The 47056-nt window shown below is 70.0% G+C and carries 44 protein-coding genes (1 of these 44 only partly in view); 21 read left to right on the top strand and 23 right to left on the bottom strand.

Annotated elements, in window-relative coordinates; translation table 11 throughout:
• Nucleotides 1-267: 2-oxoglutarate dehydrogenase E1 subunit family protein (locus tag E3T48_RS04185; protein ID WP_134522583.1), on the bottom strand; the 267-nt coding region annotated here is incomplete at its 3' end.
• Between the two features lie 131 nt (nucleotides 268-398).
• Here E3T48_RS04185 and guaB1 point away from each other — a divergent pair.
• The 6 genes from guaB1 (at nucleotide 399) to E3T48_RS04155 (ending at nucleotide 7177) form a co-directional block, all read left to right on the top strand.
• The gene (guaB1, locus tag E3T48_RS04180) at nucleotides 399-1838 is read left to right on the top strand and encodes a GMP reductase (protein ID WP_134522582.1); all 1440 of its coding nucleotides are present in this window, start codon (nucleotides 399-401) and stop codon (nucleotides 1836-1838) included.
• 184 nt (nucleotides 1839-2022) lie between these two features.
• Nucleotides 2023-3378: a hemolysin family protein gene (locus E3T48_RS04175; protein ID WP_134522598.1), complete on the top strand. Its 1356-nt coding sequence runs from the start codon at nucleotides 2023-2025 to the stop codon at nucleotides 3376-3378.
• Nucleotides 3371-4426 carry a hemolysin family protein gene (locus E3T48_RS04170; RefSeq protein ID WP_134522581.1) on the top strand — a complete coding sequence of 352 codons (1056 nt, stop codon included), beginning with the start codon at nucleotides 3371-3373 and terminating at the stop codon, nucleotides 4424-4426. The genes E3T48_RS04175 and E3T48_RS04170 overlap by 8 nt, the downstream gene beginning before the upstream one ends.
• A gap of 188 nt (nucleotides 4427-4614) precedes the next feature.
• Nucleotides 4615-5493, top strand: a complete 879-nt coding sequence (locus E3T48_RS04165; protein ID WP_134522580.1) for an ADP-dependent NAD(P)H-hydrate dehydratase — start codon at nucleotides 4615-4617, stop codon at nucleotides 5491-5493.
• A 53-nt stretch (nucleotides 5494-5546) separates the two neighbouring features.
• On the top strand, nucleotides 5547-6845 hold the full coding sequence (locus E3T48_RS04160) for a glycosyltransferase 87 family protein (protein WP_134522579.1): 1299 nt from the start codon (nucleotides 5547-5549) through the stop codon (nucleotides 6843-6845).
• Nucleotides 6846-6874: 29 nt separating this feature from the next.
• Nucleotides 6875-7177, top strand: a complete 303-nt coding sequence (locus E3T48_RS04155) for a thiamine-binding protein (RefSeq protein WP_134522578.1) — start codon at nucleotides 6875-6877, stop codon at nucleotides 7175-7177.
• 129 nt (nucleotides 7178-7306) lie between these two features.
• Here E3T48_RS04155 and E3T48_RS04150 read toward each other — a convergent pair whose 3' ends face one another.
• The 7 genes from E3T48_RS04150 to E3T48_RS04120 form a co-directional block, all read right to left on the bottom strand.
• A complete protein-coding gene (locus E3T48_RS04150; RefSeq protein ID WP_241986649.1) occupies nucleotides 7307-7984 on the bottom strand; it encodes a response regulator transcription factor in 678 nt (225 codons plus the stop codon).
• A 69-nt stretch (nucleotides 7985-8053) separates the two neighbouring features.
• The gene (locus E3T48_RS04145; protein ID WP_134522577.1) at nucleotides 8054-9346 is read right to left on the bottom strand and encodes a hypothetical protein; all 1293 of its coding nucleotides are present in this window, start codon (nucleotides 9344-9346) and stop codon (nucleotides 8054-8056) included.
• Complete coding sequence (locus E3T48_RS04140) at nucleotides 9343-10512, bottom strand: sensor histidine kinase (RefSeq protein ID WP_134522576.1); 1170 nt, start codon at nucleotides 10510-10512, stop codon at nucleotides 9343-9345. The genes E3T48_RS04145 and E3T48_RS04140 overlap by 4 nt, the downstream gene beginning before the upstream one ends.
• A gap of 99 nt (nucleotides 10513-10611) precedes the next feature.
• A complete protein-coding gene (locus E3T48_RS04135) occupies nucleotides 10612-11358 on the bottom strand; it encodes a hypothetical protein (protein ID WP_134522575.1) in 747 nt (248 codons plus the stop codon).
• Nucleotides 11359-11496: 138 nt separating this feature from the next.
• The gene (gene metX, locus E3T48_RS04130; RefSeq protein WP_134522574.1) at nucleotides 11497-12693 is read right to left on the bottom strand and encodes a homoserine O-acetyltransferase MetX; all 1197 of its coding nucleotides are present in this window, start codon (nucleotides 12691-12693) and stop codon (nucleotides 11497-11499) included.
• 195 nt (nucleotides 12694-12888) lie between these two features.
• On the bottom strand, nucleotides 12889-14220 hold the full coding sequence (locus E3T48_RS04125; RefSeq protein ID WP_134522573.1) for a bifunctional o-acetylhomoserine/o-acetylserine sulfhydrylase: 1332 nt from the start codon (nucleotides 14218-14220) through the stop codon (nucleotides 12889-12891).
• 140 nt (nucleotides 14221-14360) lie between these two features.
• Nucleotides 14361-15476: an acyltransferase family protein gene (locus E3T48_RS04120; protein WP_241986647.1), complete on the bottom strand. Its 1116-nt coding sequence runs from the start codon at nucleotides 15474-15476 to the stop codon at nucleotides 14361-14363.
• Nucleotides 15477-15505: 29 nt separating this feature from the next.
• On the opposite strand from E3T48_RS04120, the gene E3T48_RS04115 reads away from it, so the two are divergent.
• Nucleotides 15506-16285 (top strand): SDR family NAD(P)-dependent oxidoreductase, encoded by a 780-nt coding sequence (locus E3T48_RS04115; protein ID WP_134522571.1) that lies wholly within the window; start codon nucleotides 15506-15508, stop codon nucleotides 16283-16285.
• Nucleotides 16286-16472: 187 nt separating this feature from the next.
• Here the strand turns inward: E3T48_RS04115 and E3T48_RS04110 are convergent, their stop codons facing one another.
• From E3T48_RS04110 to E3T48_RS04100, 3 genes are read right to left on the bottom strand one after another with little or no spacing between them, the layout of a single operon-like run.
• The gene (locus tag E3T48_RS04110) at nucleotides 16473-18116 is read right to left on the bottom strand and encodes a solute symporter family protein (protein ID WP_134522570.1); all 1644 of its coding nucleotides are present in this window, start codon (nucleotides 18114-18116) and stop codon (nucleotides 16473-16475) included.
• The gene (locus tag E3T48_RS04105) at nucleotides 18113-18472 is read right to left on the bottom strand and encodes a DUF485 domain-containing protein (RefSeq protein WP_134522569.1); all 360 of its coding nucleotides are present in this window, start codon (nucleotides 18470-18472) and stop codon (nucleotides 18113-18115) included. Before E3T48_RS04105 ends, E3T48_RS04110 begins: the two co-directional genes overlap by 4 nt.
• A 36-nt stretch (nucleotides 18473-18508) precedes the next feature.
• Nucleotides 18509-20473 carry an AMP-binding protein gene (locus E3T48_RS04100; protein WP_198417621.1) on the bottom strand — a complete coding sequence of 655 codons (1965 nt, stop codon included), beginning with the start codon at nucleotides 20471-20473 and terminating at the stop codon, nucleotides 18509-18511.
• A 115-nt stretch (nucleotides 20474-20588) separates the two neighbouring features.
• On the opposite strand from E3T48_RS04100, the gene E3T48_RS04095 reads away from it, so the two are divergent.
• The 8 genes from E3T48_RS04095 to E3T48_RS04060 are packed head-to-tail and all read left to right on the top strand — an operon-like array spanning nucleotide 20589 to nucleotide 27515.
• Nucleotides 20589-21260 carry a GntR family transcriptional regulator gene (locus E3T48_RS04095; protein WP_134522567.1) on the top strand — a complete coding sequence of 224 codons (672 nt, stop codon included), beginning with the start codon at nucleotides 20589-20591 and terminating at the stop codon, nucleotides 21258-21260.
• A 15-nt stretch (nucleotides 21261-21275) separates the two neighbouring features.
• On the top strand, nucleotides 21276-22850 hold the full coding sequence (locus E3T48_RS04090; RefSeq protein WP_134522566.1) for an MmgE/PrpD family protein: 1575 nt from the start codon (nucleotides 21276-21278) through the stop codon (nucleotides 22848-22850).
• Complete coding sequence (gene prpB, locus E3T48_RS04085; protein ID WP_134522565.1) at nucleotides 22850-23761, top strand: methylisocitrate lyase; 912 nt, start codon at nucleotides 22850-22852, stop codon at nucleotides 23759-23761. Before E3T48_RS04090 ends, prpB begins: the two co-directional genes overlap by 1 nt.
• Nucleotides 23762-23778: 17 nt before the next feature.
• Entirely contained in the window at nucleotides 23779-24909 is a 1131-nt protein-coding gene (locus tag E3T48_RS04080; RefSeq protein WP_134522564.1) for a bifunctional 2-methylcitrate synthase/citrate synthase, read from the top strand.
• A 25-nt stretch (nucleotides 24910-24934) separates the two neighbouring features.
• Nucleotides 24935-25489: a phosphoribosyltransferase gene (locus E3T48_RS04075; RefSeq protein WP_134522563.1), complete on the top strand. Its 555-nt coding sequence runs from the start codon at nucleotides 24935-24937 to the stop codon at nucleotides 25487-25489.
• Nucleotides 25486-26205, top strand: a complete 720-nt coding sequence (locus E3T48_RS04070) for a Type 1 glutamine amidotransferase-like domain-containing protein (RefSeq protein WP_134522562.1) — start codon at nucleotides 25486-25488, stop codon at nucleotides 26203-26205. Before E3T48_RS04075 ends, E3T48_RS04070 begins: the two co-directional genes overlap by 4 nt.
• A gap of 11 nt (nucleotides 26206-26216) precedes the next feature.
• Nucleotides 26217-26906 carry a uracil-DNA glycosylase gene (locus E3T48_RS04065; protein WP_174844130.1) on the top strand — a complete coding sequence of 230 codons (690 nt, stop codon included), beginning with the start codon at nucleotides 26217-26219 and terminating at the stop codon, nucleotides 26904-26906.
• 30 nt (nucleotides 26907-26936) lie between these two features.
• Nucleotides 26937-27515: a GNAT family N-acetyltransferase gene (locus E3T48_RS04060; protein ID WP_174844129.1), complete on the top strand. Its 579-nt coding sequence runs from the start codon at nucleotides 26937-26939 to the stop codon at nucleotides 27513-27515.
• Between the two features lie 12 nt (nucleotides 27516-27527).
• Here E3T48_RS04060 and E3T48_RS04055 read toward each other — a convergent pair whose 3' ends face one another.
• Nucleotides 27528-28352, bottom strand: coding sequence for an SDR family NAD(P)-dependent oxidoreductase (locus E3T48_RS04055; RefSeq protein ID WP_134522561.1), 825 nt, complete (start codon nucleotides 28350-28352; stop codon nucleotides 27528-27530).
• 40 nt (nucleotides 28353-28392) lie between these two features.
• Between E3T48_RS04055 and E3T48_RS04050 the strand changes: the two genes are divergently transcribed.
• Together E3T48_RS04050 and E3T48_RS04045 are read left to right on the top strand one after the other, a co-directional pair.
• Entirely contained in the window at nucleotides 28393-28749 is a 357-nt protein-coding gene (locus E3T48_RS04050) for a hypothetical protein (RefSeq protein WP_134522560.1), read from the top strand.
• 56 nt (nucleotides 28750-28805) lie between these two features.
• The gene (locus E3T48_RS04045; protein WP_134522559.1) at nucleotides 28806-30233 is read left to right on the top strand and encodes an amidase; all 1428 of its coding nucleotides are present in this window, start codon (nucleotides 28806-28808) and stop codon (nucleotides 30231-30233) included.
• Nucleotides 30234-30249: 16 nt separating this feature from the next.
• Here E3T48_RS04045 and E3T48_RS04040 read toward each other — a convergent pair whose 3' ends face one another.
• Nucleotides 30250-32313, bottom strand: a complete 2064-nt coding sequence (locus tag E3T48_RS04040; protein WP_134522558.1) for an MMPL family transporter — start codon at nucleotides 32311-32313, stop codon at nucleotides 30250-30252.
• Between the two features lie 62 nt (nucleotides 32314-32375).
• Here E3T48_RS04040 and E3T48_RS04035 point away from each other — a divergent pair, with 62 nt between their 5' ends.
• The 4 genes from E3T48_RS04035 to E3T48_RS04020 all read left to right on the top strand — a co-directional run bounded on the left by E3T48_RS04035 (nucleotide 32376) and on the right by E3T48_RS04020 (nucleotide 36969).
• Nucleotides 32376-32930, top strand: a complete 555-nt coding sequence (locus E3T48_RS04035) for a MarR family winged helix-turn-helix transcriptional regulator (protein ID WP_166789623.1) — start codon at nucleotides 32376-32378, stop codon at nucleotides 32928-32930.
• Nucleotides 32931-33393: 463 nt separating this feature from the next.
• Complete coding sequence (locus E3T48_RS04030) at nucleotides 33394-34350, top strand: DUF222 domain-containing protein (RefSeq protein ID WP_166789622.1); 957 nt, start codon at nucleotides 33394-33396, stop codon at nucleotides 34348-34350.
• Between the two features lie 613 nt (nucleotides 34351-34963).
• Nucleotides 34964-35476 (top strand): Fur family transcriptional regulator, encoded by a 513-nt coding sequence (locus E3T48_RS04025; RefSeq protein WP_134522593.1) that lies wholly within the window; start codon nucleotides 34964-34966, stop codon nucleotides 35474-35476.
• Nucleotides 35473-36969 (top strand): catalase, encoded by a 1497-nt coding sequence (locus E3T48_RS04020; protein ID WP_134522556.1) that lies wholly within the window; start codon nucleotides 35473-35475, stop codon nucleotides 36967-36969. Before E3T48_RS04025 ends, E3T48_RS04020 begins: the two co-directional genes overlap by 4 nt.
• Before the next feature lie 105 nt (nucleotides 36970-37074).
• Here E3T48_RS04020 and E3T48_RS04015 read toward each other — a convergent pair whose 3' ends face one another.
• The 10 genes from E3T48_RS04015 to E3T48_RS03970 all read right to left on the bottom strand — a co-directional run.
• Complete coding sequence (locus tag E3T48_RS04015; RefSeq protein WP_134522555.1) at nucleotides 37075-37488, bottom strand: DUF302 domain-containing protein; 414 nt, start codon at nucleotides 37486-37488, stop codon at nucleotides 37075-37077.
• Nucleotides 37489-37521: 33 nt separating this feature from the next.
• The gene (locus tag E3T48_RS04010; RefSeq protein ID WP_134522554.1) at nucleotides 37522-38364 is read right to left on the bottom strand and encodes an SDR family NAD(P)-dependent oxidoreductase; all 843 of its coding nucleotides are present in this window, start codon (nucleotides 38362-38364) and stop codon (nucleotides 37522-37524) included.
• Nucleotides 38361-38777: a Fe-S oxidoreductase gene (locus tag E3T48_RS04005; protein WP_241986646.1), complete on the bottom strand. Its 417-nt coding sequence runs from the start codon at nucleotides 38775-38777 to the stop codon at nucleotides 38361-38363. The genes E3T48_RS04010 and E3T48_RS04005 overlap by 4 nt, the downstream gene beginning before the upstream one ends.
• A 29-nt stretch (nucleotides 38778-38806) precedes the next feature.
• Nucleotides 38807-39811 carry a TerC/Alx family metal homeostasis membrane protein gene (locus E3T48_RS04000; RefSeq protein ID WP_134522553.1) on the bottom strand — a complete coding sequence of 335 codons (1005 nt, stop codon included), beginning with the start codon at nucleotides 39809-39811 and terminating at the stop codon, nucleotides 38807-38809.
• A 402-nt stretch (nucleotides 39812-40213) separates the two neighbouring features.
• Nucleotides 40214-41692, bottom strand: coding sequence for a dihydrolipoyl dehydrogenase family protein (locus E3T48_RS03995; protein WP_134522552.1), 1479 nt, complete (start codon nucleotides 41690-41692; stop codon nucleotides 40214-40216).
• Between the two features lie 57 nt (nucleotides 41693-41749).
• Nucleotides 41750-42556 (bottom strand): crotonase/enoyl-CoA hydratase family protein, encoded by an 807-nt coding sequence (locus E3T48_RS03990; RefSeq protein WP_241986645.1) that lies wholly within the window; start codon nucleotides 42554-42556, stop codon nucleotides 41750-41752.
• Nucleotides 42557-42642: 86 nt separating this feature from the next.
• Nucleotides 42643-43476, bottom strand: coding sequence for an arginase family protein (locus E3T48_RS03985; protein WP_134522551.1), 834 nt, complete (start codon nucleotides 43474-43476; stop codon nucleotides 42643-42645).
• A gap of 64 nt (nucleotides 43477-43540) precedes the next feature.
• A complete protein-coding gene (locus E3T48_RS03980) occupies nucleotides 43541-44188 on the bottom strand; it encodes an NADPH-dependent F420 reductase (RefSeq protein ID WP_134522550.1) in 648 nt (215 codons plus the stop codon).
• A gap of 74 nt (nucleotides 44189-44262) precedes the next feature.
• Nucleotides 44263-44994 (bottom strand): PspA/IM30 family protein, encoded by a 732-nt coding sequence (locus tag E3T48_RS03975; protein WP_134522549.1) that lies wholly within the window; start codon nucleotides 44992-44994, stop codon nucleotides 44263-44265.
• A 111-nt stretch (nucleotides 44995-45105) separates the two neighbouring features.
• A protein-coding gene (locus E3T48_RS03970; RefSeq protein WP_134522548.1) for a TPM domain-containing protein crosses the window boundary here: on the bottom strand, nucleotides 45106-47056 show its 3' portion. 155 nt of this gene lie beyond the right edge of the window; the window shows 1951 of its 2106 coding nt (coding positions 156-2106); its start codon lies beyond the right edge, outside the window — the gene reads right to left on this strand; the stop codon is at nucleotides 45106-45108.

Genomic DNA, 47056 nt, shown 5'->3' with positions numbered 1-47056 from the left:
CGGGCTGGCGGGGGCAGCGGCTGCTGCCGCGCCCGCCGCTTGGACGGGGGCAGCCTCGGCGGCCGGCGCCCCGGCATCCGTCACCCCGGCGGCCGTCTGGCCGCTCGCGGTCTGGTGGTAGCTCTCGAGGACGGGCCACCAGGACTCGTCCACCTGGTTCTTGTCGACGAGGTACCGTTCGTACAGCTCGTCGACGAGCCACTCGTTTGCTCCGAATTCACCCGACGTGGTCTCGTCGGATCCACTACCGGTCAACTGGCTTGACACAGCCGGTTCCCACTCTCTGCGTTGATTCTGAATGTCCAGGCGATGAAAAATCGTCGATTCGGTCTGCCCGTCCAGCCTAATCCCCCCGGGCATGGCTGCGGGCATCCGCGCGGGGGGCTAGCGTTATTTCCATGCAGTTCTATGGAGCGGTACCCAGCCACGATCTCACGTACTCGGATGTCTTCCTGGTGCCCAGTCAATCCGGCATCCGGAGTCGACTCGACGTCTCGCTCGCCCCCGGCGACGGAACCGGCGCGACCATCCCCGTCGTCTCCGCGAACATGAACTCGGTGACCGGTCCGCGCCTGGCCGCGGCGCTGGCGCGACGCGGCGGGCTCGGCGTGTTGCCGCAGGACATGCACCTGCAGGAGCTGGACGCCGCCATCCGCTGGGTGAAGGCCCAGTCGACCAGGTTCGACACCCCCTTCGTGTTCGGCCCGGCGGACACCGTAGCACTTGCCCTGCGGCAGGTTCCTCCGGTGGCCGGCCAGGGTCTCGTGATCAACGACGAGCACGGCAGCTACCTGGGCTGCATCGATGCCGCCCGCCTGGCCACGGCGCTGTCCGATGCCCGGCTCGGGGATCTGCTGCACGGCCGGCTCACCTCGCTCGACGCCGACGACATCGAAGGCCCGCGCCGCGCGTTCGACCTGATGACGGCGGCCGAACTCGACTTCGCGCCGGTGCTGCACCACGGTGCCATCGTGGGCACGCTCAGCCGCAAGAGCGCCCTGCGCTCCACCCTCTACCAGCCGGCGCTCGACGCCCAGGGGCGGCTCAGCGTGGCCGCCGCGATCGGGATCAACGGTGACGTGGCCGCGAAGGCGCGCGCCCTGGCGTCCGCCGGGGTCGACGTGCTCGTTCTCGACACCGCCCACGGCCACCAGGAGGGCATGCTGCGCGCGCTGAAAATCGTCGCCGACCTCGACCTCGGCATCCCGATCGTGGCCGGCAACGTGGTCACCGCGGATGCCGTGGCCGACCTGGTCGGCGCGGGCGCCACCATCGTGAAGGTCGGCGTCGGCCCCGGCGCGATGTGCACGACCCGGATGATGACGGCGGTCGGGCGGCCGCAATTCTCCGCTGTGCTCGAGACCGCGGCCGCCGCGCGGGAGCTGGGCGCGCACGTCTGGGCCGACGGCGGGGTGCGCTACCCGCGGGACGTGGCGCTCGCGCTCGCCGCGGGTGCGGCATCCGTCATGATCGGGTCATGGTTCGCCGGCACGATCGAGGCCCCCGGCACCCTCGCCACCGATGCCGCCGGCGCCCTCTACAAGGAGAGCTGGGGGATGGCCTCCACCAAGGCCGTCCGTGAACGGTTCGATCGCCTCGACCCGTACGAGCTGGCCCGCAAGACCCTCTTCGCCGAGGGGATCTCGAGTTCGAAGATCTACCTGGACCCGCTGCGCCCGTCGCTCGAGGACCTGCTGGACATGATCACCTCCGGAGTGCGCAGCTCGTTCACCTACGCGGGCGCGACGAGCGTGGCTGAGTTCCACACCCGGTCGCTGGTCGGAATCCAGTCCGCCGCCGGGTACGAGGAGGGCAAGGCCCTGCCCGTCTCCTGGTAGCCGGACGCGGGGGAAACGGGGCGGCCCCGGCCGGCCGAGGCCGCCGCCTCGCCGGTCAGGGCCGGTATAGTTGAGGGAATAATGGACGACCCCCCTTCTGCGAATTCGCCCGGCCACCATTCCCGCCGTCCCAACGGACACTCGCCCGTGAACCGGGGCGGTGAACCGCGTGTTTGAGTGGCTCATGCTCGGCGTCGGGTTGATCCTCACCGTGGGCACCGGCCTGTTCGTCGCCAGCGAGTTCGCCCTGGTCAACCTCGACCGCTCCGACCTCGAGGCGCGCCGCGACCGCGGCGAGACCCGCCTCTCGTTGACCATTGCCGCGCTCCGGATCACCTCGACGCACCTCTCCAGCGCGCAGCTCGGCATCACCCTGACCACCCTTCTCACCGGATACGCGATGGAGCCGGCGCTCAGTTCCCTGCTCACCGGTCCGCTGACCGGAGTCGGGCTTCCGAATGGGGTCGTGCCGGTCGTGGCGACGACGCTCGCCGTTGTCATCGCCACGCTCGCGTCGATGATCATCGGCGAGCTCGTGCCCAAGAACTTCGCCCTCGCCCTGCCGATCCAGACGGCTAAGCTCGTCATCCCGTTCCAGACGCTGTTCACGACCGTGTTCAAACCGGCCGTGCTGGTGCTCAACGGCAGCGCCAACGGGGTTCTGCGTTCGATCGGGATCGAGCCGAAGGAAGAGCTGTCGGGGGCGCGCACGGCCGAGGAATTGTCGTCGCTGGTGCGCCGCTCGGCCAGCGCCGGACTGCTCGAGAAGGACACCGCGACCCTGCTGCACCGCACCCTGCTGTTCTCGGGGCACACGGCATCCGACGTGATGACCCCGCGGCCGCGGGTGGCGAGCATCCAGCGCACCGCCTCCGCCCGGGCGGTCATCGAGCTCGCCCGCCAAACCGGCTACTCCCGCTTCCCCGTCGTCGATGAGGGTGTCGACGACATCGTCGGGATCGTGCACGTGAAGCAGGCGGTGGCCGTGCCCCGGCAGCGACGCGCGGATGTCCCGGTGTCGGCCCTGCAATCGGAGGCCGTTCGCGTGCCGGAGACCATGAAGCTCGACGGGCTCCTCGTCGAGCTGCGCGGCCGCGGCTACCAGATGGCCATCGTCGTCGACGAGTACGGCGGAACGGCCGGGGTGGCGACCCTGGAGGACCTGGTCGAGGAGCTCGTCGGCGAGGTGGCCGACGAACACGACCGCGCCCGCGCGGGCGTCGTGCTGTCGACCGACTCGCTCACCTTCCCCGGCATGCTCCGCCCGGACGAGCTCCTCGAACGCACCGGCATCACCGTGCCGGACGACGGGCCGTACGAGACCGTCGCCGGGTTCGTGATGAGCGAACTGGGCCGCCTTCCCGTTGTCGGCGACACCGTCATGATCGACGCGGGCGAGTTCACGGTGGAGCGCCTGGACGGCCGGCGAATCGACCGGTTGCGGTTCACGCCGACCCTCGAACCGGGTGCCCTCGAACCGGGCAGCGGTGAGCCGGATGCCGGCCGTCCGGGCCGCGGCGAAGGGAGCCCGAATGAGTGACTGGGCAGGAATCGTCTGGCTGTTCGTGCTGCTCGCGGCCAACGCATTCTTCGTCGCCGCCGAATTCGCGGTCATCTCCGCGCGCCGGTCGCAGATCGAACCTCTCGCCGAGGCCGGCAGGATCAGCGCCAAGACCGCACTCTGGGCGATGGAGCACGCCACCCTGATGCTGGCCACCACCCAGCTGGGCATCACCGTGTGTTCGCTGCTCATCCTGAACGTGTCGGAGCCGGCGATCCACCACCTGCTCGAGTACCCGCTCGGCCTGACCGGCCTGCCCGTCGAGGCGATCAGCGCGATCGCCTTCGTGATCACCCTGCTCCTCGTCTCGTACCTGCACGTCGTGTTCGGTGAGATGGTGCCGAAGAACCTGTCGTTCTCCATCCCCGACCGCGCGGTGCTCCTCCTCGCCCCGCCGCTCGTCCTCTTCGGCCGGCTGGTCAAACCCGTCATCGTGGTCCTCAACGCCACGGCCAACCTGGTCCTGCGGCTGTTCCGGGTGCAGCCCAAGGACGAGGCGAACAGCACCTACACGCTGGACGAGGTCGCCACGATCGTGTCCCAGTCGACCAGGGAGGGCGTGCTGCGCGACGGCACCGGCGCGCTCAGCGCCACCTTCGAGTTCACCACCCGCAAGGTGAAGGATGTCGCGGTGAACCTCGCCGACCTGATCAGCCTCCCCGAATCGGCCACTCCGGCCGACGTCGAGAAGGCCGTGACCAGGCACGGGTTCTCCCGCTATGTGCTGGTCACCGACGGCGGCGAACCGACTGGATACATCCATTTGAAGGACGTCCTCGACCTCGACGGGGACTCCGGGGCAGGCGAGGGCGGCTACGCCGAGGCGATCCCGGCCAAGCGCATCCGCCGCCTCGTGTCGATCTTCGAGGGCACCGACCTCGAGGACGCCCTCGCCACCATGCGCCGCTCCGGAGCGCACCTGGCGCGCTCGTTCACGGCGGTCGGCGCGACCACCGGCGTTCTCTTCCTCGAGGACATCATCGAGGAACTCGTCGGCGAGGTGCAGGACGCGACCCGCCGGCTCTGACCGTGCGGATTCCGGTGGGGCGCCGAGGCGCCCCGCCGCGGGAAATGCGGACCTCGCAGCAGCTCCCGGCCCAGCCGGCGACGGTGGCGGAGTCGTCCTCATGCCAGCCTCCCGGCGGGTAGTCGGTGGCGGAGGACCGCGCGAACTCCGACGGCCCGGATCTGTCCGAAACAACCTATCGTGAGTGCATGAGCGAACCGCGGGACTGGCTGGAGTGGGACGAGCGGCATGCGCGGGCCTGGATCGATGTTCCCCAGCCGGTGGACGACAAATATAGCCGCGGCGTGCTCGGCGTGCGCACGGGGTCGAGGCAGTACCCGGGCGCGGCCGTGCTCGGAGTCGAAGCGGCCGCGCGCACCGGCGTGGGAATGGTGCGTTACCTGGGACCGCGCCGGGCGTCGAACCTCGTGCTCCAGCGCCGGCCGGAGGTCGTCACGGTTCCCGGACGGGTGGAGGCGTGGCTGCTGGGCTCGGGCATGGATGCGGCCGCCCGGGACGACGGGACCGCCACCGCGCTGGTGGAGGCCCTCGCGGCCGGACTGCCGACCGTGTGCGACGCCGGCGTGCTCGACCTGATCGCGCACGCGACCGGACCGACCGTGGTCACCCCGCACTTCCGGGAGCTGGCGGGGCTGCTCAGCCGCCCGGGCAAGCCGGTCACGGCGGCCCAGATCGCGGTCTCACCGGGGGAGTGGGCCGGCCGCGCAGCAACCGAGCTCGGCGTCACGGTGCTGCTCAAGGGCGCCACCACCTTCGTTGCGTCGCCGGGCGGCGTCCGCCTCCGCGTCACCGGTGCGCCGGCCTGGCTGGCAACGGCCGGTTCCGGGGACGTGCTCGCCGGCATCCTCGGCGCCCTGCTCGCCACGCACTCCGCCACCATCGACACCGATGCGGACGCCCTCGTCGCCCTCGCCGCGACCGCGGCTCTGGTGCACGCGCTCGCCGCCGGGCGAGCGTCGAATGGCGGCCCGATCACGGCCCTGGACGTGGCAGGCGCGGTACCCGCCACGATCGCGGCGCTCCTGGCGCCGGCGCCCGGCGGCCGCCGGGCGGCGACGACCGTCTGAACGGGGCGACCGAACGACACCCATCGGGGCTCTCCGGTGTGGGAAAGTTGAGCGTGCCTGATCCCGCCGCCCGTGAGCCGACGCGTGAGCCGACGCGCGGTTCGACCCTTGCGGCCCGGCTCGGATCCGCGCCCCGGGCGACGCTCTGGGCCGGCTTCGTCCTCGTGCACCTCGCGCTCGTGCTGCTCTGCCTTCTCGCTCCGGGCTGGCCGCTCGGTGACGTGCAGAAGGTCTACTTCGACTGGGCCATGGACGCCATGCTGGGCCACGCGGTCGTGGGCATCGACACAGGCTTCGTGTACCCGATCCTCGCGGTCGTGCCGATCTTCGCCTCCCTCGCGTTCGGTCCGGAGCTCTACCCGGCAACCTGGCTGGGCATCGTGATCCTGCTCGACGGGGTCGCCTTCGCGATTCTGCTCGGGCGTGGCCGGGACCGCCGCGCGCTCCTGGCCGCCGGCTGGTGGCTGGCCTTCCTGCCGCTGCTCGGACCGATCGCCCTGGCCCGGATCGACGCGGTCACCGCGGCGATGGCGGTGGTCGCGGTGCTCTGGGTGCGCGCCAGGCCGCTCGCCGCGACGGTGCTGCTCACCGCAGCCACCTGGGTGAAGGTCTGGCCGGTCGCGCTGGTTGCGGCGCTGTTCGTGGTGTCGAGACGGCGCTGGCAGGTGCTCGCCGTGCTCGCCGCCACCAGCGCGGCGATCGTCGCCGTGGCACTGGGCCTCGGCAGCGGGACGAACGTGTTCAGCTTCCTCAGCCAACAGGCCGATCGGGGCATCCAGATCGAATCCCCCGTCGGCGGGCTGTGGCTGTGGCAGGCGGCGCTTGGACTGCCGGGCGCCTTCATCTACTACGACCAGCAGATCCTCACCTACCAGGTCATCGGCACGGGCACCAACGTTGCGATCGCCCTGATGACGCCGCTGCTCGTGATGGCGGTGGCCGCCGTGCTCCTGCTCGGCTGGCAGGCCCGACGCAGGGGAGCGACCTGGGACCGGCTCTACCCGCCGCTCGTGCTGGCGCTGGTGCTGACCCTGATCCTGGCGAACAAGGTCGGTTCGCCGCAGTTCGTCGCCTGGCTCGCCGCGCCGGTCATCCTCGGGCTCCTGGTGCGGGGCCGCGCGTGGCGGATGCCGGCCGTCCTCGCCCTGGTCATCGCCGCGCTCACCCAGCTCGTCTACCCTTATCTGTACCGGTGGCTTCTCGTCGCCGACCCGCTGATGGTGCTGGTGCTGACGGGGCGCAACCTGCTCGAGTTCGTCCTCCTCGGCTGGGCGCTGGGCCAGGTCTGGCTCTCGGCCCCGCAGGCGGAACCGTCCGTCCCCGCCCCGCTCCCCACGACCGCTCCGCAGTGACCAGGCACCACCAATCAGAAGGAGAACCCATGCTCGTCGCATTCTCGGTCGCACCATCCGGCGGCCACGACGCCGAGGGCTCCGTACACGACGCCGTCGCCGCAGCGGTCCGGGTTGTGCGCGAGTCCGGCCTGCCCAACCACACCGATTCGATGTTCACGACCATCGAGGGCGACTGGGACGAGGTGTTCGCCGTGGTGAAGGCGGCGACCGAGGCCGTCGGCGCCTGGGGGCCCCGGGTGTCCCTGGTGCTGAAGGCGGACATCCGACCCGGCCGGACCGGCGAGCTGACGAGCAAGGTCGAGCGGCTCGAGGCGGCGCTGGAGGCGTGACCTGAGTCGGTGGTCGAACTCGTCGAGACCTTGTTGCCAGGGTCTCGACAGGCTCGACCACCGGGCGGCTCGACCACCGGGCGGCTCGACCACCGGGCGGCTCGACCACCGGGCGGGCGGGGGCGGCGGCTAGTCGGTCTGCAGGAGGATGCCGTCGTGGATGGCGCGCTTCCGCAGGGCGACCTTCGTGCCCACGTCGAAGCCCGCGAGACGGTACTTCTCGCGAATCCGCTTGAGGTAGGACTTCGCGGTCTCCTCGGAGATACCGAGCTGGTGTGCCACGGCCTTGACCGGCTCGCCGGCGCCGTACAGTGCCATCACCCGGCGCTCCTGGGCGCTCAGCCGGGGGGAGCCGCCGCTGGTGCCGGCGCTCAGCGCTTCGTCCAGCTCGGCCGAAATGTAGGACTCACCCTCGTAGGCTGCGCGGATCGCCTCAACGATCATGTTCGCTTCTTCGCTCTTGACGAGGTAGCCGAGCGCCCCTGCAGCCAGCGCCTCGCGCACGAGGCCGGGCTCGGAATACGTGCTCATCAGCACGGTCTTCACGCCGGCGGTCTTGAGGGTGGAGATCTTCAGGGAGACCGGGATGTTGTCCTTGAGGTCGAGGTCGAGGAGCACGACGTCGACGGGGAACTCGGGGTGGGTGAGCAGCTCCGGCCAGGTCGTGACGGCGGCGACCATGTTGATGTCGTCCGCCGCCCCCCTGATCCACTCGGTGAGGGCGCCGAGGAGCATTCGATGATCGTCGACCAAGGCCAGCCGGATGGGGCATTCCCTGCCCGGCACTTCGATATTCGTCATTGTCATGTTCGTCATTGCTGCCTCCTACTGCCGTTGCACCCGACCAAAAAGCCCGACGGCTCTCCGTCGCAGACCTCAAGCATCCGCGGGATTGTGGATACTGCACTCGATTTCCACCCGGAGACTCCCGTCCCTGGTTGAATCGATGTGAGGACCGACCACTCGGATAGCTTGCCACGTCTCGGGGTCCACACGCCGCCGTGGCACACCCGTTGTAGTCAATTCGATTGGAAATCGCAACTTCTGGCGGGCGCGGACGCCGTGCGTGGACCTGATCGGACCGAGCGAGAGCGAAACGGCGGCCTCGGCACGAGTTGTGTCGCTGATCAGGAGCCAAATCGTGCGGAGCAGCGCGTCGCGTTGGGGCGGGTCGAGCAACCCGGCCAGGCCCGCGGGGTCGTGCAGGTTCACGGAAGGGCCGAGGAACTCCGACTCGGTGATCGCATGGTACAGCCACGTTTCGCGTCGGCCCCGGATCAGGTGCAGGCGCAATTGGGTGGCGAGGGTGGAGGCCGTCGTCGACTTGTCGGCGCTGAGCGGAAGGGCGGTCCGGCCCTGGGCGACGTCGTCGAGCAGGGTCTCCGCGTCGAGGTCGATCCGCGCGAGTTCCTCGGAGGCGAGCATGCCCACCGCGAATTGCGGTTGGGAGACCGTGCTCTGCACGAGCACCAGATCAAGCTCTCGCTGGGCCATCCGGCGGAACGACCGTACGATCGCGACTCCGAACAGCGGCGGCATGATGGCCAGGCCGATGGCCAGCAGTTCCGGTGCGAGGGTGAGCGGGTCCGGGCGGGACTCCGTGATGGCGCCGAGGAACAGAACCGCGGCCAGCACGGCGGCCGACGTGACGACATCGCGGCCGCGGCGCACCGTTACGAGGGCGATCAACAGCGAACCGACGGCCGCGGCCGCGGTCGGGTAGATCTCCGACCCGTCCGGTCCGCGTGAACCGGCGAGGTCGAGCACGACCACGACACTTCCGTTGGCCAGGGCCGCGGCGAACAGCCAGTCGGGCATGCGCGCCGACAGCCGCTGCACCGTGACCAGGGCGAGCGTCGTCGTCGCCATCAGGAGCGTCCACGCCGCCAGGCTCGGCAGGGGATTCGAGTAGTCGAACCATTGGATCATGAAACGCCAGAACAGGAACAGGGCGATGAACCCGCCGCTGAAGGACAGGCCGATGCCGAGGTGACGGCCGCCGAGGCCGCTCTGGTTCGCGCGGGTGGTCTTGACCGTGCGCTCCGGGCGGCGGAAGGTGCGCCGACGGTCCTGGCGCTCCTGGACCTCTTTGAGGCGCAGGTTCTTCCGGCTCGCGCGGGGGACCCGGACGTCGTCCAGCGAGACGTCGACGAGGTCGGGGCCGATCACTTCGGCACCTCCAGGACAACGGTCGTGCCGGAGCCGGGGGAGGAGAACAGCCTGGCGTTGCCGCCGACGTCTCGCAGCCGGGCCACGACGGATTCGGCAAAACCGAGCCGTTCGGCGCTCACCCCGAGCAGATCGAAGCCGACGCCGGCATCGGTGACCATGGCGCGCACGGTGGTGTCGTCATCCGAGATCGTGACGTCGGCCCGGTCGACCCCGGCATGCCGGCGCACGTTCTCCAGGCATTCGCCCAGCGCGAGCAGGAACGAGTCGAGGACGTCGCTGGGCAGCAGCACCTGCCCACTGCCGTGCCAGTCCACCTCGAGCCCCAGCCGGCCGAAGCGCTGCTTCACCGATTCCAGGGTGCTGCCCAGGGTCGACTCAGTGGCCCGTTCGAGGGTGTACACGCCCGAGCGACGCGGCGTCGGCAGTCCACCCAGGCGTAACTGCCGCAACAGCCGCGCGTCATCGCCCGCCTGCTGGCGGAGCGCGGCCGGGCTGACGCCGACACCGGAGTGGGCGAGCAGCGTGAGGGTGGCGAGCACGGTGTCGTGCAGGAGCCTGGCGTCCTGGCGGCGCTGCGCCTCCAGTTCGCTGGCGTGTCGTTCGGCCAGGTGGGCGCGGCCGATCGCGGCGATGCGCTGCATCACCCGGGGAACGCTTTGGGCGATCCACCAGCCTGCGAGCGCAACGGCGAACCAGCCGCAGATCGTGATCGCCAGCGGGACGATCGCCCCGGCGGAGGTGATCATGGTCGCGAGGACGCTGGCCAGCGTGGCCGAGAACAAGGCGAACAGCAGGATCAATCGGCGCGTACTGACGACCAGGACGAGTGCGACGGAGCTCGTCGCGGTCGCGGCCACTGCGCCGATGACGGTCTCCTCGACCAGGTTCAGGCCGGAGGTCCGCTGGCCGGAAAAGCCGATCAGCAGGATGATCCCGTTGCCGGAGAGCACGATCAGGGCCACCCAGCGAATCCGGCCGGAACGGCCAAGCAGGTACTGGCCGACGACCATGAGCAGGAGCACCGGCAGGCAACGACCGAGCAGGGCCAGACTGAGACCGCCGGGAACCAGCATCACGAGCAGAACCGCCACCGACCCGGCGAGGCCGGACAATCGGGCGGCTCTCCGCAGGAGGCGGTCGCGCTCTTTGCTAATTCGTTGCATGTCGTCTGGATTACCCCTCATGCTGCCCTATGAAGCACCATATCCGGCCCTGACCCGTTTTCTCGTGATCCGGCCGACACTGGTTCCTGCGCTTGTGGATCATCTGGTCGATGCGACCCGCTCCGCGCCGGGTGGCGGTTGGGCGGCCAGCGGTGTGCCGGGTGGCGGTTGGGTGCCCCGCCCCAGCCCGATGGCGCCGAGAACGACAAGCGCCATTCCGAGCAGCAGCAGGATGCCGGCGATCACCAGACCGATCGCGAGCGGGCCGAGCAGACCGAGCCGGGCGCCGGCGCGCAGTTGCACGGCCACGTTCGGACTCGCATCCGAGTTCATCACGACGACGGCCCAGGCGCCGGGCTGGACGTCCCAGACCACCTGCTGCGTGCCCGGTCCGGAGGCCGACACCGTCCACCAGTCCTGGTCGCCGGGAAGGGTGGGGCGTTCCGCACCGGCGACGTCCCGGTACTCCGCCCGGAACGGGGAGACGCTCACGTCCACGAGCTCGGTGTGGTGCACCCCGGTGAGGTAGCGGTCGACCTCGGCCTGCGGGGCGATTCCGATGAACACATCGCCGCCGGTGCTCGTTGCCTCCAGCCGGATGCGTGCGACCCCGGTGGGGATTCCGGACGTGCCGGCGACGTCCAGCCCGGGCGAGGTGAGCGCGTAGGAGTCGGCGGAGAATGAGGCGGCCGGCGCGCTGAAGAATCTGTTGTCCGCCTGCTGGGAGCCCGCCGCTGTGGCGGCCACACCGCCGGTCAGCATCCCGAGGCCGATCAGCGAGAACACCGTTCCGAGCACGAGCACGAGCACGAGCATGACGACGTAGGCGGGTTTCATGGCAGACATCCTCTCGGGCATCCTCGCGGGGAATCACCCGATTTTCAGGCTTTCCCTGAATGCAGCGGCTGTCAACCCCTCGGCGTCGCGGTCGCCGGCGAGGTCGGGCCAGTCGGGCCAGCCGCGGCCAGTCGAAGTCCGTCGAGGTCAGTCGAGCAGACGGTCCAGCTGGGCGCCGATGGTCTCGGTCTCAATCAGGAAACCGTCGTGGCCGTACCCCGATTCGAGCACGACCGGGTCGGCGCCGTCGATGTTGTGTCGGAGGTGCCGGGCGATCCGTCGCTGGCCCTCGACCGGGAACAGCCGGTCACTGTCGATGCCGACGACGACGGCGCGGGCCGTCACCCGGCTGAGGGCGGCGGCGACACCGCCGCGGCCGCGGCCGACATCGTGCGAGTCCATCGCCTGCACGAGAGTGATGTAGCTGTTGGCGTCGAACCGGCGGGTGAACTTGTTGCCGTGGAAGTCGAGGTAGGACTCGACGGCGAACCGGCCGCCGGCGCCCAGCGGGCTGATCTCGCTCTGCCAGGCGCGCTCGAACCTGAGGTTGAGTTCGGCGGGGCTGCGGTAATTGAGCAGGGCCATCCGGCGGGCCAGGGCAAGGCCGCGGGTGGGACCGTCGTCGGCGTCGTAATAGTCCCCCGACCGGAACAGCGGATCGGAACGGATCGCCTCGATCTGCACCGAGTTCAAGGCGATCTGGTCGGCCGTCGTCACGGGCGGTGCTGCGAGGACGGCGACGCGCGCCACCCGCTCAGGCGCCTCGATCGCCCACTCGAGGGCGTGCATCCCGCCCATCGAACCGCCGACGACCGCGGCCCAGCGGTCGATGCCGAGACGGTCGCCGAAGGCCATCTGTGCGGCCACCTGGTCGCGGATCGTGAGGTACGGGAAGCGGGTGCCCCACTCGGTGCCGTCGGGCGCGAGCGACGCGGGGCCGGTGCTGCCCTGGCAGCCGCCCAGCATGTTCGGCGCCACCACGAACCAGCGGTCGGTGTCGATGGCGAGCCCCGGACCGACGATGCCGCCCCACCAGCCCGCCGTGACGTGGCCGTCGCCGGCGGCGCCGACGAGGTGGCTGTCGCCGGTGAGCGCGTGCAGCACGAGCACGGCGTTGTCGCGGGACGGGGAGAGCTCGCCCCAGGTCTCGTACGCGATGCGCACGGCACCCAGGCTGCCGCCGGCCTCGAACCGCAGCGGGCCGACGTGGAGGAAGCGGCGCGACCCGACGGGGTCGCCGTCGCGCCACGCGCCGGTCGCCGGTGGCTTGCCGAGGAGCGAGCGCGCCTGGGCTTCAGTGACGAAGCTGGACGGGACCGTGTCTGCCGAGAATTGCCATTCCATACGCCCCCATTCTGGCGAACCTCGAGCACCTCCGTCTGATTGTTACGCGCGAACTCGCGCGCAGCATCCGTACGTCCCACACCTTTCTTGCCCCGAGCCTCGTCGAATTCGACGGAGATTTTGACGAAATGACCCGGAAAACTGTGTTTCAGCCCCGGATCACGGAAAATCTCCGTCGAATTTGACACCCAGGGGCTAGGCGTTGGCGCGGGAGGCCTCCACGACGGCGCGTGCAGCGGCCAGGCCGAGCTCGAGGTCGGCCGTGAGGTCGGCGATGTTCTCGATGCCGACGGACAGGCGCACCAGGCCGGGCGTGACGCCGGCCGTCAGCTGCTGCTCAGGAGTGAGCTGCGCGTGGGTGGTCGAGGCCGGGTGGATCACGAGCGAGCGCACGTCGCCGATGTTGGCCAGGTGGCTGAACAGCTCGAGGTTGTCGACCAGGGCGCGGCCGGCATCCACCCCGCCCTTGAGCTCGAAGGAGAGCACCGCGCCGACGCCCTGGGGGGCGTACTTGTTCGCGGCGGCATACCAGGGGCTCGTCGGCAGCCCGGCGTAGTTGACCGACGCGATGTCCGGGTGGTTTTCGAGCCACTCGGCGATCTCCTGGGCGTTCTGCACGTGACGTTCGATCCGCAGGCTCAGGGTTTCGATGCCCTGGATGAGCTGCCAGGCGCTCGCCGGGGCGATCGCGGCACCCAGGTCGCGCAACAACTGCACGCGGGCCTTGATGATGTAGGCGATGGGGTCGCCGACGGCGCCGGTGTAGCTGACCCCGTGGTAGGACGGGTCCGGCTCGGTCAGGCCCGGGAACTTCTCGACGTTCTTCGACCATTCGAAGCTGCCGCCGTCGACGATGACGCCGCCGATGACCGCGCCGTGGCCGCCGAGGAACTTGGTGGCCGAGTGGACGACGATGTCGGCGCCGTGCTCGAACGGGCGGATCAGGTAGGGGGTCGCGATCGTGTTGTCGACGATCAGCGGGACGCCGGCCTCATGGGCGACGCCGGCGACGAGGGTGATGTCGAGCACGTTGATCTTCGGGTTGCCGATCGTCTCCGCGAAGAAGAGCTTGGTGTTCGGGCGCACGGCGCGGGCCCACTCGGCCGCGTCGTCCTGGTTCTCGACGAACGTCGTCTCGATGCCGAGCTTGGCGAGCGTGTACTTGAACAGGTTGTAGGTGCCGCCGTAAATCGAGCTGGACGACACGATGTGGTCGCCGGCCTCGGCGATGTTCAGGACCGCGAACGTCGACGCGGCCTGGCCGGACGCGAGCAGCAGCGCCGCGGTCCCGCCTTCGAGGGCGGCGACGCGCTCCTCGACGACGGCCTGGGTCGGGTTCATGATGCGGGTGTAGATGTTGCCGAATTCGGCCAGCGCGAACAGGTTCTGCGCGTGCTGGGCATTGTTGAAGACGTAGGAGGTCGTCTGGTAGATCGGGGTGTTCCGGGCGTTCGTGGTGGGGTCAGGCCGGGCGCCGGAGTGAACCTGCCTGGTTTCGAACTTCCAGTCGTTTGCGTTGTCGCTCATGAGGTGGTCTCCCTGATAATCCTCGACGAGCGTGGACCGTCCATCGCTCTGGGTGCGAGTTTAGGCATCCGCCCCGAGGGGTGGCAACGGCCCATGAAACACGGCGTCACACGCGGGGCATGGCCGGTGAATCGGCGAGATCAGGACGGTTCGGCGGGCGGCGGATCCATCGGCGGCAGCACGATCGTGCCGGTGTGCGTGGACTCGTGCTTGCGGAACAGCCAGCGCGCCCGCGGCTCGACCAGGGGACGGAAGGTTTTCCGAACGAACGGGAGGGAAAGCACGATGGCGATCAGCACACTGAGCACGACCATCCCCGGTAGGACCCAGGCCGGTTGCGGTCCGTCAAGCACGCCCGTCTCTCGCAGCGGGAACAGCAGCACGCTGTGGAAGAGATACACGTACATCGTGGCCGTGCCCAACGTCGTAAACCAGGTTCGGCGCCGGGGCACCAGCATCAGGAACGCCATGATCAGGGCGAAGGCGAGCAGCATGAGGCCCAAACGGATGCCACCGGCCCAGATCTGGTCGTAGCCGAAGAGCGGGTATGCCTCGTTGTAGAGCAGGAACCGACGAATCCTGAGGCCCCGCAATGCGTCGATGTTCAGGACGATGACGCCCGACAAGGCTGTGAACAGGGTGAGGGCGCCGACCCTCCAACGCCAGACCGCACCGTTGTCCAACGTCAGCCAGCGGGACGTCAGGCGCCATTGCCGCAGGTGCCAGCCGAACACGAAGAAGGGCAGCAGCCCGAGGGTCCGTGACAGGGTGAAGGTGCTGTCGATCGCGATCACATATCCCGACCCGATCGAGATGGCGATGCTGATCAACAACGGATAGCGCAGCAGCACGAGGTACGGCAGCATGATGCGCCAGACCAGGAGTGCGATCAGGAACCAGAGGGTCCAGGACGCGCTGGAGTAGTCCATCCGGAATTCGCCGCCAAGCAGCCAATGCACGAGTGTCCACAGCGTCTCGAAGACGACGTAGGGGAAGACCAAATCGGTCAGCAGCCGGTGCAGTTGCCGGGTGCCAGGCGGGCCGGAGCGGGCGAAGTACCCGCTCACGGCAACGAAAAGAGGAACGTGGAAGGAGTAGATGAAAAGGTACGCCTCGTAGGCGACATCCGACTCGGCGATCAGTTTCAGGATCGCGTGACCGATGACCACCAAAACAATGGTGAGCCAGCGGGCGTTGTCCCAGAGCGGGACTCGACGCTTCTGAGGGTGGCGGGCGCCGGTGACTGGAGGACTCATCAAGACCATTCTCCCAGCAGAATGGTGCCATGGGTACAAAAAGAGTTGTTGTGACCGGTGCGAGCTCGGGAATCGGGGCCGCCACGGTGCGCCTGTTCCGCGAACGTGGGTGGGATGTGGTCGGTGTCGCCCGCCGGGCCGACCGCCTCGCGGCGCTCGCCGCGGAGACCGGAGCCGCGGTGTTCACCGCCGATCTGACGCGCCAGGCCGACGTCGACGCCCTGCGCGACTTCCTCGCGGCATCCGGGCCGGTGCACGCGCTGGTCAACAACGCGGGCGGCGCGCTCGGGCTCGACAGCGTCGAGAACTCGTCGATCGACGACTGGGCCTGGATGTTCGAGATCAACGTGCTCGCGGTCAAACGCGTCACGAGCGCAGTGCTGCCGCTGCTCCGGGCGGCGATCCGCGCGGGTGGCGGTTCGGCCGACATCGTCACGGTCACCTCGATCGCGGGGCACGTCGCCTACCTCGGCGGGGGCGGCTACAACGCGGCGAAGTTCGCCGCGCACGCCCTGATGGAGGTGTTGCGTCTCGAGCTCAACGGCGAACCCATCCGGGTGATCGAGGTTGCCCCCGGGATGGTCAGGACCGACGAGTTCGGCCTCGTGCGGTTCGGCGGCGACGAGGAGAAGGCGGCGGCCGCCTATGCCGGGGTGCCGAACCCGCTCACGGCGGAGGACATCGCGGAGACGATCGTGTCGAGCGTCGAACGCCCTGCCCATGTCAACCTCGACCTGATCACGATCAAGCCGGTAGCCCAGGCTGCTCCCACGCGAATCGCGCGCGGCCCCCTCCTCCCCAAGCCCTGACCCGCGGCATCCGCCCGGCCACTCACGCCATCGTGCCTGTGCCGAATTCAGGAGTCGAGCCCCGATCGGGACCGATTCGGCCCGGTTTCGGCGCAAATCACCCGTCAACTCCTGAATTCGGCACAGCACAGCACGGCACAGCACAGCACAGCACAACGCGGCACAACGCGGGTAGGGGCAGGGCTGGCTAGTGCTCGACAGCCTTCTCGGCACCGTGGCCGGTGAGCGCGCGCACCGCCATCTCGGAGGCGAGCAGCGGGTCTTCCTTGGTGGTGCTCGTGACCGAACCGAGCCAGCCGAGGAAGAAACCGAGCGGGATGGAAACGATGCCGGGGTTGCTCAGCGGGAACCAGGCGAAATTGACCGCGTCGCCGAACATCGAGGTCGGCGTGCCGGAGAAGACCGGAGAGAACACGATCAGGACCACGGTGGCGCCGAGGCCGCCGTACATGCTCCAGACCGCGCCGCGGGTGGTGAAGCCGCGCCAGTACAGCGAGTAGAGGATGGTCGGCAGGTTCGCGCTCGCCGCGACGGCGAAGGCGAGGGCGACCAGGAAGGCGATGTTCTGCCCCTGGACGCCGATTCCGCCGGCGATCGCGAGGATGCCGATGACGACCACCGTGCGACGGGCCACCTTGACCTCACTGTCGGGGTTTCCCTTGCCCTTCCGGATCACGCTCATGTAGATGTCATGCGCGAACGACGTGGCGGCGGTGATCGTGATCCCGGCCACGACGGCGAGGATCGTCGCGAACGCGATCGCCGAGATGAAGCCGAGGAGGATCGGCCCGCCGAGCGCGAGCGAGAGCAGCGGTGCCGCCGAGTTCACTCCGCCGGGGGCGGCGAGGATGGTGTCGGCCCCGACGAGCGCGGCCGCACCGAACCCGAGCACCAGGGTGAACAGGTAGAACGCGCCGATCAACCAGATCGCCCAGACGACGGAGCGACGGGCCTCCTTGGCGGTGGGAACCGTGTAGAAGCGCATCAGCACGTGCGGCAGTCCCGCCGTGCCGAGCACGAGGGCGATGGCCAGGGAGATGAAGTCCAGCGGGTTGGTGCCGTACTTCAGCCCGGGAACCAGAATCGCCGAGCCAGGGGCGCTCGTGGAGGCCGCGACGGCGGTGTCGAGCAGCGCCGAGAAGTTGAAGCCGTTGATGGCGAGCACCCAGACGGTCATCGCGAAGGCGCCGATGATGAGCAGGAACGCCTTGATGATCTGCACCCAGGTGGTGCCCTTCATCCCGCCGATCAGCACGTAGAGGATCATCAGGCCGCCGACGACCGTGACCACGATGGACTGCCCGAGCTTGTCATTGATGCCCAGGAGCAGCGAGACGAGTCCGCCGGCTCCGGCCATCTGGGCGAGGAGATAGAAGAAGCACACGGCCAGGGTGGTCGTGGCCGCCGCCACCCGTACCGGCCCCTGCTTCAGCCGGAAGGAGAGAACATCGGCCATCGTGTACTTGCCGGTGTTGCGCATCAGCTCGGCCACCAGCAGCAGGGCGACGAGCCAGGCGACCAGGAAGCCGATCGAGTAGAGGAAGCCGTCGTAGCCGCTGACCGCGATGGCCCCGACGATGCCGAGGAACGACGCGGCGGAGAGGTAGTCCCCGGCGATCGCGAAGCCGTTCTGCGGCCCGGTGAAGGAGCGGCCGCCGGTGTAGTAGTCGGCCGCGGTCTTGTTGTTGCGCCCGACGCGGATGACCACGATCAGCGTCACCGCCACGAAGGCGAGGAAGATCGAGATGTTGAGCACGGGGTTGTTCTCGGCCGGTTTGACGGCCTGGGCCGCCTGCGCGGCGAGGGCCTGCGCGATGATGGTGGCGGTCATTTCTGGACCAGCCCTTCGAGTTCGGAGCGGAGGGTCTGGCCCAGGGGGTCCAGGACGCGGTTCGAGTAGGAGACGTACCACATGGTGATGGCGAAGGTCGTGACGAACTGGCCGAGCCCGAGCACGAGGCCCAGGTTGATCCGGCCGAAGACCGGGATGGCCATCACGTCGGGCAGGTAGGCCGCGACGAGAACGAACGCGAAGTACCAGAGCAGGAAGATCGCCGCGAGAGGCAGCACGAAACTGCGTCTCTTGTGCCTCAGGTTGAGGAACCCTGCTGTTTGTTCAAACGCGACGTAGTCGATGGTCGACGGCGACGGGCCATCCGGGAGTGAGTCTTTCGTTGGTTCCTGCATGGGGCTCCTTTGCTCCGGTGAGGGTGGTGACGGATGCTACGGGGTGACCTGGTGGGTGCCGGCAGCGCCGTGCGCGGTCGCGCCGTGGACGGCCAGGGCGAGGGCGTCGAGGGTGGACGGATCCTCGATCGTGGGCGGCACCGTGTACGGCTCGCCGTCGACGATCTGCCGGATCGTCTTGCGCAGGATCTTGCCCGAGCGGGTCTTCGGCAGCCGGTCGAGGATGGTCACGTCCCTGAACGCGGCGACGGGGCCGACATGCTCGCGCACCAGGGCGACGAGCTCCGTCGCGAGGGTGTCGTGGTCGATCGACGCGCCGGCCTTCAGCGTGACGAAACCGGCGGCGCGCTGGCCCTTGAGCGGGTCGTGCACGCCGAGCACCGCGCACTCGGCGACCGCCGGATGCAGGGTGAGCACCTCCTCGAGCGAGCCGGTGGAGAGACGGTGCCCGGCCACGTTGATCACGTCGTCGGTGCGGCCCATCACGTAGAGGTAGCCGTCGTCGTCGAAGTGGCCGGAGTCGCCGGTGGCGTAGAAGCCGGGGAAGGCGGTGAGGTAGGCGCTCGCGAAGCGCTCCTCGCTGCCCCAGATGCCGAGCAGGTTGCCCGGCGGCAGCGGCAGCCGGATGGCGATGTTGCCGTCCTTGCCGACCCGGGTGACCGGTTTGCCCTTCGAGTCGAGGATGACGACGTCGTAGCCGGGCACGGGGAAGGTGGCCGAACCCGGCTTCGTCTCGAGCTCGGCGATGCCTCGGGGGTTGGCGCAGATCGCCCAGCCGGTCTCGGTCTGCCACCAGTGGTCGACGACGGGGCAGTGCAGGCCGTCATTGGCCCAGTGGTAGGTCTCCGGGTCGAGGCGTTCCCCGGCCAGGAACAGCCCGTGCAGGCTGGACAGGTCGTACTTCTCGAGCTCCCGCAGCTCAGGGTCGACCCGGCGGATGGCGCGGATCGCGGTCGGCGCGGTGAACAGGACCTTCACCTTGTATTCCTCGATGACGCGCCAGAACGCGCCGGCATCCGGGGTGCCGATGGGCTTCCCCTCGTAGATCACGGTGGTCGCCCCGACCAGGAGCGGGGCGTAGACGATGTAGGAATGGCCGACCACCCAGCCGACGTCGGATGCGGCCCAGAACACGTCGCCGATCCCGGCAGCGTAGATGTTGCGCATCGACCAGGCCAGCGCGACGGCATGGCCGCCGTTGTCGCGCACGATGCCCTTCGGGTTCCCGGTCGTTCCCGAGGTATAGAGGATGTACAGCGGGTCCTCTGAACGCAGGGCCACCGGGTCGGCGGGCGTGGCCTTCGCTTCCTCGATCGCCCAGTCCAGCCAGGCGACCCCGTCATCGGCGCCGGCATAGTCGGCCGCACTACCCGGGATCATCTCCCGGTCCCGCACGATCACCGTACGCACCGATCCGGCGCTCTGGGCCATGGCCCGTTGCACCAGGGGCAGGTATTCGACCGCGCGGCCGGGCTCCAGGCCGCCGGATGCCGTCACGATCACGGTCGGCCGGGCGTCGTCGATGCGCACGGCCAGCTCGCTCGCGGCGAAGCCGCCGAACACGACGGAGTGGACGGCGCCGATCCTGGCGCAGGCGAGCATCGCGACGATGGCCTCCGGGATCATCGGCAGGTAGACGATCACCCGGTCGCCCGTGCCGACGCCGTTCTCCCTGAGCACGCCGGCGAAGCGGGACACCCGGCCGAGGAGTTCGAGGTAGCTGATCCGGATGCGCGTTCCCGACATCGCGGAGTCGTAGATCACGGCGGTCTGCTCTCCGCGCCCGGCGAGCACGTGGCGGTCGAGGGCGTTGTAACTCGTGTTCAGCTCGCCGTCGGGGAACCAGCGCCAGGTGCCGGGGGAGCGCTCCTGGAGGGCGACGCGGGGCGGCGTGATCCAGTCGACGGCCTGCGCGGCCTCGAGCCAGAAACCGGCGCGCGTGTCGGTGTCGATGCTCCGCTGCCACGTTTCGTGATAACCGACGGTGTTGTCGCTTGTCATTGTGAACCTCCCCATTGAAGCTCCTATGTATACATAGAATGCTCGAAGTCTTGCATAGAACCCCCTCAAAGGGAATAACATGTGGTTTGTGTATACAGAAACCCCAACGGTGGGGATGGCCGCACCGGTACGTGCCAGCGAGCGCGCCTACCGTCAGTTGCGCGGGGAAATCCTCGACGGGATCCTGACCCCGGGCGCCGGGCTGCTCGAAATCGAGCAGTCGGCGCGGATCGGCGTGTCGCGCACGCCGCTGCGCGCCGCCATCGCCCGACTGATCGCCGACGGCCTCGTCGCCGGCCGGCCGGGCCGGGGCTTCATGGTCACCGAGATGTCGGTGGACAGCATCCGCGAACTGTACGAGGTGCGCCGGGCGCTCGAGGAGCACGCCGCCCGGATCGCCGCCGACCGCCGCGACCCCGCGGTCTTCCTGGCGCTGCGGGACCAGTTCCTCGCCGCCCCGGAGCTGCTCGCCCAGGGCACGGCCGGCCTGCACCGCTACTACGACCTGATCGACGAGTTCGACGATGCCGTCGGCGATGCCGTCGCGAACCCGTTCCTGGTCGGCGCGCTGGCCACCGTGCGCACGCACCTGGCCCGCATCCGCCGCCTGGCCAGAGGCAACCCGGACCGGCTGCGCAGCGCGGCGACCGAGCACCTGCTGATCATCGACGCCATCATCGCCGGCGACACGTCGCTGGCGGCCCACGCCACCCACGTCCACCTCCAGCAGAGCCTCACGAACGTCCTCGCGGCGATCCAGGGGCAGCCGACCGGCCCGGTCGCCTAACCGAAAGGAACCACCGTGCAGCAGCACCACGTTCGTGTTCACCGCAGCGACGAGACCCTGGCCCGCACCGATCAGCTCGCCTGGAAGATCGCCGAGTGCGCCGCCGACCCGGTGCCGGTTTCCGACGAGGTGACCGAGATGATCATCAACCGGGTCATCGACAACGCGGCCGTCGCGGCGGCCTCCCTGACCCGTCGACCCGTGGTCGCCGCCCGGTCGCAGGCGCTGGCCCATCCGCGTTCCTTCAACGGGGTCGGCGGGGCCGTGTTCGGCGAACAGCGCTCGCGCCGGGTGTCGCCGGAGTGGGCGGCCTGGGCGAACGGCGTGGCCGTGCGCGAACTGGACTACCACGACACGTTCCTCGCCGCCGAGTACTCCCACCCCGGCGACAACATCCCGCCGGTCGTCGCGGTGGCCCAGCACCTCGCCACCTCCCGGGGTCTGACCGGGCGCGACCTCGTGCGGGGGATCGCCACCGGCTACGAGGTGCAGATCGACCTGGTCAAGGCGATCAGCCTGCACGCCCACAAGATCGACCACGTCGCCCACCTCGGTCCGTCGGCAGCGGCCGGCATCGGCACCCTGCTCGGCCTCGACCCGGCGACGATCTTCCAGGCGGTCGGCCAGGCCCTGCACACCACGACGGCGACCAGGCAGTCCCGCAAGGGCGAGATCTCCAGCTGGAAGGCCTATGCGCCGGCCTTCGCCGGCAAGATGGCGGTCGAAGCCGTCGACCGCGCAATGCGGGGCGAAACCAGCCCGACACCGATCTATGAGGGCGAAGACGGCGTGATCGCCTGGCTGCTCGACGGCCCGGATGCCGCCTACGATGTGTCCCTGCCGGGCGCAGGCGAGGCGAAGCGGGCGATCCTCGACAGCTACACCAAAGAGCACTCGGCCGAATACCAGGCCCAGGCCCTGATCGATCTCGCCCGCAAGCTGCACCGCGAGCACCCCGCCCTTCGACAGGCTCAGGGACCGGACGGGCAGGCTCAGGGACCGGACGGCAGGGACATCGTGGAATCCATCGTCATCCACACCAGCCACCACACGCACACCGTGATCGGCTCCGGGGCCAACGATCCGCAGAAGTACGACCCGACCGCCAGCCGGGAAACCCTGGACCACTCGATCCCGTACATCTTCACGGTGGCCCTGCAGGACGGCAGCTGGCACCACGTCGATTCCTACCGGCCCGAACGCGCCGGTCGCGCCGACACGATCGCCCTCTGGAACCGGGTCACCACCACCGAAGACCCCGAGTGGACCCGGCGGTACCACTCGCTCGACCCGGCCGAGAAGGCCTTCGGCGGCCGGGTGGAGATCCTGCTCACCGACGGCACCCGCATCGTCGACGAGCTCGCGGTCGCCGACGCGCACCCGCTCGGCGCCAGGCCGTTCGGCCGCGCCGAATACATCAACAAGTTCCGCGTGCTCGCCGCCGACGTGCTCGAAGAGAGCGAGATCGTGCGCTTCCTCAGCGCCGCCGAGCGCCTCCCGCGACTGGCTCCCGAGGAACTCGGCGAGCTCACCATCGTGGCCGCCAACGGCCTGCTCGCCTCCCTCCCCACCCCGAACGGAATCTTCTGATGCTCTACTCCACCGTCACCCCGACCCGGAAGCGCGCAGACTTCCGGGCGGCGCTCGCCGGCGGGCGCCTGCTCCGCTTCCCCGGCGCGTTCAACCCGCTCTCGGCCCGGCTGATCGCGGCCAAGGGCTTCGAGGGCGTGTACATCTCCGGAGCGGTGCTGTCGGCCGACCTGGGCCTGCCCGACATCGGCCTGACCACCCTCACCGAGGTCGCCGGGCGCAGCCAGCAGATCAGCCGGATGACCGACCTTCCCGCCATCGTCGACGCCGACACCGGCTTCGGCGAGCCGATGAACGTGGCGCGCACCATCCAGACCCTCGAAGACGCGGGCCTGGCCGGGATGCACATCGAGGACCAGGTCAACCCCAAGCGGTGCGGGCACCTCGACGGCAAGCAGGTCGTCGACGAGGCAACGGCCGCCAAGCGCATCCGCGCGGCGGTCGACGCGCGGCGGGACCCGAACTTCCTGGTCATGGCGCGCACCGACATCCGTGCCGTCGACGGCCTGGCCGCCGCCGTCGACCGGGCGAAGAAGCTCGTCGACGCCGGCGCGGACGCGATCTTCCCCGAGGCGATGGCGTCGCTGGCCGAGTTCGCCGCGATCCGTGCTGCCGTCGACGTGCCGATCCTGGCGAACATGACCGAGTTCGGCAAGGGCGAACTGTTCACCGTGCGGCAGCTCGCCGACGTGGGCATGAACATCGTCATCTTCCCCGTCTCGCTTCTGCGGCTGGCCATGGGCGCGGCGGAGCGCGGCCTCGATACCATCGAAGCGGAGGGGTCCCTGACCTCGCTCCTGCCGGAAATGCAGCACCGGGCGGAGCTCTACGAGCTGCTCGACTACCCGGCTTACAACCACTTCGACTCCGGGGTGTTCAACTTCACCCTCAACCCGGATCTTCCCTCGTAGAAACGTAAAGGAGCGTCATGACTCAGAATGAACCAACGGTTTTCAAGGGCCTCGCGGGGGTTGTCGTCGACAGGACGGCCGTCTCCAAGGTCGACCCCGACTCCAACTCGCTGCTCTACCGCGGCTACCCGGTGCAGGAACTGGCCGCGCAGCGCAGCTTCGAGGAGGTCGCCTACCTGCTCTGGAACGGGGAACTGCCCACCGAAGACGAACTGGCCGAGTTCGAGGAGCAGGAGCGGTCGCTGCGGCACCTCGCCCCGGCCGTGCGCCGGGTCATCGACGAACTGCCTGAGACCGCGCACCCGATGGACGTCGTGCGCACCGCGGTGAGCCTGATCGGCGCGAACGACCCCCAGGTCGACGACGCGTCGCCCGAGGCCAACCGGGCGAAGGGGCTGCGCCTGTGGGCGCAGATGCCGTCGATCGTCGCCTACGACCAGCGCCGCAGGCACGGACTCGACCTGATCGAGCCCCGCGACGACCTCGGCTATTCGGCGAACTTCCTGTTCATGACGTTCGGCGAGGTGCCGGAACTCGTCGTGGTCGAGGCCTTCGACGTGTCGATGATCATGTACGCGGAGCACTCGTTCAACGCGTCCACCTTCACCGCGCGGGTGATCACCTCGACCATGTCCGACCTGCACTCCGCGATCACCGGAGCGATCGGAGCGCTCAAAGGGCCCCTGCACGGCGGCGCGAACGAGGCCGTCCTGCACACCTTCGACGAGATCGGCGCGGGCCCCGGCGCGGGGGAGCGGGCCGAGGCCTGGTTGCACCGCACCCTGGACGCCAAGCACAAGGTGATGGGCTTCGGGCACCGGGTCTACAAGCACGGCGACTCCCGGGTGCCGACCATGTACACGGCGCTGATCACCATGATCGAGCACTACGACCGGCCCGACCTGCTCGAACTCTACGAATCGCTCGCCGCGGCGATGAAGGCGCGCACGGGCATCCTGCCCAACCTCGACTACCCGTCCGGCCCGGCGTACCACCTGATGGGCTTCGACACCCTCACCTTCACGCCCATCTTCGTGGCGGCCAGGCTCACCGGCTGGACCGCCCACATCATCGAGCAGACCGCCGCGAACGCGCTCATCCGGCCCCTGTCGCTCTACAACGGCCACGAGGAGCGGCACCTTGCGTGACCCGCTCGTGACCTAGCATTGACGGATGGCATTCGACGCGCAGGACGCAGGCACAGACCTGACCGGGATTCAACGAGAAGTCCTCGAATGGAACGTCTTCGCCGACGCGGCCCGCACACTGGCCGCGTCGGTTTTGGCCAGCGGCTACCAGACGGATGTCGTGATCGCCATCGCCCGCGGCGGCCTGCTGCTCGCGGGAGCCATGTCCTACGCGCTCGGCACCAAGAACTGCGGCAGCATCAACGTGCAGTTCTACACCGGCGTCGACCAGCGGCTGCCCGAGCCGGTGCTGTCCGGCCCGATGCTCGACGCCCCGGCGCTCGCCGGACTGCGCGTGCTCCTAGTCGACGACGTCTCCGACTCCGGGCACACCCTCGCGCTCGTCGTCGCGCTGCTGCGCGAATCCGCCGCTGAGGTGCGCACGGCCACCCTGTACACGAAGCCGCGGACGGCGCTCGTCCCCGACTACACCTGGCGGGAGACGGACCGCTGGATCGTCTTCCCGTGGTCGTCCCTGCCCCTGGTGGTCGCGCCGCTCACGGCCGACTCGACCGTCGCACCCGAGGGAGTCCTCGCGTGAGCGTGCACCTGGTCGGCGGCGGCTGGAATGCCGAACACGACGCCGCCGTCTACGGGCCGTTCCTGGTCGAGGCCACCGCCCGGGGCGTGGCCCAGGGCCGCACCGCGCCGCGGATCGCGATCATCGCGGTGCGCGACACCGACGGTGCCGAACACGCGGCGAACCTCGTGGCGGCCGTCGGCGCCGCCGGCGAACTCGAACCGAAGATCACCACCCTCGCGCACGGCGAACTCGCCGGGCTGCTCGCCGTCTCCGAGGTCGACGGCATCGTCATCGGCGGCGGCCTCACCCCCGCCTACCTCGCGGCGGTCGCACCGATCGCGGGCGAGATCCGCCGCCAGGTGGCCGCCGGCATCCCCTACCTCGGATTCTCCGCCGGCGCCATGATCGCGGCCGAGCGCGCCCTGATCGGCGGCTGGCGGATGGGCGGGGTCGAGGTGAACGCCCAGGATGCCGCCGAAGGCCTCGACGAGGTGACCATCGAGCCAGGCATCGGGCTCCTCGACGTCACCGTGGAGGTGCACGCGGCGCAGTGGGGCACGCTGTCCCGGCTCGTCGCGGCCACGGAGGCCGGCCTGATCGACGGTGGACTGGCCGTCGACGAGAGCACGGCCCTGGTCGTGGGCGTCGGCGCCCTCAGCGTCGTCGGGTCCGGCAGCGTCTGGCGGGTCAGCCAGGCCGACGGCGGCGTGCTCGTCAGCACCTTCGGCGCCTGAGCCGCCCGCCGGTGCCCCCGACAACCCTGGAGACGCTCGCCCGCTCCGGCGCGGTCGACCCAGGCTGGGCGCTGGCGCTCGAACCGGTGTCAGCCGAGATCGACGCGATGGCCGGGTTCCTCAGCGCGGAGACCGCGGCCGGGCGGCCGTGGCTGCCGCCGGCCGACACTGTCTTCCGGGCCTTCCGGGACCCGTTCGACGACGTCTCGGTGCTCATCCTCGGCCAGGACCCGTATCCGACCCCCGGGCATCCGATCGGCCTGGCCTTCGCGGCGGAGCGACACGTGCGCCCGCTGCCGCGCAGCCTCCGGAACATCGCCGCGGAGCTGCGCGACGACGTGGGCGCCACGCTCGCCGACGGCGACCTGTCGGCGTGGGCCGACCAGGGCGTGCTGCTGCTCAACCGGGTGCTCACCGTGCAGGCCGGCGCGGCCGGTTCGCACCGGCGGCGCGGCTGGGAGCGAGTCACCGAGCAGGCCATTCGGGCCCTCGTCGCGAGGCGGCGCCCGCTGGTCGCGATCCTCTGGGGCAGGGATGCCGGCCAGGCCCGGCCGCTGCTCGGCGACACGCCCGTGATCGGGTCCGCGCACCCGAGCCCCCTGTCGGCGCGCCGCGGCTTCTTCGGGTCCCGGCCGTTCAGCCGCGCGAACGAGTACCTCGTGGCGGCCGGGGCGGCCCCGGTGGACTGGTCGCTCGGGTAATCTGGAACCTTCAGGGGTGAGGAGCAGTACGTGCTTGAAGAGGAATACCAGCCGCGCAGGCAGCTGCCCCGGCACCTCCGGCCGCAGCCGGAGGCCGAGGCCCCGTTCGACTACACGATGCGCGACGCCCAGATCACGGACCTGCCGGACATCCGCGAGATCTACAACTACTACGTCGCCAACAGCACGGTGACCTTCGACGTGGACGCGATGACCCTCGCCGCGTGGCGGAGCAAGTTCTACTATCTCGGCAAGCTCGGGATGCCGTTCATCGTGGCCGTGTCGCCGGCCGGGCAGATCCTCGGCTACGCGCTGGTCAGCCCCTGGAAGGAGAAGCGGGCGTACCGCTTCACGGTCGAGAACTCGATCTACCTCGGCGCGGCCTCCACCGGCAAGGGCCTCGGCCGGGTGCTGCTGGGCGAACTGATCACCCGGTCGAAGGCGGCCGGACTCAAGGAGATCATCGCGGTGATCGCCGACCAGGGCGCGGACGCCTCGATCAAGCTGCACCGGGACTTCGGCTTCGAGGAAATCGGCCGAATGGGCAAGGTCGGCTACAAGTTCGACCGCTGGCTCGGCACCGTGCTGATGCAGAAGAGCCTCAAGTAGGACCGAGGCGCGTCAGGCGGTCGGACCCGAGCGGTTCATCCGGCCCACCACGGTGACGACCGTGCGGTGGGGGAGCCGGCCGGCGACCTGGGCGAACACGGAGTTGCGCAGGCCGCTCACGGCGTGCGGTGGCGTAGTGGCCCGGTCGAGGGCCGTGAAGGTCGTGCGCATGACGTCGGCCACCGTGAGCAGGCCCCGGTACGAGTCGGCGCTGCGCCCGGCGACCTCGAAGAACTCGGTGTCCACCGGGCCGGGGCAGATCGCCGTCACCTTGAGGCCTGACTTCCGCGTCTCGTACCAGAGCGCCTCCGTGAAGCTGAGCACGTATGCCTTCGTCGCGCCGTAGACCGCCATCTTCGGCACCGGCTGGAAGGCGGCGGTGCTCGCCAGGTTCACCAGGGCCGCGCTGGCCGGCTGGGTCCGGCTGGTCTGGATCAGGTCGGGCAGCAGGGCGCGGGTGAGCATGCTCAGGGCCGTGACGTTGAGCGCGACCTCGCCGGCGAGCCGCACGGGGTCGGCGTCGACCAGGTCGCCGTAGGTGGCAAAACCGGCATTGTTGACGAGTGTGCCGACGGTGATGCCGCGGGTGTGCAGATCCGCGACCAGTTCGGCGACGGCGCCTGGCGCGGCGAGGTCGAGGGGGATCACCGTCGACACCGTGCCGTACTTCTCGGTCAGTTCCACGGCCAGCCCTTCGAGGCGGTCCTGACGCCGGGCAGTGAGCACGAGATCCGCCCCACGCTCGGCGAGCTCGCGCGCGAATCCGGCGCCCAGTCCGCTCGAGGCCCCCGTGACCAGGGCGACGGTTCCGATCGGGTTGAAGACTGTGTTTCTCATTGTTTCAGGCTAGCGCCGTCGGCCCGCGTACAGTCGAGGGATGACCGATGCACCCCTCGACCTGCCCGAGCGGCACACGGTACTGCGTTCCTTCGCCGGCCACCTCGACGCCGCCCCGACCGTCGTCTACCCGCGTCTCCTGCGTGCTCTCGAGCCGCGCACCGGCGCCGGCGGCAGGTTCCTCTCCGACCCGGCGCAGCGCCTGATCGTGGTTCAGGGAGGCTGGTGGTACCGCGGCGAGTACCGGGTGCTGGAGGAGGATTCCGGGTCGGTCGTGCAATACGAGATCATCAACGTGGCTCAGGTCGCACACTGGGCAGGCACCTGGGCGGCTCGTTCCGTGCTCACGGCGGCGCCGCGGGCGTTCCAGGCTCTCCTGACCGGGCTCGGCACCTGACCGGGCTCCGCCCCGGGTACCGCCGGCCGGGCCCGGCCGCTGGGTAGGCTCGGGGGATGGCCGAACCACACGAACTGACCGCCCTCGAACAGTGGCAGGCGCTGCAACACGGCGAACTCAGCCCCTCCGAGCTGACCGGGCACTACCTGGCCCGGATCCACGCGGCCAACGCCGCCCTCGGCGCGTTCGTCACCGTCACCTCGGATGCCGCACTGGCGCGCGCCCGCTTCGTCGAGGAGCAGGTGCCGCGCACGGCGCCGCTCTGGGGGCTCCCCTTCGCCGACAAGGACCTCCAGCTGCGCGCCGGCGTGCCGACACGGTTCGGCTCCCGGCTGATGCGGGACTTCGTTCCCGCAGAGTCGGACGACCTCGTGGTCGCCCTCGATGCGGCTGGCGGGGTGAGCCTCGGTAAGACCAACACCCCCGAGTTCGGGCTGCCGTCGTACACCGAAAGCCTTGCGGAGGCCCCGGCCCGCAACCCGTGGAACCGCGACCTCGGCGCCGGAGGATCGAGCGGCGGCGCGGCGGTCGCCGTCGCGGCGCGCCTGCTCCCGTTCGCGCCCGGCTCCGACGGCGGCGGATCGATTCGTATACCTGCGGCGGCATGCGGCCTGGTCGGGCTCAAGCCGTCCCGCGGCAGGGTGCCGGCCGCGTCCGGCATCGACAGGCTCGGCGGCCTCAGCGTGGGCGGACCTCTGGCGAGGACCGTGGCGGATGCCGCCCTGCTGCTGGACGCGATGATCACGCCGCGGGGCGGGCATCCGCTGCACCCTTTCGCCCTTCGCGCCCCCGGCGACGAGGCCCCGCTGCTCGCGGCCGCCGTGCGCGGCGAGGGCCGGTTCCAGCTCGGGGTGATGACCACCTCGGCCTGGGACGACGACTACCCGATCGACCTCGCGCCGGAGGCGCGTGCGGCGCTGGACCTTGCGGTCGCCGAATTCGCCGCCGCCGGGCACGGGCTGGAGGAGACCGCGCTCACCCCGGACGAGAGCTACGCGCCCGCCTTCCGCACGATCTGGCAGGCCGGGGCTGCGAGCATCCCCGCCGAGACCGAAGAGGAGCTTCGGCTGCTCGAACCGCTCACCCGGTGGCTCGTCGGCCGGGGCCGCGCCCTCTCGGCGCGCACCCTGGCCGAGGCGCTCGCCGCGCTGGCCGCCTACGAGCGGTCGTTCATCGGCCAGCTCTCCCGGTTCGACGCCGTGCTCACCCCGGCGCTGGCCATGATCCCGCGCCCGGTCGGCTGGTATGACCCGGAGGACGGAGAGGCGAACTTCGCCCAGCAGGTGCGGTACACCCCGTTCACGTCGATGGTGAACGTGGCCGGGCTGCCGGCCATCGTCCTGCCGGTGCTGCAGACCGAGGGCGGCCTGCCGATGGGCGTGCAGCTGATCGGCCGGCCCGGCGGCGAGGCGACCCTGCTCTCCCTGGGCGCCCAGCTCGAGCGGCGCCTGCGCTGGCAGCACCGGGTGCCGCCCGAGGCGTGACGATGGTGCGGCCGGGTCAGATCCGCGGGGCCCGCGCGGCGGGACGCGACGGCCACCAGAAGCGGTCACCGGTGAGGAAGACCAGCGCCGGCACCACCAGGGTGCGCACGACGAGGGTGTCCAGCAGCACGCCGATGCAGACGATCACGCCGATCTGGGTCAGGGCGACCACCGGCAGCACGCCGAGCACGGCGAACACCGCCGCGATCAGGATGCCGGCGCTCGTGATCACCGCGCCGGTCGACGACAGGGCGCGCACCATGCCCTCCCGTGTGCCGTGTCTGTGCGCCTCCTCCCTGGCCCGGGTGGTGAGGAAGATGTTGTAGTCCACCCCGAGCGCGACCAGGAACAGGAAGGCCAAGAGCAGGACGTTCGTGTTGAAGGCAGGGAACCCCATCAGGTTCTGGAAGATCCAGTTCGAGGCGCCGAGGCTGGCGAAGTAGGTCGCCAGGACGCTCACGATCAGCAGCACCGGCGCGACGAGCGACCGGAGGAGGATCGCCAGGATCGTAAAGACGATCGCCAGGATCATCGGGATGATCAGGTCCTGATCGGCCTGAGCACTCGTGAGGTTGTCGAGTGCGGTGGCATCCGTGCCGCCGACCAGCGTCTCGGAGAGCGCACCGGAGGCATCCGCATAGCTGCCCCGCAGGGCGGCGATGGTGCCGAACGTCTCGTCGCTGCCCGGTGCGCTGGCCAGGGAGAGGTTCAGCCGGGTGAGCCCGTTCGCGCTCTCGCCCGGCTGCACGGCGTCGACCCCGCGAGTCGCTGAGGCAAGGTCGGCGGCGTCGGCGGCCGCGGCATCCGGGGCAAGGACCACCGTCTGGCTTGTCAGGCCCGCCGAGAAGGACCCATCGACGATCTTCTGCGCCTGCACCGACTCCGGCTCGCCCAGAAGCTGGTCGGCCTGGGAGAGGCCCACGGATGCGCCGATCAGCCCCAGGCTGAGCGCCCCGATGCCGAGGATGGAGGCGAACACGACCGGAGCCGGCCGGCGGTCGACCACACGGCCGAGCCTGGTCCAGAACCCGGCCTTGCCGGCATCCGCCCCGGACTGGAACCGCGGGACGAACGGCCAGAACAGCCCGCGGCCGCAGACGACGAGCGCGGCCGGCAGCACGATCAGGGCGAAGAGGATCGCGATGACGACGCCGATCGCGCAGGCGAAGCCGAGAGCCCGGTTGCCGGAGAGCTCGGCGAAGAGCAGCGTGAGCAGGCTCAGCGCGACCGTGCCGCCACTGGCGGCGATGGCCGGCCCGGCACTGCGCACGGCGGTGAGCATGGCCGCACTGCGGCTCTCCACCCGGAGCAGTTCCTCCCGGTACCTGGCAACCAGCAGCAGGGCATAGTTGGTGCCCGCGCCGAAGACCAGCACGGACTGGATGCCGGCCACCGAGGCGTCGACGGTGATTCCGAACGGGTCGGCCAGTGCGCCGACGACGACCGTGGAGAGACCGTCGGCGATGCCGACGACGACGAGGGGCACGATCCACAGCACGGGGCTGCGGTAGGTGACGATGAGCAGCACCGCGACCACGATCACGGTGACGAGGAGGAGCCGGAGGTCCGCGCCGGCGAAGGCATTGGAGATGTCCGACTGGAAGCCGACCGGCCCGGTGAGATAGGCCCTGAGCCCGTCGGGAAGGTCCTTCGACGCCTGCGCGCGGATGTCCGTGGCCGTCTCGCCGATGTCGGCCGACGTGGTCTGCGCCTCGAGAGGCACAACACTGATCGCGGCCTGCTCGTCGGAGCTGAATTTCGGGGCCGTCGCCCGGGGGGCGATGGACCGCTCGCCCAGGGCCGCCGCCCGCTCGGTGATGGCGGCAACGTCTGCGGAGTCCAGGTTCTCGCCGTCGCGGCTCCACACCACGACCGCCGAGGTCTGCTTCGCGGAGGGGAAGTCGGCGAGGAGCCTGTCGACCTGGGCGGTCTGGCTCGAGGAGGGCAGCCCTGAGGTCGGGAAATCCTCGGACTCGCTGGAGGGAAGCAGGCTGAAGAGGAGCCCTACCGCCACGATTGTTGCGATCAAGACAGCCCAGGCCGTTCGTTGCCCGGTGATGAACCGCAGGATTGCGATCACAATTTCCTCCAATGAGCCTTATTGCTAAGCATCCTAGCTATGTTTGTACTAGTATGTCCGTTATGGATCAGCGCCGCAACTCAGCCCCCGACGCCGCGCGGGGCGGCGGGGACTCGGCCGGAGAGACCGGGGTCAACGCCATCGGCCTGCCGCGCTCCGGCGGGGTCGGGAATCAGCTGCGCAAGATCGTCACGCTTTCCCGGGACTTCGAGCGCCACGTCGGCGCCGCCCTCGACGTGAATGCGACCGACCTGTCCGCGATGGAGCACCTGATGGTCTCCGGGTCGCTGACCCCGAGCGAGCTCTCCCGGCGATTGGACATCTCCACGGCGGCGACGACCCTGGTCGTGGACCGGCTGGTGGCACTGGGTCATGCGCAGCGGCATCCGCACGCTTCCGATCGGCGGAAGGTCGTGGTCGTGCCGGCCGCCGCCTCGGTGGCGCGGGCCGTCGACGAGCTGATGCCCGTCATCGGCGGCGTCGCCTCGCTCACCCAGGAGCTTTCACCCGAGGAGCGCACCGTGATCGAGGCCTTCCTCACCCGGGTTGTCGGCGTCTACGAGTCGGCGCTCGCCCCCGACCGGGCGATGGATGCTGGCGGGCCGTCCGCCGCGTGACCTCCCGTCCGGCCGGTCGAGACCCGCGCCGCTGGTCGAGTCGTGCCGGTGATCGAGTCCAGTGGTGGTCGGGCTCGTCGAGACCGGGTGTCGGTGGTCGAGCTCGTCGAGACCGGGTGTCGGTGGTCGGGCTCGTCGAGACCCGTTCACCCCCGGTGGTCGAGCCCGTCGAGACCCGCTCACCCCCGGTGGTCGAGCTCGTCGAGACCCGCTCGCCCCGGGGTCCCGCCGCCGCGCCGGTTTCGGCAGCCCGCGTCCGCGGCCGCGGTAGCGCCCTGCCGATTCGGGCGCCGCGAGAGGGCATCCCGCCCTCCACGGTGGCACCCCCGCGTGCCCGGGGATGCCGCCCCAGCGGGTGCCCGCCGTTCCTCCACATTCTGGGTTTGATCAGCTTATCCACGGCGTGTGTGAGGGGGTTGTTTCGGGCGCGGGAATGTCGGTGGGTGCCCGTAGCGTGACCGGTATGACAGCATCGTTCATTGCCCGGCAGGAGGGCCTCGATGCACGGTTTGAGGCGATCGAGCAGACTGAGCGGGAGATCGCGGCCGCGTTCGCGCGGCGGGCGGCGCAGGTCGATGAGGCCCGCCGGTTCAGCGAGGCGACCGCCTCGTCCGAGGTGGTTCCGGGGGGCCGGTGGTCGCCGGGGATGGTCGCGGAGCGGGAGTTCGTCAGCGAACTCGCGGTGAGGTTGCGGTTCCCGCAGCGCACCACGGAGAACCTGATCGAGGCCAGCCGGGCGCTGGCCGAGGAGCTGCCCGGCACCCGGGCGGCGTTGGCGGCCGGGCTGATCAGTTACCGGCACGCGCAGATCCTGATCGAGCAGGCCGGGTCGGTCCCCGATGCGGCGAAGGCCGGGTTCGAGGCGGCGCTGCTCCGCACGGCCGGGCACCTGACCGTCGCGAAACTCAAGTACAAGGCCCGGCTGCTTCGGGAGCGGGTGCATCCCGAGACGATCCTGGCCCGGCACACTATCTGCGCGGCCGACCGGAAGGTGCTGATCGAGGCTGACGCTGACGGGATGGCGTCGCTCTTGCTCTACGACACCGCCGAGAAGGTCAACGCCGCATATCACCGGGTCAGCGTCACCGCCCAGAGCTTACAGAGACCGGGCCTGCAAGGCCCGACCGAGTCTCGCACGCTGTCCCAATTGCGGGCGGATGTGCTCACCGACCTGCTCCTGGACGGTGTCACCCCCTCCGGGGTCGGCAAAGGGATCCGCGCCACCGTGAATGTGACCGTGCCGGTGCTGACCCTGCTGGGCCAGACCGAGGAACCCGGACACCTGGAAGGGTGCGGGCCGATCGACCCCGACACGGCCAGGAAACTCGCCGGTGGGGCGACCGGTTTCACCCGGTTGCTCACGCATCCAGAGACCGGGGTGGTGCTCTCCGTCGGCCGGGATCATTCCCGAAGCCGTTGAAGAAATGGCTCCGGCTGCGCGATGAGACCTGCCGATTCCCGGGTTGCAACAACCCGGCGGCGCACTGCGATCTCGATCATTCGCTGGACTGGCAATTCGACGGACTCACCGCCCACGACAATCTCGCAAATCTCTGTGGACCCTGCCACGCCCTCAAAAGCGAGACCGGCTGGACCGTCACACACCTTGACGGCGGGTTCCTGCACTGGACCTCGCCGACCGGCCAGAGCTTCACCACCGAGCCCGCCACCATCATCCACGCCCCACCCAAACCCAGCACGGCCGCCCCGCCACCCGACCCGGAGGCCGCACCACCGGACCAAACCGATACCGAGCCCGCCCCCTTCTGAGGGTTTCGATTGCGGCGAGAACGAATCGCCCGGGGCGCGCCGGTGGTCGAGCTCGTGCCGGTGGTCGAACTCGTCGAGGCCCGGCTGCGGTGGTCGAGCCCGTCAACCCGGCCGCGGTGGTCGAGCTCGTCGAGGCCCGGCTGCGGTGGTCGAGCCCGTCAACCCGGCCGCGGTGGTCGAGCTCGTCGAGGCCCGGCTGCATCACGTGCGTGTTTTGAATAACTCAAAACAACGGCTAGCGTGGAGGCATGACGACGACGGGGATGACGGAGACGAGCGCCGAGGCCGCCCACCCGGCTCCGGTCCGCACCGTGGATGCGCTCGCCGACAGCATCCGTGCCGCCGGACTCAAGGTCACGGCGCCGCGTCTGGCCGTGCTTCGGGCTCTGGCCGACGCCCCGCACTCGACCGCGGACCGGTTGTTCACCGACGTGCGCACCGAGCTGCCCGGCACGTCTCTGCAGGCCGTCTACGGGGTGCTCGCCGCCTTCACCGCGGGCGGGCTCGCCCGCAAGATCGAACCGTCCGGCTCCGCGGCCCTGTTCGAACGCCGGGTCGGCGACAACCACCACCACATCGTCTGCACCCGCTGCGGCACGGTGCGCGACGTCGACTGCGCCGTCGGCGAGGCACCCTGCCTGACGCCAGACGACGCCGCCGGCTTCGCCGTGCGGGCCGCCGAGGTCACCTACTGGGGCCTGTGCCCCGCCTGCCAGGTGGAGCTGGCCACCACGCTTACCGGACCACCACTGCTGTCGAACAAAGGAGCACGATGACTATCAAGCCCACCACCACGCAGACGGGAACGCCCGTCGCCAGCGACGAGCACTCCCTGACCGTGGGAACCGACGGAGTCACGGCCCTGCACGACCGCTACCTGGTCGAGAAGCTCGCCCAGTTCAACCGCGAGCGCATCCCGGAGCGAATCGTCCACGCCAAGGGCGGCGGGGCGCACGGCACCTTCGAGGTCACCGGTGACGTGTCCGCGTACACCCGCGCCGCCGTCTTCCAGCCCGGCACGACCACCGACACGCTGCAGCGCTTCTCCAGCGTCGCCGGCGAGCAGGGCAGCCCCGACACCTGGCGCGACGTGCGCGGCTTCTCGGTGAAGTTCTACACCTCAGAGGGCAACTACGACATCGTCGGCAACAACACGCCCGTGTTCTTCATCCGTGACGGCATCAAGTTCCCCGACTTCATCCACTCGCAGAAGCGCCTGCCGGGTTCCGGCCTGCGCGACGCCACGATGCAGTGGGACTTCTGGACGCTCTCTCCCGAATCCGCGCACCAGGTCACCTACCTGATGGGCGACCGCGGCCTGCCGCGCTCCTGGCGTGAGATGCCCGGCTTCGGCTCGCACACCTACCAGTGGATCAACGCCGAGGGCGAGCGCTTCTGGGTGAAGTACCACTTCACCTCCAACCAGGGAAACATCGAGATGGAGGGCTCGGAGGCCGAGCTCATCGCCGGCGCCGACGCCGACTATTACCGTCGCGACCTGCACGACGCCATCGAGGCCGGCGACTTCCCGTCCTGGGACGTGTCGGTGCAGATCATGCCCTACGAAGACGGCAAGACCTATCGGTTCAACCCGTTCGACATCACCAAGGTCTGGCCGCACGCCGACTACCCGCGGGTGTTGATCGGCACGCACACCCTGAACCGCAACCCGCAGAACTTCTTCGCGGAGATCGAACAGGCGGCGTTCTCGCCGGCCAACTTCGTGCCGGGCATCGCGGCGAGCCCCGACAAGATGCTGATGGCGCGCATCTTCTCCTACCCCGACGCGCAGCGCTACCGGGTGGGCACCAACTTCGCCGAGCTGCCCGTCAACGCACCGAAGGCCCCGGTGAACAACTACTCGCAGGATGGCGCGGCGCGCCACCACTACAACGCCCCGGAGGCGCCGAACTACGCTCCGAACTCGCTCGGTGGCCCCGTCGCCGACCCGCTGCTCGCGGCGGAGGGCGGCTGGGAGAACGACGGCGAGCTGCTCCGCGCCGCCGCACGGCTGCGCAGCGAGGACAGCGACTTCGGACAGGCCGGCACGCTCTACCGAGACGTCTTCGACGACGCGGCCAGGGCGCGGTTCCTGGACACCATCACCGGTGCCATCAGCGGCGTCGAGCGCCCGGAGGTCACCGAGCGGGCCATCGGCTACTGGACCAGCGTGGACGCGGACCTCGGTGCGAAGCTGCGGGCCAACCTCGCGGCCTGGGCCGAGGCAGACCTGCTGGCCGAGGCATCCGCCGGCTACGCAGCCGAGTAGCCGAACCCGCAGCCTCAGCGCTGACAGGAACGCCCGGTCTCCTCGCGGAGGCCGGGCGTTTCGATTCTGCTTCGCGGCCCCCGCTACGGGGTCCCCGCTACGGGGTCACGCGGGCGGGAGCAGGGTGGTGAGGGCCGCACGCAGGCGGGCGTCCGCCTCCGCCGCGACGTCCTTGATCTCCGGCGAATGGCTCAACTGCACCATGATGGCCGGGTCGATCGCCTGAACCGTGGTCTGCGCGGCGCCGGGCGCGCGCCGCACGACCACGTTGCAGGGCAGCAGCGCCCCGATGCTGGGATCGGCGGCAATGGCCCTGCTGGCCAGCTGGGGATTGCAGGCGCCGAGGATGAGGTAGTCGCCCACGGCATCCGCCTGCTCGGCCCCGAGCTTGGCGGTGAAGGTGGCGTGGACGTCGATCTCGGTCAGGACTCCGAAGCCCTGGTCGGCCAGGGCCTCCCTGGTGAGTCGGACGGCCTCGTCGAACGGCTTGTCCACGGTGATGGTGTGTGCGTAGCTCATCGTTCTTCTCCTTGGTTGGATTGGTTGGCTTGGTCACTCAGGTACGGGTGCCGCGGATTCGCGGGTCATGGCCTCGCTGCGGGCCCAGAGGCCGGCGGCGGGGGCCGGGTCGTACGCCTGCGGATTCGCCTTCTGCACGATTCGCTTCTCGTAGTACTCGCCCGAGATCCAGTCGGTGCCCGGCGTGGCCGTGGCAAGCCAGGTCAGGGTGTCGGCACCCTGCTCCGGCGGAATCAGGAAGCGCTTGAGCGGGGTGCGGTAGATCAGGCGCATGACGCTCGTCGAGCCGGCGGCGAAACCGGTCGCGACAACGCCCGGGTGGAAGGAGGCGGTGGAGATTCCCTGGTCGTGATAACGGTCGTGCAGTTCCCTGGTGAAGAGGATGTTGGCGAGCTTGGCATTCCCGTAGGCGCGGTTAGGCGAGTACGAACGATCCGCCTCGAGGTCGTCGAGGTCGAACTTGCCGAAGACGCTGTTCGCGGCGCTGGACGTGTTGACCACGGTGGCCGAGCTTTCGCTGAGCCGGTCGATCAGGAGCGTCGTCAGCAGGAACGGCGCGAGGTGGTTCACCTGGAAGGTCTTCTCGTGGCCGTCGACGGTGAGCTGCCGGGCGCCCATGATGCCGCCGGCGTTGTTGGCCAGGACGTCGATCCGCGGGTAGCGCTCTCGCAACTCGGCGGCGAGCCCGCGCACCTCGTCCAGCCGGGCGAAGTCGGCCACGAGGTGGTCCGCGCCGAGCTCGGCGGCGACCGACGCCGTCTTGGCGGGGGAGCGCCCCACGATCACGACGTGTGCGCCGTCACGGCTGAGCTTGCGCGCCGCGGCGGCCCCGATGCCGTCACTGGCGCCGGTGATGATGATCGTTCGCTGGTTCATCTGTGTTCCCCACGGGCGAGGTAGCCGCCCTTGTCGAGTCCTGCTTCGATTTCGAATCGGTTCCGGAGCGGATTGCGGCCGGCCACCAGGTAGAGCAGCGGGAAGACCATCCCGTACCGCTGCCACTGGCGCTTGTGCACGGCCTCGTGCTCCAGGATCCGGTCGGTGACGTTCTGGTTGGTCAGGTAACAGCCGCCCACGCACGAGCCGCCGCGGCCGAAGGCCCAGGCCGGCATCCCGCGGAAGACGACAAGGCCACCCCGGCGTTCGACCCGGCCGGTGCTCCAGAAAAAACCCCAGACCAGGGCGACCAGGGTGGCGTAGAGGTAGCCGGCCCGGCTGACGGGGGAGTCGAAGAGGATGCTGCGCACATCACCAGCGTAGGCGCTACGGGCGACCGAGGCCCTCGTCACGGCATAACCCGACCCGGCTGATCAGACGGTCATCTCGAGCGGCCGGAATCATGCGGATCCTCCGCTGTCAGCGAGCCGGCGTGGGCGCGTGCGGTGGGGTCCTGGCGAACCTTGATCAGGCTGGCAATCGTGGTCACGGTCAAGACGACACCGATGACGATGAGGCTGGCATTGGTGCTGACCTCCGGTACGCGGTCATCGATGCCATGCCCCCAGTGCAGGACGAGCTTCACGCCGATGAACGCCAGGATGAGCGACAGCCCGGTGGAGAGGTAGACCAGGCGGTCAAGGAGTCCCTTCACGAGGAAGAAGAGCGCGCGAAGCCCGAGCAGGGCGAAGGCGTTCGCGGTGAAGACGATGTACGGTTCGTCGGTGATCCCGAAAATCGCCGGGATCGAGTCGAGCGCGAACAACAGGTCTGTGCTGCCGATGGCCAGCAGCACGATGAAGAGCGGCGTCACCGCTCGGCGGCCGGCGCTGCGGGAGAACAATCGGCCGCCGTCGTAATCCTCGGTGACCGTAAGTCCGCGACGAGCCACTCGCACCAGGACGTTGTCCTGCACGTCAGGGTCGGCGTTGCGGTGCCGGTAGAGCTGAACGGCCGTCACGATCAGCACGAGACCGAAGATCAGGAACATGAAGGAGAATAGCGAGAGCAGTGCGGCACCCAGCGCGATGAAGATCGCTCGCATGATCAGGGCCAGGGCGATCCCGAAGATGAGAACCTTCTGCTGGTATCTGTCCGGCACGGCGAAGGTCGTCATGATGATCGTGAAAACGAAGAGGTTGTCGATGGACAGGCTCTTCTCCACGATGTAGCCGGCGAAGTATTCCGCACCGAAGTCCCAACCCACCTGGGCGGCGAAGACGAGGCCGAACCCGATTGCCACGGCAATGTAGAGGATCGACGAGATCACGGCTTCGCGGAACTTGACAACGTGCGGCCGTGCCGCAGCGAGACCCAGGTCCAGGGCGAGCAGCCCCAGGATGAGGGCGATGGTGAGCGCCCAGCGGAGCGCGGTTACTTCGAGCATGGTGCTTTCCCGTCGATCGAAACGAATCCGGCGTTCACCAAGGATATAGGCGTGGGACGGCAATCCTGCGCGCATCCGCACGCGGGCCAACCGTTCGAATCCGCGGCGACCGCGCTCCATGATCCTCGTGGCGCAGGTTGGAGAAGCGGGCGCACGTTCCATCCTGCGCCGGCTTCTCCAACCTCAGCCGTGAGCCTCGACCACCGGCTCGGGGTGCGGGGTGCGGGGCGGACGCGGGTGGCGGCGGGGTCTCGACAGGCTCGACCACCGGCTCGGGGGCCAGGGCGGACGCGGGTGGCGGCGGGGTCTCGACAGGCTCGACCACCGGCTCGGGGTGCGGGGTGGCGGCGGGGTGGCGGCGGGGGCTCGACCGGCTCGAGCACCGGGGCTCGAGCACCGGGGTCAGGGGCGGCCGTACTCCTCGAGCAGGCGCAGCCAGATCTCGCTCATCGTCGGGTAGCTCGGCACGGCGTGCCAGAGCCTGCCGATCGGCACCTCGCCGACCACGGCGATCGTCGCCGCGTGCAGCAGCTCCGCGACGTCCGGACCGACGAACGTGACTCCGAGCAGCACCTCCCGGTCGAGGTCGACGATCGCCCGGGCCGTCCCGGTGTAGCCGTCGGCGTGCACGCTCGACCCGGCGACCCAGCCCAGGTTGTAGTCGAGCACCCGGATGCGATGCCCGGCCTTCTCCGCGGCCGCCTGCGTCAGTCCGACCGACGCGACCTCTGGGTCGCCGAAGGTCACCTGGGGGACCGCGGCGTGGTCGGCGGTGGCGACGTGGGTTCCCCAGGGTGCGTCATCGACCGGCCGACCGGCGGCCCGTGCGGCGATCACGTCGCCGGCGGCCCTGGCCTGGTACTTCCCCTGGTGGGTGAACAGGGCCCGGTGGTTGACGTCCCCGGTCGCGTACAGCCAGTGCCCCGCCAGCTCCGGCGCGGCGCCCCGCACGAGCATGGTGTCGTCGACCGTGAGCCACTCGCCCGGGGTGAGCCCGACCGTCTCGAGGCCGAGGTCACCGGTGTGCGGCACCCGGCCGGTGGCGACCAGCACCTCGGCGGCCGTGACCGTCGTGCCGTCGTCGAGGGTGAGCGCGACCTGGCCGTCTTCGGTGCGCGCGGCGCCCGTCGTGGACACCCCGGTGAGGACCGTGACGCCGCTCTCCCGGAGCGAGGCCGTGACGAGGTCCGCCGCGAACGGCTCCATCCCGCCGAGCAGGCCGTGGCGCACGATCATCGTGACGGTGGCGCCGAGGGTTGCGTAGGCGGTGGCCATCTCGACCGCGACGACGCCCCCGCCGATGACGGCGAGGCCCGCCGGGATTCTCTGGGCGCTGGTGGCCTCTCGGCTGGTCCACGGCGCGACCTCGGCCAGGCCGGGGATGTCGGGCAGCAGTGCGGCGGACCCGGTGCTCACGACCACCGCGTGGGCCGCCGTCAGCACGGTCGTGGAGCCGTTCTGGTGGGTCACGGTCACCTCGCGCACCCCGGTCAGCCGGGCGTGGCCGCGCACGAGGGCGATCCCGGACTTCTCCAGCCAGCTCACCTGGCCCTCGTCCGACCAGTTGCTCGTGAAGGAATCGCGGCGGCGCAGCACGGCCGCGACATCCAGTTCGCCGGTGACGGCTTCGGCCGCGCCGCCGACGCGCCCGGCGGCGGTGACGGCGGCCCCGCTGCGGAGGAGTGCCTTCGAGGGCATGCAGGCCCAGTACGAGCATTCGCCGCCGACCAGTTCACTCTCGACGATCACCGTGCGCAGGCCGCCCTGCACCGTGCGGTCGGCGACGTTCTCCCCCACCGCCCCGGCGCCGATCACGATCACGTCATAGTCCGTGGTGGTGGTGGTGGTGGTGGTGCTGCTGCTTCCGGTCGGTTCGGCCATTGCTGTTCTCCTGACTTCCGGGTGGGGGTGAGGTCGTGGGGCGGGGGCTGTTCCGGCTCAGCGGCCGATGAAGGTCGCCGGCGTGCGGGTCAGGAACGACTCCATGCCGATCCGGGAATCCTCGGTCGCGGCGAGGCGGGCCAAAGCCGGCTGCAGTCGGGCCTCGGCCGCGGCGACGCCGTCGCGCACGGCGGTGCGGGCATTCGCGAGCGTAGCCTGCACGGCGAGCGGCGCCTGGCCGGCGACGCGCTCGGCCAGCTCGAGGGCGCGGTCGAATTCGGTGCCGTCCGGCACGACCTCCTGCACCAGTCCGATCCGGTGGGCTTCGGCCGCATCGAACATGTCGCCGGTGAGGATCCATCGCATCGCGTTTCCCCAGCCCGCGGTGCGGGGGAAACGGAGGGTGGCGCCGCCGAAGGGGAGGATCCCGCGGGCCACCTCGATCTGCCCGAACCGGGTGGACTCGGCCGCGACCGAGATGTCGCTGGCCAGCATGAGCTCGATGCCGAGGGTGAGGCAGGTGCCCTGCACGGCGATCACGACGGGCTTGGACAGGCTCTGGCCGCCGACCTGCCAGGGGTGGATGCCGCCCTCCGGCACGATGTCGATGCCGTCCGGCCCGAGACGTGGCCCGATGTCGGCCAGGTCGAGGCCGGCGGTGAAGTGGTCGCCGACCGCATAGACCAGGCCGACGCGGAGTTCGGGGTCGCGCTCCAGCTCCCCGTAGGCGAGCGCGAGCTGCTGCAGCAGCGCAAGGTCGGCGGCATTGCGCTTCTCCGGCCGGTTGAACCCGATCAGGAACACGTGTCCCCGCCGCTCGGTGATGATCCTCGGCTGGTCGGGAACGGTGTCTTGCAGGCTCACGGATGCCTCCCTCGGCGTCGTGACGCTCGGCGCGTCGGTCCCATGCTACGGGTCGGGCTTCCGGATGCGCTGACGGGAACCCCCGGTCAGCGCGTGAGGGCCCCGATGATGCGGAGGATGCTCGGCAGGTCGTCGGGAGCGGCCTCCGGCGAGGCAGGGGCGAAGCCGGCGATGGTCGCCCCGGCGAGGGTGAACTCGCCGCGCAGGGCGGTGATCGTGCGGTTGAGCGCCTCGACGCTCAGCCCGAACGGCATCAGGTCGGCCAGGCCGGCCAGGATCGCCGGGTCGAGCACGTCGAGGTCGATATGCAGGTAGAACGAGCTCGCACCGGTGGCGCGCACCGCGGCGAGCAGGGCGTCGGGGGAGGCGAGGTCGTCGATGGAGAGGCTCGCGACCTTGCGTTCCCGGATGAGTTCCGCCTCGGCCGGATCGATGTCCCGCGCCCCGCCGAGGATCACCCGCTGCAGCGGCACGCGGTCGTCACCGGTCAGCGCCAGACCGTCGGTGCCCTCTCCGGTGATGGCGCGCAGCACCATGCCGTTGAACGCGCCGGACGGGGACGTCTCCGCCGTGTGCAGGTCAGGGTGTGCGTCGAGCCAGACCAGGGCGAGGTCGGCCGGATGCTGCCGGGCGGCGTGTTCGACGGACGCGAGGGACACCCCGCAGTCACCGCCGATCGTCAGCACCGGCGTCGCGGCGGAGCGCAGCGCCGACGCCAGGCGCTCGCGCACCATGACCAGGGTGGAGAACCGGTCGATCCCGGTGTCGAGGGCGTCGCCTGCCTCGACCGGGACGGGCACCTCCCGCGTCGCGGACGCGGGAAGATCTCCTCGGATGGCCTCCGCACCGTCACTCAGGCGCATCGCGCGAGGAGAAACCGAACCCTGCCACTGCGGCACAACAACGAAGGTGGGAGCCATACCCTCAGTATGCTCCCCTCCGCTTGCGGCGTGCGAGCGTGTGGCGCGCGAGCGGCACCCCCGGCTACTGGTCCCGGTACCGCCGCGCGGCGGTCGTGGCGTCCCGGAGCTCACCGGCGTTGAGGCGCGGACCGTAGCCGGGGGTGTCGCGCTGGATCCGCCAGCCCTCGGCGAGCGGGCCGAGGTTGACGGTGTCGAAGCCGAAATCGTCGAGCAGCGCAGTCACCGTGGCGGCGGCCGCAGTGTCATCGCCGGCGACGACGAGAGCGCGTCGGTTCTCCGAGCCGGCGGGCTGGCCATCCGTTGTGAGGTCGGCCGCGTAGATGTGGTTGAACGCCTTCACGACTGTCGAGGTGGGCAGCCGATCCTGCAGCAGCTCGGCGGTGGTCGTGGTTTCGTCGTCGAGGGGGGCGATGTCGCCGTCTCGCTGGGGGTAGTAGTTGTTCGTGTCGATGACGACCTTGCCGGCGAGCTCGCTCACGGGCAGGGTGTCGATCTGGCCCAGCGGGATGGTCACGACGACGAGGTCCCCCGCCGCGGCCGTCTCGGCGGGGGTGGCGGCCCTGGCGCGGGGACCGAGCTCCTCGATGAGGTCGCGCAGGGTTTCCGGTCCGCGCGAGTTGCTGATGACCACGTCATAGCCGTTGGCCACGCCGAGTCGTGCGAGCTGGCTGCCGATGTTGCCGGCGCCGATGAGTCCGATGGTTGTCATGCCATCGACAACGACGGGCGCCGGCAGGGTGTTCCCACCGGCGCCCGATTGCCAGGACTTTTTTCTCGAGCCGGCTACTTCTCGATCTCGCTCGCGCCGCCGGCCTTGAGTGTGGCGAGGCGCGCGTCGACCTCGGTGAGCTCGCCGAGGTCCTCGAGGCTCTCGAACTGGGCGTCGAGGCTGGATGCGGCCAGCTCGCTCGCACCCCGGACCCGGGCCTCCTCGCGGCGGATCTTGTCCTCGAACCGGGAGACCTCGCTGGTCGGGTCCATGATGTCGATGCTCTTGACGGCATCCATCACCTTGGTCTGGGCCTCTGCGGTCTTCGACCGCGCGATCAGTTCGTTCCGCTTGGAGGCCAGCTGGTTCAGCTTCTCCTTCATGGCGTTGAGGCCGTTCTTGAGCTGGGAGACGACGGCCGACTGCGACGCGATCTGCGGCTCGGCGATCTTCGCCTCCTTCTCGGACTGCAGCTGGCGGCCCAGCGCCACCTTCGCCAGGTTGTCGAAGCGGTCGGCGTCGGCCGTGGCTCCCGCCGAACGCAGCTCGTCGGCCTTGCGGCTCGCGGCCAGCGCCTTGCCGCCCCATTCGGCGGCCGCTTCCACGTCTTCGCGGTGGTCGTCCTCAAGCAGGCGCAGGTTGCCGATGGTCTCGGCGATGGCGCTCTCGGCGTCGGCGATGCTATTGGTGTAGTCGCGCACCATCTGGTCGAGCATGAGCTTCGGATCCTCGGCGGAATCCAGGAGCGCATTGATGTTGGCCTTGGCGAGCTGGGCGACGCGGCCGAAGATGGACTGTTTTGTCATTGCAGTGTCCTTTCGAGGGATCAGACGGGGATAAGCCCATTCTGTCGGTGTGTGCTGGGTGAATGTGCCGGTTGTCTGTGAAAAAGCTGGCAGCTGGATGCCGCGGTGAACCTAGAACCTGCCGCCGCCGCCTCGCCGGGAACGGGTGGCCGCCCCGCCGAATCCGCCGGGGATGCCGAAGCCGCCGCCCCCGCCGCGACGCCCGCCCCCGCCTCCGCCGAAGATGCCCCCGCCGCCCCCGCCGCCGCCAAGGATCGAGTTGATGATGATGCCCCCGAGGATGGCGCCCATCATGCCGTTGCCGCTCCCGCCGCGGCTGCCGCCTCCGCCGCCTCCGCCGCCGAAGACGTCGCCGAGGCCGCCTGCCGCCTGTCCGCCCGAGAACTCATTGACGTCGTTCCGGGCGAGGGCGATGGCGTTCGCGGCCAGGGAGTTGGCCCGGGCGGCGGCGGCGAGGGCGGCATCCGGGTTCACGGCGCTCGCCGACTCCGCCTCGACCAGGAGGCGCCCGGCCTCGGCCAGACGCGTGCGCGCCTCCGCGCCGACCGCGCCCCGCCTGGCCGTGATGAAGTCCTCGGCGGCGGAGACCTGGGCGCGGGCGGCCAGCAGGTTCTGGTTCAGGGCCGCCCGGGCGCGTTGCGCGCTGGACACGGCGTCGCGCACGTCCTGCAGCGCCGCGTCCATCTGGGTGTTGGCGACCTCGAGCCTGTGCATCAGCTCGAGCGGGTCGATCCGGGCGGTGGAGAGCCGCCCGGTGACCTCGCTGATGGCCTGCTCGGTGACGGCGATCACGCCGGGCAGGGCGCCGGAGGCGGAGGTGCCGGCAGGGAGCCCGCGCGCGGTGACGAGGTCGGCCTGCAGCTCGGCGAGGGTCGCGGCCACGCCGGCGGTCGCGGTCTGCAGGTCCGAGCCGAGCCGGTCGACGGCGTCCAGCAGCAGTCTTGCCTGGTCGGCCGATTCCTCGGCGGCGCGTACGCCCACGGCCGCGGCGGCGGTCTCTCCGGCGGTCAGGCGCGTGTTCGCCTCGGCCAGGGCCGCCCCGGCGAATGCGATTCGTTCGCGTGCCTGACGCGGGTTGTCGGCGACCGTCGCGATCGCGTTGTCGGTGTACCGGGCGGCCAGGGCGGCCAGGGCCGCATCGGCCGAGGTGACGCGCGCCTCGATCGCGGCGACCTCCTGGGTTGCCGCGGCAATGGCCTCCGGCGCCTTCTTCTCCAGCTGCCGGAGTTCGTCGAAATCGTCGGTCTGTTCGTCGAGGGCCGCGTTGGCCGTGCCGCACAGGTCGATGATCCCGGCATACCAGGCCCGTTGCTGTTCCTCCGAGTCCGGCTCGGAGTCGTCGAGCCGTTGCTGCAGGGTGAACGCCTCGGTGAGCTGCCCCTTCGCGGAGGCCAGGGCGGTCTGGAAGGCGCCCGTCGCCGCGGAACCGTACTGGGCGATTGCGAAGCCGAGCTCCTGTTCGCTCGACTTGACCGCGTCATCCGTCTGCACGAGTGCGCTCGCCGCGCGCCGCTTCAGCTCTGTGGTCGGCAGGGCCTGCAGGCCCGTCGTCGGCGGCCCGGCCGGCGGGAGCGCGGCCTTCCGCCTCCCGCGCACGACGAAGAAGACCACGGCGCCCACGACGAGGAGGGCGATCACGACCAGTATCACCAGGATGATGCCGATCGATCCGCCGGCGGACTGGCCGGGGGAGGCATCCCCCGGGGTGATCTCGGGGGCGGTGATGGCTGTGCCCGTGATGCCGGCGGCGAGGCCGTTCGCCGCGCCGATGGCCGCGCCGGCCCAGTCGTTGACCCGGAGCGCCGGCTCGATCGCGACGGTCTCGACCTCGCGGAGCTGGGCATCCGTCAGGGCGAAGTCGGGGGCGACCGACAATTGGTACTCCCGATCGCCCGTGGCGATGGCCAGCAACACGTCGTTGGTGCCCAGACCGTTGTCGTCGGCGGTCTGGTCGGCCCACTGCTGGCGGTCGGCCACCCCGGTGAACGCGTCGACGTAGACGACGAAGAGGTCGGTGCGCGTGTCGGCATAGAGCCGGTCGAGAGCGGCGGTCACCTCGGCG

The sequence above is a fragment of the Cryobacterium fucosi genome, from assembly GCF_004403515.1.
Classification (GTDB): Bacteria; Actinomycetota; Actinomycetes; order Actinomycetales; family Microbacteriaceae; genus Cryobacterium; species Cryobacterium fucosi.
Note: the sequence above shows the minus strand (reverse complement) of the source record. Positions and strands in the feature narration are given on the sequence as shown.

Excerpts from the sequence above, each read along its gene's own strand:
- guaB1 (WP_134522582.1), top strand. The coding sequence starts at position 399 with ATGCAGTTCTATGGAGCGGTACCCAGCCACGATCTCACGTACTCGGAT.
- E3T48_RS04175 (WP_134522598.1), top strand. The coding sequence starts at position 2,023 with ATGCTCGGCGTCGGGTTGATCCTCACCGTGGGCACCGGCCTGTTCGTC.
- E3T48_RS04170 (WP_134522581.1), top strand. The coding sequence starts at position 3,371 with ATGAGTGACTGGGCAGGAATCGTCTGGCTGTTCGTGCTGCTCGCGGCC.
- E3T48_RS04165 (WP_134522580.1), top strand. The coding sequence starts at position 4,615 with ATGAGCGAACCGCGGGACTGGCTGGAGTGGGACGAGCGGCATGCGCGG.
- E3T48_RS04155 (WP_134522578.1), top strand. The coding sequence starts at position 6,875 with ATGCTCGTCGCATTCTCGGTCGCACCATCCGGCGGCCACGACGCCGAG.
- E3T48_RS04150 (WP_241986649.1), bottom strand. The coding sequence starts at position 7,984 with ATGACAATGACGAATATCGAAGTGCCGGGCAGGGAATGCCCCATCCGG.
- E3T48_RS04140 (WP_134522576.1), bottom strand. The coding sequence starts at position 10,512 with ATGCAACGAATTAGCAAAGAGCGCGACCGCCTCCTGCGGAGAGCCGCC.
- E3T48_RS04135 (WP_134522575.1), bottom strand. The coding sequence starts at position 11,358 with ATGTCTGCCATGAAACCCGCCTACGTCGTCATGCTCGTGCTCGTGCTC.
- metX (WP_134522574.1), bottom strand. The coding sequence starts at position 12,693 with ATGGAATGGCAATTCTCGGCAGACACGGTCCCGTCCAGCTTCGTCACT.
- E3T48_RS04125 (WP_134522573.1), bottom strand. The coding sequence starts at position 14,220 with ATGAGCGACAACGCAAACGACTGGAAGTTCGAAACCAGGCAGGTTCAC.
- E3T48_RS04120 (WP_241986647.1), bottom strand. The coding sequence starts at position 15,476 with ATGAGTCCTCCAGTCACCGGCGCCCGCCACCCTCAGAAGCGTCGAGTC.
- E3T48_RS04115 (WP_134522571.1), top strand. The coding sequence starts at position 15,506 with ATGGGTACAAAAAGAGTTGTTGTGACCGGTGCGAGCTCGGGAATCGGG.
- E3T48_RS04110 (WP_134522570.1), bottom strand. The coding sequence starts at position 18,116 with ATGACCGCCACCATCATCGCGCAGGCCCTCGCCGCGCAGGCGGCCCAG.
- E3T48_RS04105 (WP_134522569.1), bottom strand. The coding sequence starts at position 18,472 with ATGCAGGAACCAACGAAAGACTCACTCCCGGATGGCCCGTCGCCGTCG.
- E3T48_RS04100 (WP_198417621.1), bottom strand. The coding sequence starts at position 20,473 with ATGACAAGCGACAACACCGTCGGTTATCACGAAACGTGGCAGCGGAGC.
- E3T48_RS04095 (WP_134522567.1), top strand. The coding sequence starts at position 20,589 with ATGGCCGCACCGGTACGTGCCAGCGAGCGCGCCTACCGTCAGTTGCGC.
- prpB (WP_134522565.1), top strand. The coding sequence starts at position 22,850 with ATGCTCTACTCCACCGTCACCCCGACCCGGAAGCGCGCAGACTTCCGG.
- E3T48_RS04080 (WP_134522564.1), top strand. The coding sequence starts at position 23,779 with ATGACTCAGAATGAACCAACGGTTTTCAAGGGCCTCGCGGGGGTTGTC.
- E3T48_RS04075 (WP_134522563.1), top strand. The coding sequence starts at position 24,935 with ATGGCATTCGACGCGCAGGACGCAGGCACAGACCTGACCGGGATTCAA.
- E3T48_RS04055 (WP_134522561.1), bottom strand. The coding sequence starts at position 28,352 with ATGAGAAACACAGTCTTCAACCCGATCGGAACCGTCGCCCTGGTCACG.
- E3T48_RS04050 (WP_134522560.1), top strand. The coding sequence starts at position 28,393 with ATGACCGATGCACCCCTCGACCTGCCCGAGCGGCACACGGTACTGCGT.
- E3T48_RS04045 (WP_134522559.1), top strand. The coding sequence starts at position 28,806 with ATGGCCGAACCACACGAACTGACCGCCCTCGAACAGTGGCAGGCGCTG.
- E3T48_RS04035 (WP_166789623.1), top strand. The coding sequence starts at position 32,376 with ATGGATCAGCGCCGCAACTCAGCCCCCGACGCCGCGCGGGGCGGCGGG.
- E3T48_RS04030 (WP_166789622.1), top strand. The coding sequence starts at position 33,394 with ATGACAGCATCGTTCATTGCCCGGCAGGAGGGCCTCGATGCACGGTTT.
- E3T48_RS04025 (WP_134522593.1), top strand. The coding sequence starts at position 34,964 with ATGACGGAGACGAGCGCCGAGGCCGCCCACCCGGCTCCGGTCCGCACC.
- E3T48_RS04020 (WP_134522556.1), top strand. The coding sequence starts at position 35,473 with ATGACTATCAAGCCCACCACCACGCAGACGGGAACGCCCGTCGCCAGC.
- E3T48_RS04015 (WP_134522555.1), bottom strand. The coding sequence starts at position 37,488 with ATGAGCTACGCACACACCATCACCGTGGACAAGCCGTTCGACGAGGCC.
- E3T48_RS04010 (WP_134522554.1), bottom strand. The coding sequence starts at position 38,364 with ATGAACCAGCGAACGATCATCATCACCGGCGCCAGTGACGGCATCGGG.
- E3T48_RS04000 (WP_134522553.1), bottom strand. The coding sequence starts at position 39,811 with ATGCTCGAAGTAACCGCGCTCCGCTGGGCGCTCACCATCGCCCTCATC.
- E3T48_RS03995 (WP_134522552.1), bottom strand. The coding sequence starts at position 41,692 with ATGGCCGAACCGACCGGAAGCAGCAGCACCACCACCACCACCACCACC.
- E3T48_RS03985 (WP_134522551.1), bottom strand. The coding sequence starts at position 43,476 with ATGGCTCCCACCTTCGTTGTTGTGCCGCAGTGGCAGGGTTCGGTTTCT.
- E3T48_RS03980 (WP_134522550.1), bottom strand. The coding sequence starts at position 44,188 with ATGACAACCATCGGACTCATCGGCGCCGGCAACATCGGCAGCCAGCTC.
- E3T48_RS03975 (WP_134522549.1), bottom strand. The coding sequence starts at position 44,994 with ATGACAAAACAGTCCATCTTCGGCCGCGTCGCCCAGCTCGCCAAGGCC.